The sequence below is a fragment of the uncultured Marinobacter sp. genome, assembly GCF_947488835.1.
Taxonomy (GTDB): domain Bacteria; phylum Pseudomonadota; class Gammaproteobacteria; order Pseudomonadales; family Oleiphilaceae; genus Marinobacter.
Map to the genome: position 1 here is coordinate 172,402 of NZ_CANLBK010000002.1, position 57,253 is coordinate 229,654.

Sequence of the window (57,253 nt, forward strand, 5' to 3'; positions counted from 1 at the left end):
GCAGGCTGATCAGTTCATTGCTACCGACAACCCGTATGTCTGAGCTGTACTGGCGTGATGGTATGCCGGCATTGGCCCTCTGGCGTGCTAGTAACTGATGGATTTGCTCGAAGACGGCGTTGCTGCCCTGGTCGCCACTCGACTGACGATCATGGGGCGCGCCGTTATTCGCGCTCTCGGAAGACGCTTGGCTCTCCGCAGGGCTGCTATGCTGCTGCCCGGTTTTTCCGTGATAGCGGAAATTGGGAATAACCCCTGCTTGAACGAGAATTCTGTTGGCTTCATCCAGAAGCATTCCCAGATTGGAAACAACGTAGCGGTCGAACTGCTTAAGCAGAATCAATCGTTCCCGGATTTGAATTTCCAGAGCCTGAATCGCTTCAGTAAATGCGCTGCAAAGATGTTCCGGGGCCATGGGGTTGACCGGGGACTCGTCAGAAGCGCCGTCATAGACATGACTAAAGCGAGTCTGAAGCTGGATGAGCGGCCCCTGGAAGTGCGCTTTAGCTTTGGTGATCATGGCAGTCAGAGCTACTTGCTCTTCAAGGTCGTCGTTGCCCACCAGTGCCAGATTGTCTGCGTTTGCTTGCCGTCCCAGAGTGTCTTCGTGCAGTTGAATAGTATGGGGGGGATTTGCAAAAAATTGCGCAACGGTATTCTGGAAGTGGCGCTCTACGCCTTTGCGCTTGATGCGGATTTCCCGCATGGCTTCAAAATAACGGTTCTGCTCGTTGTTGCTGCGGGCATTGTTTGCCAGTTCGAACAGCGAATCATCAACGGCATCAAACGCGCCCTGCAATAGATCTCCGAGCCCGGCGACAACTGTGTCGCGGATGCGGGTGACCTCCACAGGAACCGGCTCGCTGCTTCCCGCTTCCCTGTGCTCGCGGAGGTAATGTATGCCGGACTGCTTGTCCATGGCCGACTCCTGTTTGCGGCTCAACCGGGTACATGACCGAGTTAGACTATCTGTTTTTTAGTTATGGGCTAAATTTACCGCATTTTCCGCTTGGTTAACATGAATAAAATCTAACCAAAGCGCTTATCTGAAAAAAAGGGTGTCCCAATGGAGCACCCTTGGTAGTTTCTTCGACATGAAGGTGTGGGGTGAGCCTGACCCTCAGCTTACATACACCGGACCAATGCCGACGCTCCAGATCACCACACTGATGGCAAGAAGGGCGACAAACATGACCAGCCCAACCGTCAGCACCGCTGTGGCAAACATGAATCCACGGTCTTCAGGGATTTTCATGAGTATGGGGAGGCCTTCATAAAGAAGGTACACCGCATACGCAATGGCAACGAGTCCTGCCAGCATGTTTACCCAGATATTGGGGTAGGCCGCTATAACGCCGATCAGGAACATAGGGGTGGCGGTATAAGCCGCCATCGCCACGCCTCTCGGCACTCTATCTACCGCATCGTAGGTTGCTGCAAAAAAATCAATGAATTTTCCGAGAATGAATATGCCTGCCAGCATGGCGGCATAGAACAGAACGGACAGGCTTAGCGCGCTGTTTATGGACAGGCGTGTGACTTGTCCGTCACCAATCTGCCAGCCTACCTGGGTGGTTCCAAAGAACCCGGCCAAGGCGGGAATAAGAGCGAGAAGTAGCACGTGCCCTAGATAAAGTTGGGAAATGGACTCGGAATCGTTCCGAATGGCTTTCCATTGCTGATCGGGGTGGGTCAGAAGACCAAAAGTGTTCGACAAGCTCATGGACAAACTCCTTAGCATTATTATTGTTCGGTGTTCCTAATGAGTGTTGGCGGTAGATTGATATGCGTCAAGGAGCTGGTTACATTTTGATCTTTCAAGAAAGAGCTTCGCTATAACTGGAACGTCTATAGCGAAGTGGAATCAGGCTGGGTTAAACGATGGAAAGTGCGCGTTTTTTGCGCTTCTTTGGGTGCACAATTGCGGCCTTCACAACGTTGTCCTTGATCTGGAGAACCTCTACCCGGTGGCCGTCTACCTTTAGGCAAACGTTGGTGTCCGGGATGTTTTCAAGGGTTTCAGTGATCAGGCCGTTGAGGGTTTTCGGGCCGTCTGTGGGTAGTTTCCAGCCCAGGGATTTGTTGATTGTGCGTACGGATGCGGTGCCGTCAATAATAAACGTGCCGTCGTCCTGGGGGATGATATCTGGGCTGGCTGCAGCGTAATCCGTTGTGAATTCGCCAACGATCTCTTCCAGAATGTCCTCAAGGGTAGCGAGTCCAAGTACATCGCCATACTCATCGACCACAATGCCAAACCGGCGCTTTCCTTTCTGAAAGTTGATGAGCTGTGTATTCAGTGGCGTGCTTTCAGGAACGAAGTAGGGCTCTTGGCAAAGCTGCATGATCATGGGTTTGCTGATCTCGTCTTGCTGGAGCAGTTTCGTTGCGCTGCGCAGGTGCAGGATGCCCTGAATATTGTTGATGTCGCCGTTGAACACCGGCAGCCGAGTGTGTTGGCTATTTCTCAACTGGCGCAAAATGGTATCGGTGTCATCATCCAGATCGATGCCGGAAACTTCGTTGCGGGGCACCATGATGTCGTTCACAGTTACTTTTTCGAGATCGAGGATGCTGACCAGCATGTCCTTGTGTTTGGTCGGGATGAGGGCGCCAGCTTCGTTTACCAGGGTCCTGAGTTCTTCACGGCTCAGGTGATCGCTGGCAGAGTCGCTTGGAGAAATTCTGAGGATCCAGAGTATCGCACCGGTAAACAGGTTTACCGCCCATACGATCGGATAAAGGACTTTTAGCAGAGGCCCGAGAATATAGCTCGCGGGGAAGGCTATTTTTTCCGGGAACAGGGATGCCAGAGTCTTCGGGGTGACCTCGGCAAAAATCAGTATGACGATGGTCAGTAGTAGCGTGGCGATGGCAATGCCGGCATCGCCCCAGATGCGGATAGCTATAACCGTGGCTATGGAAGACGCCAGGATGTTGACGAAGTTGTTGCCAATCAGAATGATGCCGATCAGCTGGTCGGTGCGCTTCAATAATCCCTGTGCCCGCTTGGCGCCTTTGTGGCCGGTTTTGGCCATATGTTTGAGGCGATACCGGTTAAGAGACATCATTCCGGTTTCAGAGCTGGAAAAGAATGCCGACAGCATGATCAGCCCGACGAGAATAATCGACAGCGCAGTAAGCGATGTACCGTCCAAACCAGAGGTGTCCTTATATTGCTGACAAGTAGCGAAAATAGGTTGTGATTGTGCTTGGTGTCAAGAGGTTGTGAGCCAGATATCAGCCGCCTCTCTGGAACACCAGCTCGAGGGCGAATTTGCTGCCATAAAAGGCCACCATTAGGAGGGCGCAGCCGGCTAATGTCCAGCGGCTTGCTGTCATTCCTCGCCAGCCTTTGGTATAGCGGCCCACGAGCAGAGCTATAAAGACCAGCAGCGAAAGTATGGAGAATACCGTTTTATGGGCCAGATTTTGGGCAAAAAGATTTTCTATGAACACGGCCCCGGTGATGATGGCCAGGGTTAGCATGACAACACCTGCCCAGACCATTTCGAAAAGTAGCGATTCCATGGTTTGGAGGGGGGGCAAGTTGCGTATCAACGGGCTGTTATAGTTTTGTTTGAGCTGCCGGTTCTGAAAGTAAAGTAAGATTGCTTGTATAGCCGCGAGAGAAAACAGGCTGTAGGCTGTGACGGACAGTGCAATGTGAGACAGTACGCCGTAGCTTTCATCAGATACCAGTCGCGACGGCGTATGCGTAATCAGGGTCATTATGATGGTGAGCGCTGCCAGTGGGTAAACGCCGAGGAACAGGCTTTGAACAGGCTTCCTCAAATTCAGGCCCAGCAGTAAGAACACGATTAACCAAGAGATCAGCACCGAGCTTTTAAAGAAACCCAGATCGACACCGCCATCATGGTAGAGGGTCTGCGAGATCAAAAGCCCGTGAGACGTTAGCGCCAGCATGCCGATAAGGGTAGTTATCGCTATATTGCTGTGCACGCGACCACGGAAGTGGAGCGCCTGCAGAGCGGTACCGACGCTGTACAGAAAAAGAGAGGTGACCGCGAGAATCAGCGTTCCCATAACTTCCTTTATTAACCACTGTGCTGGCTGGGGATCGACAGATGTGGCTGTCGATTTGACCGGGTTGGTCGTTTCAGAGCGATAGTCTGGTTATAATGTCGCGATTATGCAACAGGAATCAAGGAGCCGAAGCTGGCTCTGAGGTTTGTGCACTCAATTTATCCGGGGAACGGAAGAGCAACATGTTTGAGAACCTCCAAGACCGACTTTCCGGTAGCCTGCGCAAGATTTCCGGTCAGGCGCGGCTCACCGAAGACAATATTAAGGACACTCTCCGGGAAGTGCGTATGGCACTGCTGGAGGCAGACGTCGCCCTGCCGGTGGTGAAGGACTTTGTTGAGGGTGTCCGTCAGCGCGCTATCGGGCAAGAAGTTCAGCGCAGCCTTTCCCCGGGCCAAGTCTTCATCAAGGTTGTTCAGCAGGAGCTGGAGCGAGTCATGGGCGAGGGGAATGAAACCCTCAATCTTGCCGTTCAACCTCCCGCTGTGATCATGATGGCTGGTCTTCAGGGTGCTGGTAAAACCACCACGGTTGCAAAGTTGTCGCGTTTCCTTAAAGAGCGCCACAAAAAGACCGTCATGGTGGTGAGTGCTGACGTCTACCGGCCGGCTGCGATCAAGCAGTTGGAGACGTTGGCCGGTGAAGTGGGTGTTGAGTTTTTCCCCAGTACCGCCGATCAAGACCCTGTTGCCATTGCGGAAGGTGCGGTAGCAGCTGCCCGCAAGAAGCATATCGATGTGGTTATTCTCGATACTGCGGGCCGCCTGCACGTTGATGAGCAGATGATGGGTGAGATTGGTCGCCTGCATAAGTCTGTTAAGCCGGTAGAAACCTTGTTCGTGGTTGATGCCATGACGGGGCAAGACGCCGCCAATACGGCCAAGGCATTTAACGATGCCCTGCCACTGACTGGTGTGGTGCTAACCAAAACCGACGGCGACGCTCGCGGTGGTGCAGCGCTTTCGGTCAGGCATATTACGGGCAAGCCAATCAAGTTTCTGGGTGTTGGTGAAAAGTCGGATGCCCTGGAGCCGTTCTATCCGGATCGGGTTGCCTCCCGGATTTTGGGTATGGGCGATGTGCTCTCTCTTATTGAGGAAGCCGAGCGCAAGCTCGATCAGAAGAAAGCAGAGAAGCTCACCAAAAAGATCAAGAAAGGCAAAAGTTTTGATCTGGAAGATTTTCGCGACCAGCTGCAGCAAATGAAGAATATGGGTGGAATCGGTGGCTTGATGGATAAGTTGCCGGGCATGGGGCAGATGGCTCAAGCGGCGCAGCAACAGGTTAACGATAAGTCGATGGGGCAGCTGGAAGCGATCATTTGTTCGATGACTCCGAAAGAGCGTCGCTATCCGGACGTGATCAACAACTCCCGCAAGCGTCGCATTGCCGCCGGCTCGGGAACGCAGATACAAGATGTGAATCGTCTGCTCAAGCAGCACAAGCAGATGCAAAAAATGATGAAAAAGTTTAGCAAAAAGGGCGGGATGGCGAATATGATGCGCGGTCTTGGTGGTATGATGCCGCCGGGCGGTGGTGGCGGTGGAATGCCTCCGTTTGGTCGTATGTAAAAAGCCTTACATCGAAAACATGCAAACAGTCAGTTTGCCTGTTTTCTTTGGCGCTTATTTAGCATAGAATAGCGCCCCTTTCGAGTATGGGTCTCCGCGTCAGCCACTCTAGTGGTCGACGTGAAACGTACAAAGTTCGTATAACAGAACAGGATATTGGTTAAATGGTAACAATCCGTTTGGCTCGCGGCGGCTCTAAGAAGCGCCCGTTCTATCATCTGACAGTCACTGACAGCCGTAATTCACGTGACGGCGCTTTCATTGAGCGCGTTGGCTTTTTCAACCCGATCGCACGCGGTCAGGAAGAGCGTCTGCGTGTTGATCGCGACCGTGTAAACTACTGGGTTGGCCAGGGTGCACAGACCAGCGATCGCGTTGCACAGCTGCTTAAGACTGCTGAGTAAGCTTTTACTGACTACCGAGGTTGTTGTATGACGCAGAATTCGCAGGAAACTGTGATCGGTCGGATTACCTCGGTATTTGGGGTTAAGGGGTGGCTTAAGGTTTATTCCTTTACCGACCCGATTGACGGAATACTTGGCTATACCAACTGGGTTCTTGATCTGGACGGTAAGCGTATTCCGGCAAAGCTTGAGGAAGGTCGCCGGCAAGGCAAGGCGATCGTTGTCAGGCTTAAAGGTATTAGTGATCGTGATCTGGCGCGGACATATTGTGGTGCCGAGGTTAAAGTACCCACGGCTGAGTTGCCGGAACTTCCAGAAGGGGAGTTTTATTGGCGCCAGTTACAAGGGCTTGACGTGTTCACGGTTGAAGGTGAGTGCCTCGGACGGGTGGATCACCTCATTGAAACCGGCTCCAATGATGTTTTGGTGGTGCATGCAACAGCGGGCTCCATCGATCAGCGTGAGCGCCTGATTCCTTATCTTCCTGACCAAGTTGTTCGGGAAGTTAATTTAGTAGAGCGCAAACTGATCGCAGACTGGGATTCGGAGTTCTGACGGGTGTGGATTGGCGCAGTCAGTCTGTTTCCGGAGATGTTCCAGGCGGTAACGGAATACGGGATAACGAGCAGGGCGGTGCGCGATGGTCTTTTGACCTTCGAGAGCTGGAATCCTCGCGACTTTACCCAGGATCGGCACCGCACCGTTGACGACCGTCCCTACGGTGGTGGCCCTGGAATGCTGATGAAAATTCAGCCGCTCAGGGAGGCCATTCACGCAGCGCGGAAAGCGGCACCAGGCAAAGCCTGTGTGGTTTATCTTTCGCCCCAGGGTGAAACGCTGAGCCAGGCTGTTGTTGAGTCACTTGCTGCAGAAGAGCGGTTGATTCTGGTGGCAGGGCGTTATGAGGGTGTTGATGAGCGCCTGATAGCGACAGAAGTCGACCGGGAAATATCACTGGGAGATTTTGTGCTCTCCGGTGGTGAACTGGCAGCGATGACTGTTATTGATGCGGTTACACGCCTCATCCCCGGAGCGCTGGGTCATGCGCAGTCAGCAGAGCAGGATTCTTTTGCTGACGGTTTGCTGGATTGTCCGCACTACACCCGGCCCGAAGTTTACGAAGGTCAGGCGGTGCCGGATATTTTGTTGGGCGGTCACCATGATCAGATCCGGCGTTGGCGGCTTAAACAGTCGCTGAGGCGAACCCGGGAACGACGCCCCGATCTGCTTGAAAAGCGGGTGCTTACGGATGAAGAGCGTGAGTTGCTGGGTGAGATTTTAAACGAACCGTGTGCCTCTGAATAATCAGGGCATTAAAAGATTGGGTATCAGGAGCATTACGATGAGCGGCAAGAACAACATCATCAATCAACTTGAAACAGAGCAGATGACCAAGGAAGTCCCCGCGTTTGCGCCGGGTGATACCGTGGTTGTTCAGGTTCGTGTAACTGAAGGCAACCGTGAGCGTCTGCAGGCGTTCGAAGGCGTTGTTATCGGTAAGCGTAACCGTGGCATGAACTCGGCGTTCACCGTACGGAAGATTTCCTACGGCGTAGGCGTTGAGCGTACGTTCCAGACCTTCTCCAAGCTGGTCGACAGCGTTGCTGTGAAGCGTCGCGGTGAAGTGCGTCAGGCCAAGCTTTACTACCTGCGCGAGCTCTCGGGCAAGGCAGCACGTATCAAGGAAAAGCTGGGCTGATCAGCTATTTGCTGAGCAACCTTGCAGTGAGAAAGGCAGCCTGATGGCTGCCTTTTTCGTTTCTGGGGAGTCAGAATGCCTTCTTGTGCATGGCGAGGCTGTTAGAGGGTTAGGGTGTGCGACCAGAAGATGAAGCAGTGATTGTCCAGTTTGTTGACGCAGTCTGGCTTGAAGACGGGTTGGGAGAGCAAACCCGCCAAGCGTACCGCAACGATTTGCAACGCCTGGCTGCATGGCTGGAGGCCCAGCCGGGGCAGTTGTTGCTGATGGAGGTGCGGCGAACGGATTTACTTGCCTGGATGGCCAATGGGTTCGCTCAGGGGCTGAAAACGTCTACTGCGGCTCGTCGTCTTTCGGGTATTCGTCGTTTTTATCGCTATCTCCTTCGCGAGCGGCTGATTTCTGAAGATCCTACCTTGCGCATCGATAGCCCTCGCCTGCCCCGTCGCCTGCCGGACTCGTTAACAGAAGCTGAAGTGGATGCACTTTTGGCTGAGCCGGATCCGGGTTTGCCCATTGAACAGCGAGACAAGGCTATGCTGGAACTTCTGTATGGCTGTGGCTTGCGTGTGTCTGAACTCACCAGTTTGCGTGTGGATCAGGTAAACCTGCGGCAGGGGGTTATTCGTGTGACCGGTAAAGGTGACAAAGAACGCCTGGTTCCGCTGGGCGAGGAGGCCATAGACTGGCTTGTCCTGTATATGAAAGAAGGTCGCCCGGAGCTTCTGAAAGGGCGTGCCTGTGATGCGCTTTTTCCAGGAAACCGCGCTGCGCCCATGACGCGCCAAACGTTTTGGCACAGAGTTCGCCATTACGCTACTCGCACAGGCATTCGCAAACACCTGTCGCCCCATACGCTCCGTCATGCCTTTGCAACACATCTGCTTAATCATGGTGCGGATTTGCGTGTGGTTCAGATGCTACTGGGCCACTCTGATCTTTCCACGACCCAAATCTACACTCACGTCGCGCGCCAGCGTTTACAATCCTTGCATAAGACCCATCATCCTCGTGGCTGACATTGCGATTTTTAGGTAAGGTGGCGTTTTGAACTTTATTGGCAAGCCGGTGTCGCACGGTTTTGATTAAAAGAACTTTTTCATGGCTTGTGAGCTCAGTTTCGCAAGCATCATAAGTACCCTGCTATATAGGTGTGTTTTCCAGAATGAATGTAAAACAGTGGTTTATGTTGGTGTCAATGGCGGTTGGGATTCTGGGATCACCCTTCAGTGTTGCAGGTGATGTTGAAGACAAAATTAGCGAGCGCCTATCCAGTGCGGTACCCGGGCTGGAAATATTGTCGATTCGCGAATCCGAAGCCAAGGGGCTTTATGAGATTCAGGCTGCTAGCGGTGAGACCGTTTATACAACCCAGGATGGTCAGTATCTGCTCACCGGTGATCTGTTGAAGGTTACGAGCACGGGCATCGCCAATGTTACGATAGAGGCCAAGGCAGCTGCTCGGCACAAGGCATTAACAGGCTTCGGGAAGAGCGGTGTTATCAGCTACAAGGCTGACGATGAAAGGGCGGTGGTTAGCGTATTTACCGACATTGATTGCCCCTATTGCCGTAAGCTCCATGGCGAGGTGCCAAAGCTCAACGACTACGGCATTACCGTCAATTATTACGCCTTCCCACGGTCCCAGCCGGGTTCCCCATCTTTTGTAAAATATGTTTCAGTTTGGTGTGCCGAGGATCAGCAGTCCGCAATGAATGCAGCCAAGGCTGGTAAAACAGTTCCTGCGGCTACCTGTGATAATCCCGTGCTGAAGCAGTATGAGCTTGGGCAGCGTGTTGGTGTAACCGGCACTCCGGCCATTGTGCTGGAAGACGGCAATATTGTGCCTGGCTACGTGCCTGCCAATAAGCTTGCCGAGGGGTTGGGGCTGCTTTAAATCCATTACAGGCTGCGGCTTTCTTCGGGTGGGCGTAGTTATGTGACGGGCTTTTGGTTCAGGGCTTATTCAGCAGGTCCCGAACCGGTATACTATGCGGCACTTTCAGTGTCGCAGAATCAATATGCTGCACTATTACAATACATCAGGACCCCTTCGGGATCAGAGGTGAGAGCTTGAAAGACGTCAGTGTCGGAATCTGCGGACTGGGAACCGTCGGCGGCGGTACATTCAATGTATTGACTCGCAACGCCGCACTTATTGCGGGCCGTGCGGGCTGCAATATCCGGATTACCCGGGTAGCCAGTCGGCGCAATCGTGATGATATAGATCTTGGTGGCGTTGCCTTCAGTACCGAGATTTTTGACGTGGTGAATGATCCCGCGGTTGATGTGGTGGTTGAGCTTATCGGCGGGTACGACACGGCGCGCGAGCTTGTAATGACAGCCATCGCTAATGGAAAACATGTGGTCACTGCCAACAAAGCCCTGATTGCAGTACATGGAAATGAGATATTTTCTGCAGCGGAAAAGGCCGGTGTTGTCGTTGCCTACGAAGCCGGTGTCGCCGGTGGTATTCCCGTAATGAAGGCCATTCGAGAAGGTTTGGCAGGGAACCGTATTGACTGGATCGCGGGCATCATCAATGGCACGGGCAATTATATTCTTACCGAAATGCGTGCTGGCCGCGCGTTTGCTGATGTGCTCAAAGAAGCTCAGGATCTGGGTTATGCTGAAGCCGACCCCACTTTTGATGTGGAGGGTATTGATGCTGCCCATAAATTGACCATTCTGGCTTCCGCCGGCTTTGGTGTTCCTCTTCAGTTCGAGAAAGCCTTTACCGAAGGCATCTCTTCGATCACGCCTTACGATATTGCCCACGCGGAACAGCTGGGCTACCGCATCAAGCACTTGGGCATTGCTCGCCGCCGGGATGAGGGCATCGAACTTCGCGTGCATCCGACCCTGGTTCCTCAAAGTCACCTTATTGCTCAGGTTGATGGCGTGCTGAACGCGGTTCTTGTGGATGGTGATGCTGTTGGTCAGACCATGTATTACGGGCCAGGTGCCGGCGACGAAGCGACGGCTTCCGCTGTGATCGCAGATATAGTGGATGTTGCCCGGATTGTGGCGAGCGGAAGTTCGCTGCGGGTGCCCCATCTCGGGTTTGCGCCGGATGCCCTGGAAGAGCTTGATGTGCTGTCCATGGAAGATATCCAGTCTGCTTATTACCTGCGTATAACCGCTCTTGATCGCCCGGGCGTTCTGGCGAAGATCGCGTCGATTCTGAGTGAGCATGGCATCAACATTGAATCGATCATGCAGAAAGAATCTGAGGTACAGGATGGCCGGATACCGGTCATTATCCTGACCCATACGGTGCAAGAACGGCAGGTAAACCGTGCTATTGAAGAGCTGGAAGCCCTGGCTGATACAGATGGTCCGGTTGTGCGTATTCGCGCCGAAAATTTTAACTGAGAACACCCTAACTAACAGGTACTCACGTGAGATACATCAGTACGCGGGGAGAAGCACCCGCACTGGGCTTTGAAGACGTTCTATTAACAGGGCTGGCTCCCGATGGTGGGCTTTATGTGCCCGAGACACTCCCGCACTTCAGCCTGGAAGAAATTCGCAGTTGGCGGGGGCTTCCTTACACCCAGCTTGCATTCAATATCATGTACCCCTTTGTGGAAGAGGCCATTCCCGAGGCTGATTTCAAGCAGATGCTGGACGAAACCTACGGGGCATTTTCCCACAAGGCCGTTGCCCCGCTGGTACAGCTTGATACCAACGAGTGGGTGATGGAGCTGTTCCGTGGGCCAACGTTGGCCTTCAAGGATTTCGCTCTTCAATTGCTGGGACGTCTACTGGACTATGTGCTTAAAAAGCGCCAGGAGCACGCCGTGATTATGGGGGCGACTTCTGGTGATACAGGGTCAGCCGCTATCGAGGGCAGTCGGCATTGTGAGCGCGTGGATATTTTTATCCTGCATCCGTACAAGCGTGTGTCGGAAGTGCAGCGCCGCCAGATGACGACAGTTGTAGGTGACAATATTCACAATATTGCCATCCGGGGCAATTTTGATGATTGTCAGCGCATGGTCAAGGCGAGTTTTGGTGATCAGTCTTTCCTTGGTGATAAAGTCAGATTGGCGGCTGTGAACTCCATTAACTGGGCCAGGATCATGGCTCAGATTGTTTACTACTTTCACGCATCTCTGGCACTTGGTGGCCCCGATCGCAGCATGGCATTTTCTGTGCCTACCGGTAATTTTGGGGACATCTTTGCCGGCTATCTGGCGAAGAAAATGGGCCTGCCAATTTCTCAGTTGGTTATTGCCACCAACAAAAACGACATTCTCCATCGCTTCATGAGTGGCAACAAGTACGAGCAGCATCAGCTAGAACATACGCTTTCGCCCAGCATGGATATTATGGTTTCCAGCAACTTTGAACGCTTGCTGTTTGATCTGCATGGTCGGGATGGTGAGGCTGTGAAACAGCTGCTGGAGAATGCTGCTAAAGGCCCGGTAAGTATTGAAGACTATCGCTGGAAGCAGGCTCGCAAGTTGTTCGATAGTGCGGCAGTTGATGATAAGGCTACCTGCAGTACTATTCGTGAAGTGTATGAACAGAACGAATATCTGCTGGATCCACACACGGCTATTGGTGTGCGTGCAGCCCGAATTTGTCGGCGGGATACAAAAATTCCGATGATCACCCTGGGAACTGCCCATCCGGCCAAATTCCCGGATGCCATCACAGAATCTGGTCTTACGGTTAAGCCGGAGCTTCCGGCCCATATGGCAGATCTGTTTGAGCGTGAAGAGCGCTATACAGTGCTTGATAACGATCAGGCAGGTGTGCAGGACTTCATCGCCAAGCACTGGAAAAATGCTTAACCCGGTATGACACCAAAAAAGATCCTGCGTCGCCCCCAGCCGGACAATACTCCAGGCTGGGGGCAAGATCTCCCTCCCATACTCCGCCGTTTGTACTCCGCCCGGGGTGTAACGTCCGATGCGCAACTAAGTTATACCCTCAAGCACCTTGCCTCACCCTTTGAGCTGCGAGGCATTGAGCGTGCGGTAGAGCTGCTGGCAGACGCCATCGCGCAGAACCAGCGAGTGCTTGTGCTCGGGGATTTTGACGCCGACGGAGCCACCAGTACCGCTGTTGCCATGCTTGGCCTCTCCATGCTCGGGCTGAAAAGTATAGATTTCCGGGTGCCAAGCCGCTTTGCAGATGGCTACGGTTTGACTCCGGGAATCATTGAGCGCCTGCAAGTTGAGGGCGAGTTGCCCGATCTTTTGGTGACGGTAGACAACGGTATTTCTGCGATCGAAGGGGTAAGTGCAGCAAAGAAGTTGGGTATTAAGGTGGTGGTTACGGATCACCACCTTGCGGGTGAAACGCTGCCTGATGCAGATGCCATCGTAAATCCCAACCAGCCCGGCTGTGCCTTCCTGAGCAAAAACGCCGCCGGTGTAGGGGTAATGTTTTATGTGCTCACGGCTCTGCGCAAAAAGCTGAGAGACGCTGGCCGGCTGCCGCAGCCAGAGCCCAATCTGGGCAACCTTCTGGATTTGGTGGCCTTGGGTACTGTGGCTGATGTTGTACCGCTGGATCACAACAATCGCATTTTTGTCGAGCAGGGTCTGCGCCGCATCCGACAGGGCGAAGCCCGCCCCGGGATCCTGGCCTTGCTTGAGGTGGCGGGCCGCGAGCACGCAAACATCAGCTCAACTGATCTTGGGTTTGTTGTTGGCCCCCGACTCAATGCCGCTGGGCGGCTTGACGATATGAGTGTCGGGATAGCCTGCCTGTTGGCCGACAGCCCGGATGAAGCCAGGCGCCTTGCCCGTGAACTGGATACGTTCAACCGGGAAAGGCGCACCATTGAAAAAGACATGAAAACCCAGGCTCAGGATTTGCTGGCCTCTATGTCGCTGGATCTGGAAGGGTTGCCCTGGGGGTTAGCGTTGTTTGATAAGGACTGGCATCAGGGCGTGATCGGGATTCTTGCTGCAAGGATTCGGGAGCAGACTCACCGGCCCACCATAGCTTTTGCCCCTGACGAAAATGGCGTGGATATTAAAGGCTCTGCCCGTTCAATACCCGGGTTGCATATTCGTGATGTTCTGGCGGTAGTGGATGCCCGGCATCCCGGTGTTATGCACAAATACGGTGGCCACGCTATGGCGGCTGGTATGACACTGGCACAGAGTGATCTTGTTACTTTCTCCGATGCTTTTGACCAGGCTGTGCGGGATACTCTGACTGCAGCAGACCTTGAAGCAGCGATCACTACTGACGGGCCGTTGAGTGCTGATGAGTTGTCGCTGGACACTGCAGCCTTGTTGAAGCGTGCCGGCCCTTGGGGGCAGCATTTCCCGGAGCCTTTGTTTGATGGTGAATTCCGGGTGGTGAGTCAGCGTATTGTTGGCGAAAATCATTTGAAGCTGGTTTTGCAGCCGGTGGATGGCAGCGGGATCATTGACGGTATTGCGTTTAATACCGGGCCGGAAGTTCCGGATTACACGCGCACTGGGGCTCGGGTGGTTTATAAGCCGGATTCGAATACGTTTCGGGGGCGGACTAGTTTGCAGCTTTTGGTGGATTATTTGGAGCCGCTTTCTTAGCTTTTCCTGGCTTCTGGTGGCTGGTCAGGGGCCGGGTACGTTTTTCTTCTGGAAAAACAACTCGCTGCGCTCAGACATCTTTTTCCGCCAGAAAAGCGTACCCGCCCCCTGACCGATCAGACTGTAGAGGTAGATCGCCCTGCTTGCACCCATGCTGAAGTTCGGTTTCCCACGGCTGATTTACCGCTGGAATTCCGGTAGAATCCCGCCACTGTTTTTAGCATCATTTTCCAACATTGAGTATTGGTCTTATGGAAGTTAATCCCATTGTGACGAAGATTAAAGAGCTTCGTGAGCGCACTGAGACGCTTAGGGGGTATCTTTGACTACGATCAGCGTAGTGAGCGGCTGGTTGAAGTAGAGCGAGAAATGGAAATGCCCACCGTGTGGGATGATCCGGAGCGTGCCCAGGCGCTGGGCAAAGAGCGTTCTGATCTTGATTTGATTGTTAGCACCATCGATAACCTCACATCCGGCCTTTCTGATGCAGAAGGCCTGCTGGAAATGGCTGTTGAGGAAGATGATGCCGACACGGTTGATGAGATTGTGTCGGATCTTGAAGCTCTGGAAGCCGAGCTTGAGAAGCTTGAATTCCGCCGGATGTTTTCCGGTGAGATGGACCCGAACAACGCCTATCTGGAAATTCAGGCAGGGTCGGGCGGAACTGAGGCTCAGGACTGGGCTAATATGCTTCTGCGCATGTACCTGCGCTGGGCCGAGAGCCGGGGTTTCAAGACTGAGATCGTGGAGCTTCAGGAAGGTGAAGTGGCGGGCGTGAAAAGTGCCACCGTTCACATTCAGGGCGAGTATGCGTTCGGCTGGGCGCGCACGGAGACCGGCGTTCATCGTTTGGTTCGCAAGTCGCCTTTTGACTCAGGCAACCGTCGTCATACATCGTTCTCTTCGGTGGTTGTTACTCCGGAAGTGGATGACAGTTTCGAGATTGAGATCAACCCGGCAGATTTGCGGGTGGATGTTTACCGTGCCTCTGGTGCGGGTGGTCAGCACGTTAACCGAACAGAATCTGCGGTACGTTTGACCCACAACCCGACCGGCATTGTTGTTGCCTGTCAGGCCGGCCGAAGCCAGCATCAGAACAAAGATCAGGCGATGAAGCAGCTGAAGGCCAAGCTGTATGAGCATGAGATGCAGGCGCGCAACGCTGAGAAACAGAAAGCAGAAGACGCAAAGTCCGATATTGGATGGGGCAGCCAGATTCGCTCCTACGTGCTGGACGATGGTCGTATTAAGGATTTGCGTACCAAAATTGAAACCAGCAACACTCAATCGGTGTTGGATGGTGATATTGATAAGTTCATTGAAGCCAGCCTGAAGATGGCGCTGTAATCAGCGCCATTGCCAAGCCAACTCCGGACACCCCTGATTTTCTAGTGAGCCAACATGACTGAACACGCCAAGAATGCCCCCCCAGAGGACAACAAGCTGATTGCCGAGCGTCGCGCCAAGCTGGCCGAGCTTCGTGAAAATGGCAATCCGTTCCCTAACGACTTTCGTCGTGATGCCACTGCTGCTGAACTGCAGGCTAAATACGGTGAGCATGGTAAGGAAGAGCTTGAATCTCTGGGCATCAAGGTTGCCATTGCAGGCCGCATGATGCTGGATCGCAAGGCATTCAAGGTGGTTCAGGACGTGACGGGTCGTATCCAGATCTATGCCACCAAGGATGTGCAGAAAGACACCAAGCATTGGGACCTCGGGGACATAGTTGGTGTGCGGGGTACCCTGTGCAAGTCAGGTAAGGGCGATCTTTATGTGGCTATGGATGAGTATGTGTTGCTCACCAAGTCTCTGCGCCCATTGCCGGAGAAACATAAAGGCCTGACCGATACTGAGTCGCGCTACCGCCACCGTTATGTGGATTTGATGGTGAACGAGGACAGCCGTCGGGTGTTCCTTGCGCGTTCAAAGATCATCACTTCCATGCGCCAGTTTTTCGCAGACCGGGATTTCATTGAAGTTGAAACACCTATGCTGCAGGTGATTCCAGGTGGCGCAACGGCACGGCCTTTCGTTACCCATCACAACGCGTTGGGTATGGATATGTACTTGCGCATTGCGCCGGAACTGTACCTCAAGCGGCTGGTTGTGGGTGGCTTTGAGCGGGTATTCGAGATCAATCGGAACTTCCGGAACGAGGGGCTTTCAACTCGCCATAACCCCGAATTTACGATGGTTGAGTTCTATCAGGCCTATGCCGATTACAACGATTTGATGGATCTTACCGAGGACATGCTGCGCACGATCGCGCAGAATGTGTTGGGTAGCACCACAGTCGTGAATACACGCATGCTGGCCGATGGAACTGAAGAGCGTATCGAATACGATTTTGGTAAGTCCTTTGAGCGCCTGACTGTTGTGGATGCAATCTTGCGCTACGCTCCGGATGTAACGGCCGAGCAGTTGGCAGATGAGGCGTCTGCTCGCCAGGTGGCAAAAGATCTGGGTATTCATGTGAAATCTGGTTGGGGCCTTGGCAGGGTTCAAATCGAAATTTTTGAGGCAACGGCAGAGCACCGCCTGATGCAGCCAACGTTTATCACCGAGTACCCGAAGGAAGTGTCACCGCTGGCACGCAGCAAGGACAGCAATCCGTTTGTGACCGAACGCTTCGAGTTCTTTGTGGGTGGCCGTGAGATTGCCAATGGCTTCTCCGAGCTTAACGACGCGGAAGACCAGGCTGAACGCTTCAGGGCGCAGGTTGCCGAGAAGGATGCCGGCGACGACGAAGCTATGTTCTACGACGAAGATTACGTGATGGCATTGGAGTACGGGCTGCCGCCAACAGCGGGCGAGGGGATCGGTATCGATCGCTTGGCCATGCTGCTGACCAACTCGCCGTCCATTCGCGATGTTATCCTGTTCCCGGCCATGCGCCCTGAGCACAAGGCCGAGAGCTCGAAAGACGAGGAATAACCATGCTCCCGGTCGAGGCACTGGCAAACACGCTCAGGCCCGACGGGGGCTGGAAAGAACATCTCTCAGGCGAATTTCGCCAGCCCTACATGCAGGCGCTGGCGGAATTTCTCGCCGAAGAAGAAAGCGCCGGAAAGGTTCTCTTCCCGGACAGCAAAGACTGCTTTAATGCTCTTAACAGCACGCCGCTGGAACAGGTGCGTGTTGTGATTCTCGGGCAAGACCCCTACCACGGCCCCGGTCAGGCCCACGGCTTATCGTTTTCTGTAAGGCCGGGGGTTCGCACGCCGCCTTCTCTGGTGAATATATTCAAGGAAATTCAGACGGATCTCGGCATTGAGCCGCCAGATCACGGCTGCCTTCAGCCCTGGGCAGAGCAAGGTGTGTTATTGCTCAACAGCGTACTTACGGTTGTGCAGGGGCAGGCTGGCGCCCATCAGGGGAAAGGTTGGGAGACGTTTACCGACCGGGTGATTGAAACGGTAAATCGTGAATTCGAAGGCGTGGTATTTCTGCTTTGGGGCAGTTATGCCCGAAAGAAGGGGCGGCACATTGATCGCAGCCGGCATCTTGTGCTCGAAGGGCCGCACCCGTCACCGCTCAGTTCGTACCGTGGGTTCTTTGGTTGCAAACATTTCTCCCGGGCCAATGACTGGCTCCGGGAGCAAGGGCGTGCGCCAGTATGTTGGGCGCTACCTTCGAAAGCAGACTTGGATGCCGATTATTGAAGCAAAGCCATCGCCGCTTCCATCTGAGCGTTAAGGTCTTCTTCTTCGCTCATGTCGATGTTCGGGTCCAGACCCAAGCGGTCAAACGCTGAAATGGCTGTCCAGTCCATCTGTGCCCAAGGATGCTCCGACCCTGAGATCAGCTGCAAGTTGGCGATCATAACCAGGTCGGCGTAGTCGGCTGCAGGTACTTCTCTCTGGAATTTGGCGAATTCCAGAGGAACATTCACCAGATCTGTCGGGAAGTCCCACTTTTTCAGAATGGCTGCGCCGATTCTGGGGTGCAATTCTTCAATAACGCTGTCGAGCATGGCGCCACTGATTTGTATGTCCTCATCTTCCACATAGCGCAAAATGGGTAGTACACCAATCAGGTGAACTAGCCCGGCCAAGGTAGCCTGGTCCGGTTTCAGTTTTGTGTAGTGCTGGGCAAGCACATGGCAAATGCCGGCTACTTCGGTGCTCGCTTGCCAGGTTGCGCGCAAGCGCTTGTCGATCATCTCTGAGGTTGCCTGGAACATCTGCTGCATTGCCAGGCCCATGGCCAAGCTGCTTGTGTAAGCCATGCCGAGGCGGCTCACAGCCATGTTCAGGTTCTCTATAGCACGATTGCCCCGGAACAGAGGGCTGTTACAGACGCGAATGATGCGGGCAGAGAGGGCGGTGTCGTTGCTGATGACCTTTACCAGATCTGCGATGGCAGAGTCTTCGGACTCGGCAATTTCCCTCACCTGAAGCGCAGCTTCCGGCAGTGTTGGGAGCAAGAGCTTGTCTTCTTCGATCGCGGTTATAAGATCCGCTTTGATGGTTTCAGCAATGTTCGACATGGTTTCGTATGGATCCGCTTGTCAGTTCAGATCGCCCGTTACCTTGTAGGGCGGGCAACCTGAAGGCCAGAAGTTTAAACCCTATTTATAGCAAATTCTGACAGTCTTGCCTGTCAACTTATGTATCCTTTGGTTCAATTCCCTCGCGCTCGGTAACGGAATAAGGCAGCGGTCTTTGCTCCAGAACCGCTTGTGGCAGGCCTTCTGCCAAGAGTTCGCTGTTGGCTGCGTCGTGCCGAATAACGGCAAGCAGTTCGCAAGAGCCGTCAGTAAAGCCCACTGCGTTGACGATTTCTCCAACTGATCGCTCGCCCGCCATGATTGAGGTTCCCGGCACGGGTAGCGAGCTGGCCTGCGCAATACGGAAGCGAAACAGGCTTTTTTTAAGTTGTCCGAGAAAATGCATTCTGGCGATAATTTCCTGACCGGTGTAGCAGCCTTTCTTGAAATGCACACCGCCCAGATGCTGCCAATTCAGCATTTGCGGCACATAGGCGTCGCTGGAAACTGTGTTCAGCATAGGCACGCCTGCAGCAACTTCCGAAGCTTGCCAGTCAGAAAGGGTCTTCTCAGGGATGTTGCCCAGATCTACATCACTTGCGCTGGCTTGCCACAATTCATAACGAGATACCCCGTCTGCTGTGCTTTCTGTGCGAATCAGCAACCCGCAATCCAGTGCAAGGGTGTCCCCAGCAGCTTCCAGGCGGTTCAGCTGGCCGCCTGCAAGGCGTGAGGCGGCATCAGTGCCCAGCAGCCCGGTGATTCTACCGTCGGTGTGCTCGGTCATGGTGGTTCCACGGAACAGCATCATGTATTTGCGCAGGTGAGCCATGGTTGCTTCTGCCAGCTCGGAAGGCAGGTCCATGAGCACATCGTCACCATCGCGTACCAGTCGAGTCAGGCAGTATGCCCGGCCCTTGGGCGTGGCACCTGCAGCGCGCGGTGATGCACCTGCTTTGACGTCACCAAGGTTCTGGCTTAACTGGCCCTGCAGGAACTTGTCAGTGCCTGGGCCGGAGATGCGAACCAGAACTCGGTTGGTCAGCTGTATGTGGCCCGACTCTGGCAGTGGGCGCTCGGCGCAAGCATAAACAGGCGTGGCTGAAACAGGTGTTTCTGTACCAGTCATGGAAAAACTCCGGGCAGAATGCTAGTCAAAGGATTGTTGAGTGCGGCCCAGTCTGAGCCACAATCTCAGGCGACGAAATTGCTCTTCGGGCAGGTTACCGGCAATCCGTTGGCCCGAGAGTATCACAACCGGATATGAAGAAGATTTGGAGGCGACGGGCTGCAGTTTCAAGAGCGCCAGCTTGGCGCTCAGACGGCTTGAGCGGCAGGCACTGACGGCTTCGGCTTGCCCGCTGCCGAGTCGCGCGTAGAGCGTGTTGTTTTCCAGGTACAGCCCAAGAACCGCAGAAGGCCCTATTAACAGGCCATTGAGGCGGTACTGGAGTACAGCGCCCGCGAGGGTCAGTGGTGCTAGCGCGTACAACCAGCTTTTGCCGGCAGCAGCGGCAATCAGTACGAGCGCGCTGGCTACCAGCCAAGGGATGGCGGCCAGGCAACCAGCCGCAACACTCGGTGACAGCGTCAGGTCAATCCGGCTGGACACGGGAGAGAATGATGTCAACGATGCGCTGCAGATCTGCGTCGTCTGGGCGGCTGCGCTGCATGAACCACTCGAACATATCGGTGTCTTCACACGTCAGGAGCTTCTCGTAGCGCTTCTGATCCTCTTCATCAAGGCCCAGGTAAGCCTCTTCCAGAAAGGGAAGCAGCAGGACATCCAACTCCAGCATGCCGCGGCGGCTGTGCCACCATAAGCGTTTGAACTCCGGGCTGTCAGATGTACTTCGGGTGTCTTGCATATTTAATCTCTTGGTCATCCCCCTTATGGCGAAGGGGTTCTGTAAGTGGTTGGTATAAGCACGGTATCACGGGCTTCTGGCAGTAGTCCCGGGTAATCCAATGTGTAGTGCAGGCCTCGGCTTTCTTTGCGCTGAAGGGCCGAACAGATGATCAGATCCGAAATGGTTACCAGGTTTCGCAATTCCAGAAGATCGTTGGTTACCCGATAGTTGCTGTAAAACTCGCTGATCTCTGCGGACAAAAGGTCGGCCCGGTGTTTGGCTCTTTGCAGGCGTTTGGTTGTTCTCACTATGCCCACGTAGTCCCACATAAAGTGTCGTAGCTCATCCCAGTTGTGGGAGATTACAACATCTTCGTCGGAATCCCGCACCTGGCTTTCGTCCCATGCCGGAGCTTCCGGCGGGGGCGGAATGTCTGCTTCCCGGCGTGCAATATCGGCCGCAGCAGCCCGGCCATACACCAGGCATTCAAGTAATGAGTTGCTGGCCATGCGATTGGCGCCATGAAGCCCGGTAAACCCGGCCTCACCCACTACATACAGTTGATTGATATCGGTTCTTGCCCGCTCATCACTGACAATGCCGCCACAGGTGTAGTGCGCTGCAGGCACCACCGGGATTGGTTCGCGAGTAATGTCGATGCCAAATTCCAGGCATTTCTCGTAGATAGTAGGAAAGTGATGCCGAATGAAATCGTCAGATTTGTGGCTAATGTCCAGGTACAGATGGTCGGCACCCAGACGCTTCATTTCATGGTCGATGGCGCGGGCCACTATATCCCGGGGCGCCAGCTCTCCGCGTTTGTCGAAGCGATCCATAAAACGGGAGCCATCAGGCAACTTCAGCAATCCACCTTCGCCTCTTACCGCTTCAGTAATCAGGAATGATTTGGCGTGAGGATGGTACAGGCAGGTCGGGTGGAACTGATTAAATTCCATATTAGCCACGCGACAGCCCGCCCGCCAGGCCATGGCAATGCCGTCCCCGGAGGCACCGTCAGGGTTGGTGGTGTATCGGTACGCCTTGGACGCGCCGCCGGTTGCAATCACGGTGAAACGGGCCCGGAACAGTTCCACATGGTTGTCTTCAAGATTCAGTATGTAGGCACCAACACAACGGTTGCCGGGTAGGGCCAACTTGCGGTTGGTGATCAGATCTACAGCAACACGTCCCGATTTCAGCTCAATGTTGGGTCGAGCCTGGGCTTGCGCGGTCAAGGTTGTGGATACAGCGTGCCCGGTGGCATCGGCGGCGTGGATAATACGCCTGTGGCTGTGCCCCCCTTCGCGCGTCAGGTGGAGCTGCGCGTCCGTGTTTCGGGTAAAATCAACCCCTGTACTGATAAGCCAATCAATACTTTCTTTGCTGTGCTCTACTGTAAATCGTACGGCTTCTTCGTTACAGAGACCTCCGCCGGCTGCGAGGGTATCCTGCACATGATTTTCGGTGCAGTCCTGGTCGTCTAGAACGGCAGCTATGCCGCCCTGAGCCCAGAGTGTGGCCCCGCTGCTAATGCCGGCTTTGCTGACGACGCAAATCTTCAGGTGTGCTGGCAGGTTAAGCGCCACGGTCAGACCGGCGGCACCGCTGCCAATAATAAGAACGTCATATTCATGAGATTGTGGCATCGGTTAGTTTTCGCAGGCCATAATGTGTACGTCTATTGAACTAAACTTTACGCTTGCTGTCTATTTGGCCTAACGGATAACAGGCCTTACAGGTCGGGTTGTCCTTTCTTGAAACGGGCGCCGGATAGAGCGTATGAATCACCAGAAACTCGTATCGGCCGAAATACTGGCCATGAAACCGGAGAGTACCGCCGAGACTACCGGCACATCGACCATGGCCCCAAATGATCAAAAAAAGGCTGAGCAGTCAGACCGCCAGACCGATCTGCAACTTGTTCGCAAAGTTCGGGGCGGGGATCGTGGAGCCTTTGACTTGCTGGTTGTTAAATACCAGTCAAGGGTGGCATCTATTATCAGCCGATATGTATATGACAGCCAAGAGATCATGGATCTTACCCAAGAGGCGTTCATCAAGGCATACCGTGCCATTGACCGCTTCCGCGGGGACAGCGCCTTTTATACCTGGCTGTATCGTATTGCGGTGAACACCGCGAAAAACCATCTTGAATCCCGTAGTCGAAGGCCCCAGGGCAGTGCTGATTCAGCGGAGGCCGAGAACTTTGATGATGGGCGGCGGCTACGAGACATTGCCTCGCCCGAACGTCTGCTTCAGCGAGAGCAGTTACAGAAAGAGCTGAGTAACGCCATAGCCAATCTTCCAGAGGAACTGCGATCAGCATTCCTGTTGCGGGAGTATGACGGTCTTAGTTATGAAGATATAGCACGGATTCTGGAGTGCCCTATCGGAACTGTGCGCTCGCGTATTTTTCGGGCCAGGGATGCTGTTGACAAGCATCTGGGGCCTTTGCTTAATCATTCGGTGACGTAATTGAAGGTGCATCCTATGGATGATCGTCTCAGAGAAACGCTGTCGGCCATGATGGACGATGAAGCCGATGAATTGTCGGTTCGGCGTCTGTTGTCCCATGAAAATCAAGCCGATGTTTGCGCCCAGTGGCAGCGGTGGCAAGGTGTGCATGATCTGATGCACCGGGGCAGCTCACCGGTGGAAGGCGTTGATGTCAGTGCCGCAGTACGTGAGGTGCTCGATGGGCGAGCCAGGCCGCAAAGGCCTGTCGAAGCGCGGCAGCGCGAGTCGCAGAGAATCTGGCAATGGCCGGCAGCAGTGGCCATGGTTGCGGCAGCTTTGCTGGTTGGCTTTGGTGCGGGCACAGGCTGGGAGTCCGATGCGGTTGCTCCCGGTACGTTGGCGTCTGCAGCTGCAACGGCAGCGTCTGAAAATGAATCGTCTACCAATGCCGGGCCGGTTCAGGAGGTTGCTTTACAGGGGCTCGATGAGAAGCAGTGGGAGCACATGAGCCGCTATCTGTTGGAACATGCGCAACACAATAGTGTGGGTGCAGGGCAAGGCTCGGTGGGCTATGCCCGCCTTGTCAGCGCAAGCGGCGGCTATTGATAGCAAGTGATGAAGGTATCCATGAGCAAAGCCCGTTATTTTGGCCAGAGTTTGACTGATCTTACCGTGCGAAGCTTCCTCGCGTTTATATTTGCGATCATGCCGGTGTACACATTTGCAGGCGATAAAACGGCAGCTGACTGGCTTGAACAGCTAGGGCCGGCCCTTAATATGACCTCTTACCGGGGTGTGTTTGTGTATGCCCGGGGTGCCAACGTTCATTCAATGCAGATTGCCCACCGCTATCACAATGGCATTGTTGAGGAGCGGCTGGTTTTGCAGGACGGCGGTACTGGCGAGATTGTGCGCCGGGATATGAACGTGGTCTGTGTGCTCCCGGAGCAGGGCAAAGTGCAGCTGGATCAGATCATACCCTCCGGCCCCTTTGCTGAAGCCTTTACAAACCAACTGATCCCCGTAAACCGCTGGTATACTGCCGAGCTGAAAGGCGAGGATCGCGTAGCGGGTTATGAGGTGGTTACTGTCGCGTTGACGGCAAACGATCAGCACAGGTACAGCCACAGCCTTTGGCTGGAAAAAACGACGGGACTTCTGGTAAAAAGTCACGTGCGCACGTCTAAAGGGGAAGTGTTGGAGCACTTCCAGTTTACCAGCCTGGAGATTACTGAAGATATTTCGGACAGCGAGTTTGAGATCCGCTCCAAAGGTCGAGAGATCTCCCGCACTCTCGGAGGCCCAAGCCCGGAGGGAAGTGCCTCAAAAGTACCTCGCATGCATGGGTGGCACTTGGGCTGGCGGCCGGAAGGATTTGAGCCGGCTGCTGCACCAGGGTCCGGCAAGGGGCAGGCAGTTGCATTTTCGGATGGGTTGGCCGCATTCTCGGTCTTTGTTGAACCTGCCGGCAGGATCAGTATGCCGACAGGGGCTTCGCGTATCGGAGCAACAACCGTTTATATGCGCCAGTTGGAAAGTGGTAACAAGATGTTTTTAGTGACTGTGGTCGGTGAGTTGCCCCCGGCCTCTGCGCGCCAGGTTGCAGAGTCAGTGCGGATTGATGAGACGTTTGTGCTGGGTGTAACAAAGCCGTGATTACTGAGACTGGCAAAGTGGTTGCTGTTTCAGGTCAGCACGCCTGGGTTCAGACCATTCGCATCAGTGCCTGCCAAAGCTGTTCGGCACGTAACGGGTGTGGGCAGAAGTTACTGGCTTCAGCGACTGGCGGGCGTGCCAATCAGGTTCGGGTTGTGAATTCTGTGAATGCCTGTGTTGGCCAGGACGTGACGCTCGGTATTGATGAAGATGCGCTCCTGGGTGCCTCGATGCTGGTTTATGCGCTTCCGCTACTGCTTATGGTGGTTCTCAGTGTGGCCGGTCATCAGGTGTCCGGTGGCAATGATTTTGTTTCCATGGTCGGCGCGGGGGCCGGCCTGGCATTCGGCTTTTATGCAAGCCGTAAATTACAGCACCGGAAAGCCGGTCGCTATGAACCCAGGTTGCTCCGGATAAACCGTATCCCGGCCGGAGCGGCTTCACATACAGACTCGCTAACATGACTTACAGGGGATCCTGATATGCTGAGAAATGCACCAGCAGTTACCCGGTTTTCCCCGGCACCACTCGCTCAGAGGATGCCGGCTTCTGTGCTGATGATACTACTGGCCTTTGTGTTGGTGGTCTGGAGCGCGCCTGGCGCAGCACGAAGCTTGCCAGATTTTACTGAGCTGGTTGAAGAAAATGCAGACGCAGTAGTCAATATAAGTACCACCAGTGCTCCAGCAGCGGGCAATGCACGTTTTCACGGTATGCCTTTTGATGAGCGCCAGCTAGATCAACTGCCCGAGTTTTTTCAGGAGTTCTTCCGTAGCCCGCAATCTCCGTTTGGTGGTGCACCGGGCAGCTCGCAGCCGCGTCGCTCTATGGGATCCGGGTTTATCGTGTCTGCCGATGGATACGTGCTGACCAATAATCACGTGGTTGAAGGGGCTGATGAGATTATTGTGCGACTCAATGATCGTCGTGAGCTGCCAGCAACACTGGTTGGCACCGACCCCCGCTCGGATATGGCGGTGTTGAAGATCGAGAATGGAGATGACTTGCCCGTCGTAAAAACGGGGCGATCCAAAGATCTCAAAGTGGGTGAGTGGGTGTTTGCAATAGGCTCACCCTTTGGCTTTGACTACACGGTCACGGCTGGGATTGTCAGTGCTCTGGGTCGTTCACTGCCGTCAGAAAACTATGTGCCATTTATCCAGACGGATGTGGCCATTAACCCGGGTAACTCCGGTGGCCCGCTGTTCAACATGGACGGTGAAGTTATCGGAATTAACTCACAAATCTACACGCGCTCGGGTGGCTTTATGGGGGTTTCGTTTGCTATCCCTATTGATGATGCCATGAGTGTATTTCGCCAGATTCGCGATAAAGGTGTGGTTTCCCGGGGCTGGCTGGGTGTGTTGATTCAGGAAGTGAATCGTGATTTGGCCGAGTCGTTTGGCCTCAAGCGCCCAAGGGGCGCACTGGTTGCTGAGGTGATGGCTGGTTCACCGGCCGAGGCTGGCGGTTTGCAGTCCGGTGATATTGTTCTTGAATACGATGGAGAGGACATTCATTTGTCGTCTGACCTCCCGCCTATGGTAGGTCGTACTCCGGTAGGAGAGTCGGCACGTCTGACGGTTCTTCGCGGTGGGAAGGAAATTACTCTGAATGTGGAAATCGGTCAGCTGCCCGATGAGCGTGGCGCGCAGCAGGCGGCGCCTTCCGACAGCAATCCGACGACCGCGCCACTGGGGCTAACCGTTGAGCCGTTGCCAACGGATCTGGCGGATTCTATAGGTGTGTCGGGCGGCGTTGTTGTAACGGACGTTGGCAGAGGCCCGGCTTACAATGCAGGTATTCGCGCCCGGGACGTGATCACTGAAATCAACAGGAAGGCAGTGTCGTCGGTTGAGGATTTCCGCAAGGTGGTCAGAACATTGCCGGAGGGACGTGCGGTTTCTGTTCGAGTGGTACGCCAAGGGCGGGCAATTTATCTGGTTATGAAACCCTGACTGATCTGACCGGTCGCATACTGTGACTGAAAGCCTCCAGACCTGATGTAAAAAACGACAGGCTTGGGGGCTTTTGTTATACTGCCAAGCATTAATAATAAGTGCGGCCACGGAATGGACCAGGTCAGATTATGATGAACAGAAAGGCTCTCCCCCTCCTGCAGCTTCTGAAACTCCGTAACGCTTGGCTTGCCTGGTTGCTTCTAGTCGTGGCGATTGCTGTCACCCTTGTATCCTGGCAGTTTTCTATCCGCTTGGTTGAAGATCGCACAGAGGCCAGGTTCCGAACCCAATCACTGCAACTAAAAACGGCTATTGAAGAGCGCCTGATCAATTACGAGCAGGTTCTGGCCGGCAGTGCTGGGCTCTTTGCTGTCGCGGGTAATGTGTCCCGCGATCAGTGGCAAGAGTACGTGCACAATGTAGATATAAATCGTTATTACCCCGGCATTCAGGGCATAGGCTTTGTTGAGCGCATTGAAGTGCGTGACATGGCGGACCACATTGCGTCGGTGCGTGCAGAAGGTGTGCACAACTATTTGGTGAAGCCGCTAGGAGTCGGGCCTTTTTACTACCCCATGGTGTATCTGGAGCCTGGAACGGTAAGCAACCGGCGAGCCCTTGGCTACGATGCCTTCAGCGACCCGGTTCACCGCAAGGCCATGGAGCAGTCCCGCGACAATGCCATTCCGACCGTAACGGGCAAAGTGGTTCTGATACAGGAAGAGTTGGAGGAAGGGCAGGCCAGCTTCCTTATGTATTACCCGGTTTATCAGGGTGGGGAGGTGCCTGAAATACGGGCCGAGCGGCGCATGATGCTGGCGGGTTTTGTGTTCAGCGCCTTCCGAATGAACAACCTTCTTGATGGTATTGTTGGTCTTATATCGCCATTTCTAGATGTTCGTATCTACGATAATGCTGTGGCAGTCCGCGAAAACCTCATGTACGGCTCGAACCTCGGTTCTCTGGATGATCAGTTCAGTTTCGAGATGAGCCAGACCGTCAGCCATGGTGGGCGGGAGTGGCTTCTGCAGACCCGCTCCACTCCTGCATTCGATTACCTGGCGTCTGATCCGCGCCCGGGCATTGTGCTTGGTAGTGGCATTGCGATAAGCCTGCTGCTGTTCATCGTGGGTTTGGTGTTGATCCGTTCCCGCCTTATGGCTCAAATCAGCGAAGGCCGTTATCGAGCGATTACCGAGGGAGCAGCCAACGTAACCCTGGTTATGGACGAAACGGGCAATCCTCTTTATGCCAGCCCCTCCAGCTTCGATATTCTCGGGTTTAACCCCGGTGAAATACAGGCGTTGGCGCTGGAAAATCTTGTTCATGCTGACGACTGGCCGCTGCTGAAACAGGGGTTTGAGGACGCAGTTCAGGCGCCGGGCAAGCAGATGCCGGTTATCCGGGCGCGTATCTACGATGCAGAACACAACTGGCGCGATATGGAAGGCACCTACACTGCCATGCTGACGGTGCCTGGCGTGGATGGTGTGGTTCTCAGCCTCCGTGACCTCACTCAGTTGAAAGCCGCCCAGACCGAGCTGCACCGGTTGGCGTTCTACGACCCGTTAACCGGATTGGCGAATCGCCAGTTATTTCGTGACCGCTTGAGTAGCGTGGTGAATCGGAGCCGCCGTAGTGGTGAGCCTGCTGCCCTGATGTTCCTTGATCTCGATGGTTTCAAACGCATCAATGACACTCTTGGGCATGATGCGGGTGATGAGTTATTGAGCCAGGTGGCAACCTGGCTTGAGGGCTGTGTGCGAGAAGAGGACTCTGTAGCAAGGCTCGGTGGTGATGAATTTGTGGTGTTGTTGTCGCAGATCAGTGGCGCCGAGGCAGCCGGCAAGGTTGCTGAAACCATTCTGCGCAGGTTGTGCCAACGGATTCGCCTGAACGACCATGAGGTGGGAATTACTGTCAGTATTGGCGTCACCATGATTCCCCATGACAGCGAAGACCCCGGGACTCTGATGAAGTTTGCCGATCTGGCGATGTATCGTGCCAAAGAAATGGGCAGGAACACCTACCAGTTCTTCACTCCTGCAATGAATATCAAGGCTGCCCGCCGCTTGTTGCAGCAGGAAGAGCTGGCGAGTGCGCTGGAAGAAGAGCGGTTCGTTCTGCACTACCAGCCCAAGATAGATCTGGCTACTGAGCGGGTAATCGGTGTTGAGGCCTTCCTGCGCTGGCATCATCCGGAAAAAGGTCTGGTATCTGCGCAGCAGTTTATCGGGCTGGCTGAGGAAACCGGCCTGATTGTGAGGTTGGGTGAGATGGCCCTGCGTCAGGCCTGTATTCAGGTTCAGGCGTTGGAACGTGCGGGCTTCGAAGACCTGAAGATGGCGGTTAACCTTTCTGTCAGGCAAGTAACGGATTCGCGCTTCCTGGATATGGTTCGGCAGGTGATTACAGAGACAGGCGTCTCCCCCGAGAAGCTTGAGCTCGAAATGCCGGTGGAGCTGTTGAATGAGGACTCGCGGACGGTGCGTGAGCTTCTTGTGTCGCTCAACGATCTTGGCGTGTGTCTGATTCTGGACGATTTTGGGGCGGGTTCCTGCTCTCTGGTTGCGCTGCAGCAGTTACCGCTTGACGTTATCAAAATAGATCACCGTTTTATTCGCGATATTCCGTACAATGTAAGTGCAACCGACGTGGCCTCTGCGGTCATTGCGCTTGCGCATAAACTTCACCTGACTGTGGTTGCCGAAGGAGTGGAAACGCCGCAGCAGCTGAGTTTCCTGAAATCTGCCGGGTGTACCCAGTGTCAGGGTAATCTGTTCAGTTATCCGCTGGACGAGGATGCGTTGATTGGCTTCCTTGTTCGGCAGTATGAACGGCCGGTTATTTCCTGATCATGGCAATGACGGCCGGTTACCGGTAAAATCACGCCGGTCCCGGATCCTGTTAGTGGCCTCTCCGGGCTCAATCCTTCGTCTTTTTATGAGTATTCATTGTCTGTGACTGAACTGAGCCGAATCCGTAACTTCTCCATTATTGCCCACATTGACCATGGCAAATCTACCCTTGCTGACCGCTTTATCCAGATTTGCGGCGGTTTGACCCAAAGGGAAATGGCCGAACAAGTACTGGACTCCATGGATCTGGAGCGGGAGCGGGGCATCACCATCAAGGCCCAGAGCGTTACGCTGCACTACACGGCCCGTGATGGCGAGGTCTACAAACTGAACCTTATCGACACACCAGGGCATGTGGATTTTTCCTACGAAGTGTCGCGCTCATTGTATGCCTGTGAAGGCGCGCTGCTGGTTGTAGATGCCGGGCAGGGCGTTGAAGCCCAGTCGGTCGCTAACTGCTATACGGCCATCGAGCAGGGCTTGGAAGTCGTCCCGGTTCTGAACAAGATGGACTTGCCTCAGGCTGAGCCGGAGCGGGTTGCGGCGGAAATAGAAGACATTATCGGTATCGATGCAACCGATGCGGTGCGCTGTTCGGCCAAGAGTGGAATGGGCGTTGAAGATGTTCTTGAAGACCTTATCAAGAAAATACCACCACCCCAGGGCGATCGTTCCGCGCCCTTGCAGGCGCTGATTATTGATTCCTGGTTCGACAACTATCTGGGCGTTGTTTCTCTTGTCCGGGTTACTCAGGGCGTGCTGAAAAAAGGCGACAAGATTGTTCTCAAGTCGACGGGCAAAGCCTGGAATGCCGACAAAGTAGGGATTTTCAAACCCAAACCCCACGATACCAACATACTGGAAGCGGGTGAGGTTGGCTTTGTGGTCGCCGGTATCAAGGACATTCACGGCGCGCCGGTTGGCGATACCATCGTGCACCATAAATTTGCTGAAGAAACGCAAATGCTGCCGGGGTTCAAGAAGGTTCAGCCTCAGGTATATGCTGGCCTGTTCCCGGTGAGTGCGGATGACTATAACGATTTCCGTGATGCCCTGGAAAAGCTCACCCTGAATGACGCGTCACTATTCTATGAGCCTGAAAGCTCTGATGCTTTGGGCTTCGGCTTCCGCTGTGGTTTCCTTGGCATGCTGCACATGGAAATCATTCAGGAACGGCTGGAACGTGAATACGACATTAACCTGATCACCACCGCGCCGACGGTTATATACGAAGTGTTGACCAAGCAGGGTGAGACCCTGACTGTGGATAGCCCTTCCAAGTTGCCGGATACAGGCTCGATCGAGGAAATGCGCGAGCCTATTGTTGAAGCCAACATTCTGGTGCCGCAAGAGCATTTGGGTAACGTTATTGCCCTGTGTGAAGAAAAGCGGGGCGTTCAGAAGAATATGCACTTTACGACCAATCAGGTGCAGCTGACCTATGAGCTGCCGATGGCCGAAGTGGTGCTCGATTTCTTTGATCGAATCAAATCTGCGAGCCGGGGATTCGCCTCTCTGGATTATCACTTTGTACGCTTCCAGCAGGCGAATCTTGTGCGTCTTGATGTGCTGATAAACGGAGAGCGCGTAGATGCTCTGGCGTTGATCGTCCATAAAGATCAGTCACATTATAAAGGGCGACAGCTCATTGAAAAAATGAAAGAGCTGATTCCCCGACAGATGTTCGATATAGCCATTCAGGCGGCCATTGGCAATCAGGTGGTGTCCAGGGTCAGCGTGAAAGCACTGCGCAAAAACGTAACGGCAAAATGCTACGGCGGTGATGTCAGTCGAAAGAAAAAGCTGCTCCAGAAGCAGAAAGAAGGCAAAAAGCGCATGAAGCAGGTAGGTAATGTTGAAGTGCCTCAAGAAGCGTTTCTTGCCGTGTTGAAAGTCGATAATTAGAAGGCATCTTGATGGATATTGATTTTCCTCTGGTTCTGGTTGTTTTGACCCTGGTCTCAGGGTTGATCTGGCTGGCAGACATACTGTTTTTGCGTAAGCGTCGTCTTGCGGAATCCCCGGTGGGCCATGGTGACGGTGAAGACCTTCCTAAAGAGCCATACCTGGTTGATCTCAGTCGCTCGTTTTTCCCGGTGCTGGCGGTGGTGCTCATCCTCAGGTCATTTTTGGTTGAGCCCTTTCAAATACCCTCGGGTTCCATGTTGCCAACCCTGGAGGTGGGCGACTTTATTCTGGTCAACAAGTACGCCTATGGTCTGCGCTTACCCGTAGCCGGAACCAAGATACTGAGCATAGGAGAGCCCGAAAGAGGCGATGTGATGGTGTTCCGCTATCCGGAAGACGGGAAAACCAACTACATCAAGCGGGTGATTGGCTTACCTGGCGATACGGTGCGTTATAGCAACAAGCAGTTGTTTATCAACGGCGAAAAAGTAGAAAGCGAGTTTGTTGTGCGTCTGCCGCCGGTAGAAGTGCGCCGCGAAGACCTGGGTACTGTAGAGCATGACACTTTCTTGACCATGGGGCGCTCGGGTGCTGCTGGAGAGGGTGAGTGGAAAATCCCCGAAGGTGAGTACTTCATGATGGGTGACAATCGCGATAACAGTAACGATAGCCGATACTGGGGCACGGTTCCCGATGAGTTGATTGTAGGCAAAGCTTTCGCGATCTGGATGCACTGGAAATCCCTCACCAGTCTGCCATCCTTCAAGCGTGTGGGTGGAATTGAGTAATTTTGACTATTCTGGAGTCCAGTTTTAATGAAACAAAATAATCTGTCTGCCATGGGCCGCCAAGGCGGCGCGTCAGCGCTTGTCATTCTCATTATGGTCCTGTTTTTTGGCAGCTTGCTCACGTTGGTGATCAAGGTTGGGCCAGCATACATGGACGACTATACCATCCAGGAAGCGCTTCAAGGCCTGGATGGCACGGAAGGTTTGTCGCAGATGGGCCCCGCTCAGATACTTACGCTGATCAACAAGCGCCTGAGCGTGAATAGTATCCGGGGTTTCGATACCAAAAATATTTCGGTTGAGAAAGACGGCGAGCTTGTTGTGATCGCTGTGGATTACGAAGTCCGTAATAACATTTTCCGCAACATTGATACCGTTGTTCACTTTCAGCACAGTTACGAGATGAAGGGTAAGTGAGTTCGCAACCAGACCTCGATCAGCTACAGCGACGGATTGGTTACCAGTTCAAGTCGCCAGAGCGTCTTATGCTGGCGCTTACGCACCGGAGTTACGGGAATCAGAACAATGAGCGGCTTGAGTTTCTTGGCGACTCCATTGTTAATATGGTGATTGCCGAGTACCTGTTCCAGAGTTTTGATAAAGCCCGGGAAGGCCACTTAAGCCGGTTGCGGGCTCGCATGGTGAAAGGGGTAACCCTGGCGGAGATTGGGCGAGAGTTTGATCTTGGAAGCTATATGCGACTGGGTTCCGGGGAGTTGAAAAGCGGCGGTTTCCGCCGTGAATCCATTCTTGCAGATGCAGTGGAATCGGTAATCGGCGCCATTTACCTCGACAGTGATTTTTACACCTGTCGCGAACAGGTGCTGCGTTGGTTTGAGGCACGCCTGCAAAAGCTGGATCTTCAGGACACTCAGAAAGATCCGAAAACCCGTTTGCAGGAATATTTGCAGTCCCGACAGTTCCCCTTGCCGAGATACGATGTTATTTCGGTTGATGGAGAAGCTCATAACCAGACATTTCATGTGTCCTGTGTGCTGCCATCGCTGGATCGAAAAACCAGCGGAGTAGGCAGTAGTCGCCGTGTGGCGGAGCAGGAAGCGGCCCGTAGCGCGCTGAAACAACTTGGCGTGGAGACACCCTGATGAATGATATTACTCGTCCTGAAAACCCCGACAGCCGTTGTGGTTTTGTTGCTATTGTCGGCCGCCCGAACGTGGGTAAATCAACGCTGCTCAACCATATTCTGGGGCAGAAGCTGAGTATTACTTCCCGCAAACCCCAAACCACACGCCACAAGGTGCTGGGGATTAAAACCGAGGGGCCGGTGCAGGCGATTTATGTGGATACGCCCGGGATGCATGTGGAAGAGCCCCGTGCACTTAACCGTTATATGAACAAGGCCGCTACCTCTGCACTTTCTGGCGTGGATGTGGTGGTGTTTGTGGTGGATCAGCTCGCCTGGACCACTGCGGATGAAATGGTGCTCGAAAAACTGAGCAAGCTCGATTGCCCCGTTATTCTGGCGGTAAATAAAGTTGACCGGATTGAGAAGCGGGAAAGCCTGTTGCCGCATCTGGATATGCTTTCAAGAAAGCGGGACTTTGCCGAGATTATTCCCATGTCGGCATTGAAGGAAACCAACCTGGAGCCATTGGAAGAAGCGGTGAGCCGCTTCTTGCCTGAGAGCGTCCACTTCTATCCCGATGATCAGATTACCGATCGCAGCGAGCGTTTTATGGCGTCGGAAATGGTGCGTGAGAAAATCACCCGCCAACTGGGCGCCGAACTGCCGTACTCCGTTGCGGTGGAAATTGAAGAGTTCAAGCATGATGGTAAGACTCTCCATATCTCGGCGTTGATTCTTGTGGAGCGCGAAGGTCAGAAAAAAATCATGATTGGTGATAAAGGCGACCGGCTGCGTAGTATTGGTCAGGACGCCCGAGCCGATATGGAGCGCATGTTCGACTGCAAGGTTATGCTCAAGTTGTGGGTTAAGGTAAAACGCGGCTGGGCCGACAGTGACCGTGCCCTTAAAAGCCTGGGCATGAACGACCTCTGAGGCTGTCACGCCCCCTGAGGCACTATGAGAAAAGACGCGCAACAACAGGAGCCCGCTTATGTAATCCATAGGCGACCCTGGCGGGAAACCAGCCTCATGGTTGACCTTTTCACTCTGAATCACGGCCGTCTGAGTGTGGTCGCTCGGGGTGCCAGCGGTAATAAAAGCCCACTGAAAGCCCAGCTTCAGCCTTTTCAGCCACTGATGCTGAGCTGGGTGGGGCGGGGCGATTTGAAAACCCTGACCGATGTAGATGTGCGTGATTGCCAAGCCCTGCATCGCACGGTTTCCCTTTATAGTGGCCTGTATCTGAACGAACTGATACAACGGGTATTGCCCGAGGCCGATCCTCATCCCACACTCTTTGCTGCTTACATTGAAGCGCTGGATCAGCTTGCACAGACATCGGATGTAGAACCGGTATTGCGGAAGTTTGAGCAGGCGTTTGCCGCTGCCCTGGGGTACGATTTTCGCTGGGATGAGGTGATGGACACGGGCCAGCCTGTCCATGCCGCACAGGTTTATTGCTACGATCCGGAACAGGGTATTGTTGCTGCAGTGTCTGCAGGAGTGCGTTTGCAAAATCTGCCCGGGGAAACCCTGTTGGCGCTTGCCAGTGGGGATTATGAATCTACCGCGAGCCGTCGAGTGTCAAAGCGGGTTATGCGCGTTTTGACGGATTATCTGCTTCAGGGGCGCCCGCTGAACAGCCGCAGTCTTTTTAACCACCTTTCTATTCGCTCATCATAAGGGAGAACGTCATGAATCCTAGAGTATTGCTTGGTGTGAATATCGATCATATTGCCACCTTACGTGAGGCCCGGGGAACACGTTATCCCGATCCTGTCCAAGCGGCACTGATAGCAGAAGAAGCCGGTGCAGATGGCATTACCATTCACCCCAGAGAAGATCGGCGTCACATTCAGGATCGCGATGTGTTGCTGCTTAAAGAAGTGCTGCAAACCAAAATGAACCTCGAGATGGCAGTGACCGATGCCATGCTGGAATTCGCCGAGAAAGTCCGCCCTGAGTGTGTTTGCCTGGTTCCCGAGAAGCGGGAGGAGCTGACAACCGAGGGTGGGCTGGATGTGGTAGGCCAGGAGAAGCGCGTAGCGAATGCTTGTGCGCGCCTTGCCAGGCTCGGTGCGGAAGTCTCGCTCTTTATTGATCCGGACCCTGCACAGATTGATGCGGCGGTGCGATGCGGTGCTCCGGTTATCGAGTTGCACACCGGCGAGTACGCGGAAGCGGTTGGTGCTGAAGCTCAAGATGCGACGTTCAGGGCGCTGTCAGACGCCGTCAGTTACGCCCGCAAAAAAGGGCTGATTGTGAATGCGGGGCATGGCTTGCATTATCACAACACTGAACGGATTGCGGCTATCCCCGGTATCAATGAGCTGAACATTGGCCACGCGATTATAGCCAGAGCCCTATTCACCGGCCTCAAAGAGGCGGTTAAGGATATGAAGGCCATTCTGGATCGGGCGAGCAGGCAAGCCTGATAAGTTCATACCGGTGTGCTGGCACAGCATCAGTTGGTTTTGGCCTGCTGATGGTGTGCCCGGAACATTTGCTGCCAGTCTGTTTGCTCGCTCCAGATCTGCAGGCGCTCGATAGCTGACATCAGCTGGTTTTTCTGCAATTCCATGTCGGGTGCTGAGCATTTGAGAGCGGTTTCAAAGTGGTTTGCGGCAGATCGCAGTTCCGGAACGCCGCAGTAGCGTGTGGCGCCGTGTAATTTGTGCACGCACTCCAAAAGGCTTTCCAGGTCGCCCGTGTTCCAGAGCTGGTCGATGTTTGTGAAATCAGCCGGCAACTGTTCCAAAAGCATGCTGAACAACTCTTCCGCCAAATCTGTTTTCCCGGCCGCCAGCTGAATCCCCTCATCCACGCTTACGCACTCCCGTTGCATTTTCCGGGTAGAAGGTCTCAGAGCGCGTCTGGTGTCTCGCACTTCGGGTACAGGAATCCGGCCCGCTTCACCGGCGCTTTGATAACGGTAACCGGTACACTCGAAGATGGTATCTGCAAGCTGTCCGCTGCTAATGGGCTTGGGCATATAGCCATCAAACCCTTGCCGGGTAAGGCGTTCCTGCTCGTCCGCCAGGGCGTGTGCGGTGAGCGCAATAATGGCCGTTCTGTGGTTGCTGTTGTCCATGTCACGGATTCGGGCGGTTGTTTCTACTCCGTCCATGCCGGGCATCTGAAGATCCATGAACACCAGGTCAAAAGGCTTTTGCCTGGCTTTGCTCAGCGCCTCAAAGCCACTTGAAGCGCCTTCTGCATCAATCTGATAGTCCTGCAGCAAGGTCATGACCAGCTTCAGGTTGGCATCGTTGTCGTCCACTGCCAGCACTCGGGGCACATTCACCGGAGCCGGCAGTCGAGCGGTGTAGTCCTGGCGTGAAATGCCTTGCCCGGATGTATTGATGCCGTGTACCAGGAGCAGTAACTCATCGTACAGGGCGTCTCTGCAGATGGGCTTTGTCAGGTGGCCGCTGGCCAGACCTGCCAGCGGAGTGTCATGGACGTCCAGAGTGGGTGTAAGGAGCAGTGTGCGGCAATCCCGCTCGATTTCCACGGTCCGCACCAGCCCGCAATACTGGCTGGAGTTAAGCAGGTGCCGGGTAATGCCGATGATGGCCACCGCATACCCCGACTGGCTCTTCTGGGCCTCTTCAATCTTCTCCTGCATGGCGCTTGGGCAGGTAACCCGATCAACAGTCATGCCCCAATCACGTAATAGATGTTCAACCGCAAGGCCACAGGTTTTCTGGTGCTCCAGATAGATCGCCCTCTCGCCCCGCAGTGCATCTCGGGGGGCGACGGCCTCACCGCTCGAGGACAGTTCAGGCGTCAGGGTAAACCAGAAGGTGGAGCCTTTGCCCAGCTCACTTTGCAAGCCAATCTGGCCCCCCATTTCTTCCACCAGGCGCTTGGAAATAGCCAGCCCAAGGCCCGTGCCGCCATATTGCCTTGCGGTCGATGCATCGGCCTGGCTGAACGCATTGAACAGCGACTGTTGCTGGGCCCGTGATAGGCCTACACCGGAATCGGTAATGCTCAGGCGCAGGGTGACCCGGTTACCTTCTTTGTCTTCCTCTTCCAGGCTTGCCCTCAGGACGACTTCACCGGTCTGGGTGAACTTGATGGCGTTGTTGACCAGATTGGTGATTACCTGTTTTACCCGCAAAGGGTCGCCCATGATGTTGTCGGGTACATCGTTGTAGACCAGCGGGACCAAGTCGAGATTCTTGCTATGGGCCGCGGGGGCCAGCATTACCATCACTTCTTCCACAATATCCCGGAGCTGGAAGGGGACGCGGTCGAGAATCAGCTTGCCGGCTTCAATCTTGGAGAAATCCAGAATGTCGTTAATGATAGTGAGCAAAATTTCGGATGATTTGCGAATGGTACTCAAGTGGTCCCGCTGCTGGCGGGGCAGTGGGCTTTTGAGCAGCAGCTCGGTAAAGCCGATAATCCCGTTGAGTGGCGTGCGGATTTCGTGGGACATGTTTGCCAGGAATTCAGATTTTATGCGGCTGGCCTCCAGGGCTTCCTTGCGCGCAAAATCCAGTTCAATGTTCTGGATTTCAATGGTTTCCAGAGTCTCGCGCAGGTCTTCCGTGGCCTGATCAATGTTTTGCTGCATTTCGGCTTGGGCTTTGCTCAGCTCCTCCGCCATGGCATTGAGGCCAGATTCCAGTTGCTCAAACTCCGGGCCAGCTTTGGTATGAATGCGGGTGTCCAGCTTGCCTTCCTTCAGCTTTGCCACGGCCTCGTTGAGCTCGAACACTGGCCCGGTGAATGCGCGGCTCAGGCGCAGGGCAATCAGCAAACTGAAAATAACCCCTCCAAGAACCAGCAGCAGGGAAATCAGTAGGGCTTTGTAGGTCTCTTTTTCGGTGCGGATATGAGACATCTCTACAGCCACCCAGCCAAGAGGTTGCCTTTGCCCGGAAGAGGGTTGCTCTGAGCCCTGATCGTGGATGGACTGAATGATCAAATCCTGGAGAAAAACAGGGTTTACAAAACGGGTGCTGGTCTTGCGGGTAATCTGGCTTGCTTCTTCGCTCACCAGTTCCTTACTGTCGAGGTTGTCTGAACTGCCGGGGCCGGAGTGAAGCAAACGACGGCGGTTGCTGTCGAAAAAGGTGATTGAGCGAACATCCTGCTCTTCCAGCAGGGCGTTGGAAAGGTTGCTCAACAGGCTTCGGTTCGCCGTAAACAGCCCGTATTCCGAGCCGGCGGCGAGCTGGCGTGAAAGTGACTCGCCACGATCCCTCAGAAGGCTTTCAATATTGTTAACCCAGCTATAGGTAAAAAACATCCCAAGCATAAGGGTGGTGATAAGGGTGGGAACCAGAGTAACCACCAGCACCTTTTTGCGAATGCCCCAACGTCGCATACGATATTCCTGAAAAATAACTTAACGCCGCCTGTCTGGGCGGGTTACGTCCTTGTAATAGTAGGCCATCCGGGCGCGGATGATTTGATTATCCAAGCCGGCGGAGCCGAAAAATACGTTGCTTATATAGCCTTCAGTCATGGTTTTAGCGAGAAGCTGTATTGGGCGACTGGGGCCATAAGGCGTATCATGCCACGCAAAAGTGTACCACAGGGTTCTCATATGCATTTTCCAACAGTTGAAGATTATGTCGGGCATACGCCTCTGGTTCGATTGCAGCGTCTTCCTGGCGAGACCAGTAATGTAATTCTGGCAAAGCTGGAAGGCAATAACCCGGCGGGCTCTGTAAAAGATCGGCCAGCTCTGGGGATGATTCAGGAAGCGGAGCGCCGTGGCGAGATTCAGCCCGGGGATACGCTGATTGAGGCGACCAGCGGTAATACCGGTATTGCCCTGGCGATGGCAGCTGCCATCAAGGGTTACCGATTGGTGCTTATTATGCCTGCCAATATGAGCGAAGAGCGCCGTGCATCCATGAGAGCGTACGGCGCCCAGATCATTACCGTGAGCCAGAAAGAAGGCATGGAAGTGGCCAGAGACATGGCGTTGAAAATGCAGGCAGAAGGCAAGGGCAAGGTGCTGGATCAATTCAGCAACCAGGACAACCCGCTGTCGCATTATCGCACCACAGGCCCTGAAATCTGGGAACAGACAGCGGGGCGGGTAACGCACTTTGTTAGTTCCATGGGTACCACTGGTACTATTATGGGCGTGTCCCGTTACCTGAAAGAACGCAATCCGGATATCAACATCATTGGCCTGCAGCCAAAAGAGGGGGCCTCCATACCGGGCATCCGCCGTTGGCCTGAAGCCTACTTGCCCAGCATATACGATGCCGCGCGGGTGGATCAGGTACTCGACATTGGCCAGCAAGAAGCCGAGGACACCATGCGTGCGCTTGCTGAACGCGAAGGGATCTTCTGTGGGGTATCATCCGGCGGTTCCGTTGCCGCTGCACTTCGACTGTCTGCCCAGGTTGAAAACGCCATTATCGTAGCCATTATCTGTGACCGCGGCGACCGCTACTTATCCACGGGTGTGTTCCCGAACACCTGAACCTGACTGACGACACCAAGAGAACAGATTATGAGCAGACGACGCAGGAAGGTACTTCCTACGGAACCCGTACGCTGTGAAGTGGAAAAGCTTAGCCATGATGGCCGTGGCATAGCGCGTCAGGACGGCAAAATCCTGTTTGTTGATGGCGCCTTGCCGGGCGAAACAGTGATGGCCAAAGTGGTGTCCAGCCGAAGCAAATTTGATGAGCTCCGCACCCTTGAGGTTCTGGAGCCTGCACCGGATCGCCAAACACCCCCATGCGAGTTTGCAGACCTGTGCGGTGGTTGTAGCCTTCAGCACATGAGTAGCGATGCGCAGATCCGCTTCAAGGAAGACACCCTGCGTGAGCAGTTCGCACACTTTGGCGGTATAGAGCCTGAGGAATGGATTGAACCATTACGCCCGGACAGCACTTTGGCCTACAGACGCAAAGCGCGTATGGGAGTGCGCTACGTGAAAGCCCGGGAGTCGGTATTGGTTGGTTTTCGGGAGAAACGCAACAGTTTTCTTACGGATATTGACCGGTGTGTGGTGTTGGACCCGCGGATTGGTGAGCGCATTGTTCCACTGCGCGAACTACTGCACAGCATGGATGCCTATGCCCGCATTCCTCAGGTGGAGATTGCCTGTGGCGACGATACTGCGGCCATGGTTTTCCGCAATATGGATGAGCTGAGCACCGGCGACCGGGAAAAGCTGATTGCGTTCGGGCAGGCCCACGAACTGCATATTTATCTGCAGCCTAAAGGGCCGGATACCGTTCACCGCATCTGGCCGGAGTCGACTGGCCGGCAGGATGAACGGCTTAGCTACCGGCTTGACGCGTTCGACCTGACCATGAAGTTCCATCCCATGGACTTTACCCAAGTCAATGCAGACATCAACAAAGCCATGGTACACAGGGCCGTGGAGTGGTTGGATGTACAGCCCGGCGAACGGGTTCTGGATCTGTTCTGTGGGCTGGGTAACTTTACGCTTCCCCTTGCACGCAAGGGTGGCCAGGTGATTGGCGTTGAAGGCGACGACGCCATGGTTGTACGGGGCCGGGAGAATGCGGAACTGAACGGGCTTACGAACGTTGCGTTCCACGGCGCGGATCTGCACGGTGACTTTACAGGCCAGAGTTGGGCGCAGGAGGGGTTTGATAAAATCCTGATCGACCCGCCAAGGTCGGGTGCAGAAGAGATCTGCAAGTACCTGACTGCGTTTGGTGCCAAGACTATTGTGTATGTGTCCTGTAATCCCGCCACCCTGGCTCGGGATGCGGGTGTAATGGCCCGAAATGGATACAGGCTGGTACGTGCGGGGGTGATGGATATGTTTCCTCATACCACGCATGTGGAGTCGATTGCGCTGTTTGAGCGTGGCTGACAATGAATGTTGTTGTGCGCAGCAAAGGATGGCTGTGTGAACCACCAGGAATAACAAAACAGATATGGTAAAAGTTCGCGAAGACTACGCAGTGGATGGCGATGGCCAGATCGATATCGATGGCTGGATACAGCAGATTTCATCGCAGACCCATCTGGATGATGTGGCGCAATTCCGCAGGGCATGCGAAAAAGCGGCAGAAATAGACCTGCAGGCCTATCGTGAAGATCGCCTGTGGGCGGCTGGCTCCAGCAGTTTTCGCATCGGCATAGAAATGGCTCAGGTACTGGCAGAGCTGCGACTGGATCAAAGCAGCCTGGTTGCCGCCATTCTTTACCGGGCGGTGCGAGAGGAACGTGTCGCGCTGGAGGTTATCCGCAAGGAATTTGGCGACGAAGTAGCCATGCTGATCAACGGTGTTCAGCAGATGGCAGCCATCTCCTCGATCCATCATCCGCTTAAAGGCAATGTGCTCGGGCAGAGTGAGGGCCAGCTGGATAACGTCCGCAAAATGCTGGTTACCATGATTGATGATGTTCGGGTTGCATTGATCAAGCTTGCCGAACGCACCTGTGCTATTCGCGGCGTCAAAAATGCGCCTGAGGAAAAGCGCATGCGGGTGGCCCGGGAAGTCTTTGATATCTACGCGCCGCTGGCCCATCGCCTGGGTATCGGGCACATCAAGTGGGAACTGGAAGATCTGTCCTTTCGCTATCTCCATGAGACTGCGTACAAGAAAATCGCAAAGCTTCTGGATGAAAAGCGCCTTGATCGCGAGGGGTATATTCGCCGCGTTATCAGCACCCTGCAAACGGAGCTGAAAGCGTCTGGTATCGACGCGGAACTTTCCGGTCGCGCCAAGCATATTTACAGCATCTGGCGGAAAATGCGCATAAAGGGCATCGACTTCTCCCAGGTGTACGACATCAGAGCAGTGCGCATTTTGGTGCCGGAAGTTAAAGACTGCTACGCGGCGCTTGGGATTGTGCATGCACTCTGGCGCCACATTCCTAATGAATTTGATGACTACGTGGCCAACCCCAAGGAAAATGGCTACCAGTCTCTACACACGGCGGTTATTGGGCCGGATGGCAAGGTAATGGAAGTTCAGATTCGCACCCATGGCATGCACGAAGACGCGGAGCTGGGTGTATGTGCCCATTGGTTGTACAAGGGTACGGATAGAAATCAGAAAGCTTCCGGCTATGAAGCCAAGATCAACTGGCTTCGCCAAGTGCTGGAATGGCAGGAGGAATTGGGCGATCTCTCCGGGCTGGCGGATCACCTTAAAACGGACATTATATCTGACCGGATATACGTCTTTACCCCCGATGGGCATGTGGTTGATTTGCCCCAGGGCGCTACGCCTGTGGACTTCGCTTATCGGGTTCATACCGAAATCGGTCATGCCTGCCGGGGCGCGCGGGTAGACAGCCGAATAGTGCCGCTGACCTACCCCCTGAAAACCGGGGAGCAGGTATTCGTGCTCACCTCCAAGAATAACCCCTCTCCCAGCCGGGACTGGCTGAACCCCAGCCTGGGTTATCTTCAGACGTCCCGTGCAAGGGCCAAAGTAACCCACTGGTTCAAACAGCAAAACCGCGACCGCAACGTAGTCGATGGGCGCGCCATTATTGAAGACGAACTCAGGCGTTTGTCGTTGCACGATGTGGATTTCGGCCAGGTGGCGGAAAAAGTAAATTATCACAACGCCGAAGATATGTTTGCCGCAGTGGGAGCGGGAGACCTGCGCCCGGCACATGTGGCCAATGTTGCCCAGCAAATGCTGGAGCCAAAAACCGAACAGCTTGATCTGAAGCTGACTGCCCAGCGCCGCAAGCCATACGATACTGAGTCGGATATTCACATACTGGGTGTGGGCAAGCTGAAGACCCAGGTAGCGAAATGCTGCAAACCACTGCCGGGGGATGCCATAGGTGGCTATATCACCGTCGGGCGGGGTGTGACGGTGCATCGCCAGGACTGTCTTACATTCCTGAACTTGCGGGAATTCGAGCCGAACCGGATTATTGAGGTGAGTTGGGGTGGTCAGCAGGCGTCTGTTTACCCGGTGGATATCGAAATCGAAGCCTACGACCGGTCGGGCCTGCTGCGCGATATTACCCAGGTATTGTCGACATCAAAGAGTGATGTGCTCTCGCTTCACACCATGACGAACCGCGATGACAACACCGCAACCATGATAGTGACGGTGGAAATCTCCAGCCTTGAACAGTTGGCGCGGTTACTGGCCCAGATTCGTAACTTGCCCAACATTATTGACGTCAGGCGCAAGCGCTCATGACCTATTCCATTGACGATCTGAAGTTGTTGATGGCCCGGCTGCGCGACCCGGAAACCGGCTGCCCCTGGGATGCAAAACAAACCTTCAAAAGCATCGTGCCGCATACGCTGGAAGAGGCCCACGAAGTGGCGGATGCCATTGAGCGGGAGGATTACCAAAACCTCAAGGACGAGCTGGGTGATCTGCTGTTTCAAGTGATCTTCTATTCGCAGATAGGAGATGAGGAAGGCCGCTTCAGTTTTGATTCCGTGGTCGATAATCTGGTGCGCAAGCTTGTTCGGCGCCACCCTCACGTGTTCCCCGAAGGTACGCTGGAAAGCCGTATTGACCCGGATAACCGGCCTGACGAAGCCTGGATCAAAGAGAGCTGGGAGCGCATAAAGGCAGAAGAGCGGGCCCAGGAGCAAAAAGCAGCTTCAACGGATGCAGCATCGCCAAGCCGGCTTGATGGAATTGCACGGGCTCTGCCTGCAATGGTACGTGCGGAGAAATTGCAGAAGCGGGCGGCAAGGCACGGGTTTGACTGGCCGAATATAGACCCGGTTTTTGACAAGCTCCATGAAGAAATCGATGAGCTGAAAGAGGCCTGGCAGGCCGCCGAATTGGGGCAGGGTGATCTGGATGCCGTTGAGGATGAACTGGGCGACGTGCTATTTGTGTGTGTGAACCTTGCGCGTTTTATGAAGGTTAATCCTGAACAGGCAATTGGGCGCACCAACCACAAGTTTGAGGCACGATTCAGGGCGATTGAGCAGACGTTGGTGCGGGAAGGCCGCGACTTCGACGAGGAAACACTCGAAGCGCTCGATCACATCTGGCAGTCAGTCAAGGGTGTGGAAAAGAAGAGTTGATCCTCAGCTTCGTCTACACTTGATGAAGCAGGAGCTCAGTTGGGGCTCCGGATGCCACCAACAGGATGCGGGAGTCAGGTTCGATGAAAATCAAAGATCTGGTCAGTTACTGGGATAAGCACGCAAGCCGAAAGCTGACCCGTGATGCCCATGCTGTGGCTTTGTCTGATTTGCACCATCAGCAACTTGAAGCTTTGTCTGCACTCTATCCACTGAAATCGCCTCAGGATCTGTTGCGCGACCTGATAACAGTGACGCTGGATGAGATTGAAGCTGAATTCCCCTATGTGCAGGGGGATCAGGTAGTCGCCTTTGATGAAGACGGCTTTGAACTGTATGAAGACACGGGGCTTACACCGGAGTTTGTGCGCCTTAGCCAAAAGCATATCAAGCGGCTTAAGGCTCGCCAGCTCGAATCAGTTGCCTGATTACGAATGTTCCGGCAATTGCCTGGAATCGATGAGTTATTCTTTACGTTTGCCCAGCTTTTCGTCCAGCGGGCTACGGCTGGTCAGCTCGTCCAGTGCGGCGGCAACCATATCATTGAGAATGTCGCTTTCGCTGCGGCCCGGGTAAAGCTCGGCCAGAGCTGAAACCCTTGCAGCGTCGCCAAGAGGAAGCCTCAGACTGTATTCGTGAATGCGCTCTGTAGGCTCTTTCTTTTGCTCCCATTGCTTGGGTAGATCTGTGACTTTCATGGTCGCTCCTTAGGCACCTAAACGCCAATAGACTTTTCCGGTCGTTCCTTAGTATCGTTAGTTTACTTTGTCTCCGTCAATCCATAAGGACGCCAATGTGACCGAGCTACACCCTGATCTCCGAGAAAATGTCCGTATGCTGGGCGAACTCCTGGGGCAGAGCATACAGCGCCACCCTGGCCGTGAATGTTATGACCTTATTGAAGAAATCCGGGCTGCTGCCAAATCGGATCGCCGGCAGGAAAGCGGCTCTGGTCAGCGCCTGGTCAGTCTTTTGGGCAAGTTGAGGGATGACGAGCTGTTGCCAGTCACCAGAGCGTTTAACCAGTTTCTCAACCTTGCGAACCTGGCTGAGCAGTACCACGGTATTCGCCGCAAGCGCGGGCACCAGTCTGACCTTTTGGTTGAGCCTTTGGCGGGCGTGTTCGATCGGCTGAAAGCCAGCGGAGTGAGCGCCGAAGCATTGCATGAATGTGTAGCGGATATGCGCGTGGAGTTTGTGCTAACGGCGCATCCCACAGAAGTCGCGCGCCGCACACTGATTATGAAATACGATGAAATGTCGGATTGTTTGGCCAGGCTGGACCACGATGACTTGTTGCCTGCGGAACGAGATGCCATCACCGAGCGCTTGTCCCGGCTTGTGGCAGAAGCCTGGCATACCGATGAGATACGCCATGAGCGACCCACGGCAGTTGATGAAGCCAAGTGGGGGTTTGCGGTTATCGAAAACAGCCTTTGGCAAGCGTTGCCCCGGTTTCTTGCCGATCTTGATACGTCGCTTCAGGATGCAACGGGCAAAGGGCTACCATTGCAGGCAACGCCCGTGCGCATTGCGTCCTGGATGGGTGGCGACCGCGATGGCAACCCAAACGTTACGCACCAGGTAACCCAAAAAGTATTCCTGCTCGGGCGCTGGATGGCTGCAGATCTGTTTCTCCGCGACATCAAATCGCTGCGGGCTGAGCTTTCCATGTGGCAGGCGAATGATGAACTGCGTGGCCTTGCCGGCGATTCCCGGGAGCCCTACAGACATGTGCTGGCGGAACTTCGTGACCGGCTGATTAAAACCCGCGATTGGGCAGAGGCCTGCATTAATGGTGAGCCTGCCAACAGCCATGGCATTCTTTTTGAAAATGAAGATCTCACGGCCCCGCTTGAGCTTTGTTATCGGTCAATGGCGGAGTGTGGGCTTGAGCACATAGCCAAAGGTGCCTTGCTGGATACCATTCGCCGCGCCCATACGTTCGGCTTGCCATTGATCCGTCTCGATATCCGTCAGGAAGCCACCCGGCACGCGGAAGCGGTTGCCGAAATGGTGGAGTATCTTGGTTTGGGTGATTATCTTTCCTGGCCCGAAGAAGACCGGCAGGCCTTTCTGGTTCGGGAGCTGCAGGGGCGCCGCCCGCTGGTTCCCCGGAATTGGAAGCCTTCCGAACTGGTGCGCGAAGTTTTGAGCACTTGTGAGGTGGTTGCGCAGCAAACGCCGGAAGCGTTGGGCTCTTACGTTATCTCTATGGCGAGCAAGCCGTCTGACGTGTTGAGCGTTATTTTACTGCTGCGTGAATCCGGCATGAAATTCCCCATGCGTGTTGTGCCTTTGTTTGAAACACTGGACGACCTGCGGGGCGCGCCTGAAAGCATGGCCGCCTTGTACGAAGTGGAGTGGTATCGGGACTATTGCCAGGGGCGGCAGGAGGTCATGATTGGCTACTCGGATTCGTCCAAGGATGCCGGCCAGCTAATGGCGGCCTGGGCGCAATACCAGGCCCAGGAAAAGCTTACTCAGGTGGCAGGTCGTTACGGTGTGCACCTGACACTGTTCCATGGCCGTGGCGGTACCGTTGGCCGCGGCGGCGGCCCAGCCAACCGGGCGATTCTTTCCCAGCCTCCAGGGTCAGTAAATGGCAGCTTCCGCATAACGGAACAGGGCGAAATGATCCGGTTCAAGTTTGGCTTGCCCCAGCTTGCGGTGCAAAGCTTGACGCTATACACCACAGCGGTGATCGAGGCGACTCTGGCACCACCGCCTGAGCCTGAAGATGCATGGCGAGACACCATGGACTGGCTGACGAAGCGTTCGCTCAAGGCTTACCGGGAAGTGGTTCGGGAAAACCCGGATTTTGTGCCTTATTTTCGCCAGGTAACCCCGGAGCAGGCGCTGGGGAAATTGGCGCTGGGTAGCCGCCCTGCGCGGCGTAAAGCCAGTGGCGGCGTGGAAAGCCTGCGGGCCATTCCCTGGATTTTTGCCTGGACTCAAATGCGGTTGATGTTGCCCAGTTGGCTGGGCAGTGACGTGGCGCTGGAAGAAGCAGCAAAAGAGGGGCGCTTGCCTGCCTTGCGTGAGATGATGCAGGGCTGGCCGTTTTTCCGCACCTATGTCGACATGCTTGAAATGGTGCTGGCCAAGGCGGATCTGCGCATTGCCAGTTACTATGAGAAAACCCTGCTGGACGACGATAAGCTCAGAGCGCTCGGGGTAAGCTTGGGTGCACGGCTTGAGGGTTGCGTTCAGCGCCTGCTGGAGCTCAAGGAGCAGGATGAGCTGTTGGAAGACGAGCCGGTTTTTGCTCACTCGATGCGCGTGCGCAACCCCTACACAGATCCATTGCATTATCTTCAGGCAGAGCTGCTGAGACGTGACCGGGAGAGTGAAGGTAAGGGCGAGGTTCCTGAGCTGGTAGTACGCGCGCTTAAGGTTACAATGGCGGGGATTTCCGCTGGAATGCGCAACACCGGCTAAATCGATCGGGAACGGATATGGGGCCTGAGTGGCCCCTGCCATAGATAACAGGAGTATTGTTTTTGGCTCTCGCAGCGCGACTGGAGCGTTTTTTTAATCAACAAGGTATAGCTTATCAGGAGCTGCCCATCGACCGGGCTACCAGCCTGGATGAAGCGGTATCTGCGTTGGGCGAATCCCGAATAAACGTCATTAAAGCAACACTGCTGATTGATATCAGCGGCATTGTTATGGCTGTGCATAAATACGACAGTTCGCTTGATACAGAGGCTCTGCGCCGATTGACGGGGCGCTATTTGCAACCCCTGACGGCGCAGCAGACCATACGACTGTTCGGTGATTGTGATCCCGGGTTTACCCCACCAATTGGCAATGCTTACGAGTTACCGGTGCTGCTGGATGAACGTATTGCACGGGCCGAGCGGGTGTTGTTTTCCAGTGGTACAGATCACTCCTTGGTGGAGTTGGATGGACCCTCGTTGCGTTTGGCTATGGCTGGTAGCCGGGAAGGGAATTTGGCTATTCGCGGGCCAGGCAATAACGGTGATCGGGATGCGCTGACGCTGGCAGAAGTGGCCAGTAAACTGAAAAAGCTGTACCGCCTGCCGCCGATGCCGGCACTGGCATTGCGTATTCTGCGCCTGACCTCCGACACCGAGGCCACGGCCCGGGAGTTGGCGGAGCTGATTGAATTTGACCCCAGCCTGACCGCACAGGTAATGCGCTATGCCCGGTCGGCCCTGTTCCATTACCCTGGCCAGATCAACTCTGTTCAGGATGCTGTAACACGTGTGCTCGGTTTTGACCGGGTTGCCCACATAGCACTGGGCATTGCTTCAGTGCGGGCATTCGATGTGCCCAAGGCGGGCATTCTGGGCATGGATAATTTCTGGCGCCACTCGCTGTATTGCGCGTTCGTGGCCCAACGCATGGCGCCCCGCTGTGGTGCAGACAAAGGCTTAGCCTATTTGTGTGGTTTGTTGCATAACTTTGGCTTGTTACTGGTGGGGCACTTGTTCCCGGTGGAATTCAAAGAACTTAACAAGCTGCGGGAAGCCAATCCAGAAACCAGCATGCAGTCTTTGGAGCAACAGGTTTTCGGGCAGGGCAGTGAACAGGAAATTATATCGGTAGGCCACGGTGCCATTGGTGGCATTCTGCACCGGCTTTGGGAATTGCCTGATCCGGTCATCAAAGCCGCAGGCGTGCACCAGCAGCCAGGCTACCAAGGCGAGCATCAAAACTACGTGATGATGGTTCAACTGGCCAACGCGTTGCTGAAAGAGCGGGGCATTGGCGACGAGTTTAATTCAGATGATCTTCCCTCCTTGCTGCATGGCTTGGGGCTGGAGCCTGGATTCGTGGATGAGTTGAATGCCGAAATCGATCAGGTTGCCCCTGAACTGGATGCTCTGGCATCGTCACTCAACACCTGATAATGGTCTTCCGAGCCTCCGTTATACGTCCGTTTTCTGAAGATGATACGGAGGTCGACTTTCTCTGAAGTGCCTGACTTCGTATAATGCGCGATCATCGAACTTGATCAACATAGGTTTCGACGGGAGAGGTTGTCGCAAAGGCACAGGTTTTTGCCACAGTTTTTCAAACTTTAATAACGAAAATGGGAGCACAGCTGTATGCGAATCATCATGTTAGGCGCACCAGGCGCTGGGAAGGGGACGCAAGCCCAATTCATTACTGAGCGTTTTGGTATTCCCCAGATTTCCACTGGCGATATGCTGCGGGCAGCTGTTAAAGCGGAATCCGAACTTGGGCTACAGGTCAAAGAAGTGATGGCGACCGGTGGTTTGGTATCCGACGACATAATTATTGCGTTGATTGAAGAGCGAATTAAGCAGCCAGATTGCAAAAACGGTTATCTGCTGGATGGTTTTCCCCGCACAATTCCCCAGGCCGAAGCCTTGAAAGATCAGGGTATTGTGATCGACTACGTTGTCGAAATCGCTGTGGACGACGAAGAGATTGTTAGCCGACTGTCTGGCCGCCGCGTGCATGAGGGCAGTGGCCGCATTTATCACGTCAAATACGATCCACCCAAAGTGGAAGGTAAAGACGATGAAACAGGTGAGCCGCTGATGCAACGTGCAGACGACAAGGAAGAAACCGTTCGCAAGCGCTTGAAGATCTACCACGATCAGACCGCACCGTTAATCGGTTACTACCAGGATCTGGCCAAGACACAGCCGGAAGCGGCGCCAGAGTATGTGAGTGTTAAAGGCGTAGGTAGCCTGGACAGTATTCGCGAACAGATTAGCGCTCGCCTCAAATAATCCATTGATGTTCTACCGAGGCCATTCACGCCTGTGAAACTTTTGGCACTGGACACCTCCTCAGAGGGCTGCTCTGCAGCCCTTTTTGTTGACGGTGAGGTTATCGAGAAGTTTGAGATTGCACCCAGAGGCCATACACGCCTTCTGATGCCAATGCTGCGAGAGTTATTGGCGGAGCAAGGGCTCAAACCCGCCAATCTCGATGCCCTGGCATTTGCCCGTGGCCCAGGATCCTTTACCGGAGTTCGTATCGCCACGGGTGTGGTTCAGGGCCTGGCATGGGGGCTTGACCTCCCGGTTGTGCCTGTATCTTCGCTTGAAACGGTTGCTCTTGGGGCTATTGAAACCCTCCAGATAAGTGAAGGCCAAGGCGTAGCTGTCGCCTTTGATGCCCGCATGAGCGAAGTCTATTGGGGCTGCTTCCTGAATCGTTCGGGCCTACCGGAGCTGGTGGGTGAGGAGCGAGTCTGTTCACCTTCGAAGGTTGCTCTGGAGCCCAGCGTTGTGGAATGGGCTGGCGCAGGCCAGGGTTGGGCTTTTCGCGACAAAATGCCCGCCGAGGTTTCAAACCTGATCACTGCGGTGGACGACTCTCTCGTTCCCCGGGCTGCCTGGGTAGCGCGCCTGGCCGCTTTGAAGTTCAGCCAGGGCTTGGTTGTGCCGGCAGAACAAGCGCAACCGGTGTACATCCGCGATGAAATCACCTGGAAGAAATTACCGGGTCGTGAGTAAGGTTTTTATCTGATGGCACGCCCTAAGGCTTCAAGCACCTCCTCTGAAAACGAACTTATTCCTCTGGCAGTTGCCCGAAGCCCCCTGGGCGATGAGCACAAAGCCAAACTGCTCAGTTCTGAATTGTCCCTACCTTACCTCGGTACTGTGCGCCCCAAAGACGTGCGGCATGCCAGTGCCTTGTTGTTTCTGGATGAGAACGGCTTGTGTCTCCAAGTGGCTGGGAAGGGTGCTCCAGGCCCTGTGAGAGCAGAGTTTGTAACCGGTAAAATGGGCTATCGTCGCGAGCATGGTGGCGGTGCAGGCCAGCTTGTTGCGCGCGCTGTCGGCTTGCAGAAAGCCAAAGCAGGCCTGCATGTTCTGGATGCCACGGCAGGTTTGGGCCAGGATGCGTTTGTACTGGCCAGCCTCGGTTGTCGGGTCAGCCTGTTCGAGCGCAACCCTGTGATTCATGCTTTGCTGGCGGATGGTTTGGCGAGGGCGGCTCTTAATATGGATTGCGCGCCCATTATCGCCCGAATGACTCTCAGGGCTGGCAGTAGCATTGACTGGTTGACCAGCGTCGAAGAGGCCTCTGAAGTGGCCGACGTTATCTATCTCGACCCCATGTTTCCCCACAGGGACAAATCTGCGCTGGTGAAGAAGGAAATGCAGGTGTTCCGAACGGTAGTAGGGGATGACGACGACTCAGAAGCTTTGTTGAACGCTGCACTCGCCACCGCAACCTATCGCGTGGTGGTTAAACGCCCACGCAAGGCACCGGCGATCCCCGGGCCTGAGCCGAGCACACGGGTAGAGGGCAAGAGTAGCCGTTACGATATCTATCCAATCCGAGCATTACCCTCACGCTAGCCCTCTAGTTTATCCTTTGCCCACTAGCGCTGTAGTTCCCATGATGTTCGAAGATCCGAATCTAACCAGCGCAGGCGCGCATACTGCAGCAGTTATACGAACGCGTTCGCAAAACTCCACAACTCTCCAGAGAAAAGAACGTAACTATCTGATAGGGTTGGAAAGTTGGAGAAGGAAGGGTGGAGTTATACGCCCATGGTGGGAGCAGGAGTGGCTCGAAATAGGGCGTATAACTCCGGCGGTAGCCGTGATAATTGGTGCTCAAGATTCTGTTTTTATTTGGAAAATCTTATTTTCTTGAGTGTGGTTGAATGAAGTTTTACGAATGAGTGATATACGAACTCGTTCGTATAATTAGCTGTTATGCAGCGCTTATTAACACAGGAGGTTGGCTCTATGGATGACGAAATGCTGCCTCCATGGCTTCAATATCCGAAAATTCCGTTGGGGTCTATGGGTTGGCGTATGGGGCCTGGCGAAGAATACTGGTATGAGTTCGTCGACTGGTACTGCAGGCTTAATGCGGAAGAAAGAGAAAGGTACAAGGGGCGCTACCCCAAGCCTGAAAGTTGGAAGGTGTTTTGGCCATATATCCCTCAAAAGCTTGAGGCGTATCTTGGAACTGATGCATAACAAGCCGCTGTTGCCGGACAACGTTTCTACCGCTGCGCGGCTCCAAAATTGCCGCAAAGCTCCGCGTTATGCTCAAAAGGAAACCCGATGCCTTATCGAATGAACCCCCAACAATATCAGTCTGTATTGGCACTTAGCAGTGCTGATAGAAGCACTCATTTTGTCCGTAAGGTGGCTGATTGGCAGCAGCTATGGGCTGTGAAAAACGAAGAGGGTTGGTTAGTTCCAATTACCCCCGATAGTTTGGAGTATTTCCCTGTCTGGCCGCATTCGGAATATGCACAAAAAATCGCAGATGAGCATTTTCCGGGTCACCATGCTGTTGAAATCACCTTGGATGAATTTCTGTCGCATTGGCTGCCAACTTTCGAGCAGGACGATGTGAAGGTAGCCGTATTTCCAAACAAAGAGTGGGTTTTCTGGGTGATGGAACCTGCAGATTTGGCACAATGCCTGGGGGATGAGCTGACCTTGTATGAGTAAAGCATAACCAGTCATTCCAGTTCGTTCCGGCCCTTAAGGGCCTCCACCGGACGGCCTTTTCTCCGCTTCGCTGCGTAAAGGCCGCCGCTGAATATTGGCGTTATGACTACTAAGGAGAGGTAAGTTGGGTTTAGTTCTGAAATTAGCAATACTGATCTACTGCATTCGCCATGTAATGAACACCGCTCGTCCGGGGCAGACAGCAGCAATTTACGCAGGTTCCTTTCTAGTCGTCGGCTTGGTGCTTGCTGTCATAGATGGGTTCTCGGCTCTGGTAGGCATTAGTCTCGGCATCACCCTCGTTTACGACCTGTTAACTGGTTTCATTTTTTTCTGGCTCATTGACCGATACCACGGTAATTCGCTCGCGTTTTACACCATCATTATCTTGGGCATCGCGGCCAGCCTTGGGATTAAATTTCTCATCGTCTTCGGGCTACAGTCATAACCAGTAGTTGTAGTACGTTCTGCACTTCCCCCACTTCAGTAGACACGCATCGATAACTCCGAAGAAGGAGAAGACCGATGGCCGCCGGACGCCACTGACGTGGCGCCACTGTGCTCAGGCGTTATGGGGTTACAGGTGCTGTTCCACATCCATGCTGTTGTGAAGAATCCTTATTACAACGATATGGGATTCCGTACCAGTCCGGTAAAAGATGACATGGCTACCCTGGCTGAATTTTTTGTACCCTGGCTTGATATCGTCCGCATCGCGGCCTATTTCAGGCTGACGAGAAAGCAGCTTGAAGGAATCATCAAGCTGCTTGAGGTATTTATCGCGTTGCCGCTTTCCCCATTTTTCATTGGTAAAGCGGCCAATATCAATTAGGTCTTTCCGGGCAACAACAGTGAGCAGATATGGACGCATTAGTGAGCTTCGTTGTCCAGTTCTGCAATAACGCTTTCAAGGGAGTAGTCCGCTATCCCGCTTTGCTCGCCTTCATCCAAGAGGCGTCGGAGGCGATCAAGCTTGGTCTCTGTTTCTTCAAGCAGGCGCAGTCCAGCGCGGACTACCTCGCTCGCCGAGCCATAACGGCCATTCTCCACTTGGGCTGCTATAAACTCATCAAAGTGAGATCCAAGTGTAATGCTAGTATTTCTAGCCATGAGAAGCCTCCTGTACCAAATATTGGTACATTGTGCCAAGGCGCCCATGACAAGGCAAGGCAGGCCTACGCGATAAAGCCGCGCGGCTGATTGCGGCGTTAAGTCGGACCCTGGCGTGCGTCAGTGCCGCTTAACATCCATCGTCAGCACTAAAGAACCATGACTCAAAAATATGTCACTAGCATTCAAGGTGGGATCCTAAAAACAGCTGACGTTCCTGAACGGGAGATTCCTTTCCAAAGCATCGCCAGGTTGGTTTTGCTGGTAAAGCGATTGTCGGCACAAGGGTACGCCTTTGTAGACGCTCCGAGTGGGTGGCCACCCGCAGCGGTGCTTCAACAGCTTCAGGGACAAGGACAGATGGATTTCTCATTCACAGCGATAACTTGGTCTGGGCCGCGTGACTATCGCACTTATCAGGTTCCGGAGTGCTAACCAGTCATCAGGTTCGTTTCTTTAGGGGAATAGAACTCCTTACGGGCGCCGGACGCACGCGCCGTTTATGGCGGCGTTATGTACTAAGGGAGAAGCTATGAGTATTGAGGATGATTGGGGAAAAGTTAAAGCGGTGCTGGAGCAGGGGCAAGCCTCGACTCTCTATTGTTCAATCGCAACGGTAAATCCGGATGGAACACCTCACATAACGCCTGTTGGCACAGTATTTTTGGGTGAGGATCAGCGAGGTTATTTCTTTGATCACTATGCCCAAGCTTTGGGTCGCAATATTGATCAAAACTCTCACGTATGCATTATGGCGGTAAACGCTGGCCGCTTTTTTTGGCTGCGATCTCTATTAAAAGGTCGCTTCGTTGCCCCACCTGGTGTGAGGTTGTACGGCAAAGTTGGGCCGATTCGTGAAGCGACTCCCGAAGAGGTCGAAAAAATAGAAAGACGGGTTAAGCCGTCGAGCTGGATGAAAGGTGCTCGGCAGCTCTGGACTGATTTCACGCATGTTAGAGATATTGAGTTTACTCACTACAAACCAGTCACTTACCCTGTGATGATGGACGGGATGTGGCCGAAAAATGCATAACCAGTCATTCCAGTTCGTTCTGCACTTCCCCCATTCCGGCCTGCGGCCTCCATCGGACGCCTCTGTGCTTCACGTTAGCGAGCAGGAGATCACACTACTATGCTGAAACATATTCATTTCATCGCTGGGTTGCTGGCCACACTGGCTATTGCCACCTTCTTCCTTTCCACAGTTGTCGTTGAATTGTTTGGCTCTCACGAGGCGGTGGCATCAGTTAAAGCTTTAATCGTTATGCCTGGCCTGCTTATTCTGGTGCCTGCAATTGCAGCAACGGGCGGCAGTGGTTTCTTTTTATCAAAATCACGTCAAGGGCGACTCGTTGATATCAAGAAAGCGAGAATGCCGTTTATAGCTTTGAATGGTCTTCTAGTTTTAATTCCATGCGCCATTTTCCTAAACAAGTGGGCATCTGAAGGCGCTTTTGACAGCATGTTCTATCTTGTTCAGGGTATAGAGCTATTGGCAGGTGCGGTGAATCTCACTCTTATGGGGTTGAATATCCGTGATGGGTTGAAAATTTCTGGGCGCCTTCGCATTCAACATACCCGCTAGCACTTTACTCAAGCCGACGTCGCTTCGCGGCGAGGCTTAATTTGGGCGCCCTAGATTACAGGTGCCCATAGGAAAACGTTTAATGTCGAATGCCCGCATCATTGTTCTTACGTCGTTAGCCATGGTTGCTTTTGCAGGTAATTCATTGCTCTGCCGGGCTGCGCTCAGGGATACCAGCATCGACGCAGCCAGTTTTACGACTATTCGATTGGTTTCCGGTGCCGTGGTGCTTTGGCTAATCGTACGGATGAGGCACAGCTCACCTGCCGGCGCTGGCAACTGGACGTCTGCTTTTGCGTTGTTTGTTTATGCTGCCGGCTTTTCTTTTGCCTATACAGGCTTGTCTGCAGCAACCGGTGCACTGCTACTCTTTGGCGCGGTCCAAGCGACCATGATTGGCTATGGTATTTGGGGTGGGGAACGGCTGCATAAACCGCAACTCATTGGCCTTTCCCTCGCTTTCGGGGGGCTAATTGGTCTCATGCTGCCGGGGCTCTCAGCACCGCCATTATATGGTTCCGTGTTGATGTTGGTTTCCGGCATTGCCTGGGGCATCTACTCCCTGCGCGGGAAGGGAGGGGGGGATCCGACCAGGGTTACAACGGGGAATTTTCTACGTGCTGTTCCGATCACAATAGCAATGAGTGTACTCATGTTGAGCGGTGCGTCGCTCGATACTGATGGGTTCTGGTATGCAGTTTCGTCGGGGGCACTGGCGTCCGGCGTCGGCTACGCCATTTGGTACACAGCCCTACCTGGGTTGAAGGCCACTAATGCTGCGACAATTCAACTGAGTGTTCCGATTGTTGCGGCGCTGGGTGGCGTCATTATTTTGGGTGAACCCGTAACCCTGCGTTTGGTATTGGCGTCCGTAGCTATTCTCGGTGGAATCGCGCTGGTTATTATGAAGAGGCAGGATGCGAAAAGTGCCCAACAAATCACTGCAGGTGACGTGTGAGCTCACACGTCACACGCCCAACATAGTAACTTGCTGAATAGCCTGTCGTTTCTCCACGCTCAGCACCAGTCGGGCATCATCTGCCACTTCATCCAGGCCTTCGCCGTAGCAGAGAAGTCCGTTTTCGTCGGTGGTTAAAACGTCATTGCTCTGCATGTTAGCGATGAAATTCCGGAACAGGCTTTTGTCGAAAAACTCTGGTGCGTTCAGGCCGAACAATATAGACATCCGCTCTGCGAGCAAGGTGCACTGTTCTTCCAGTTCTGCTGCGGTGATCGTCCCCGAGCCATTTTTGCGCAGTATGCCCAGCGCGATATGGTACCGCTCTACCGTCTGAATGATGAATCGGGACAGTATTCTGAGGCGCAGCATGGCTTCAGTGCCTTCTTCAGGGCGCGCGATTCTGTCGTCATCCTGGGCAACCAGTAGGCCCTGTTCTACCAGAACGTCAATCCACTGGTTAATCACCGCTTCCGCCTCTTCAGGCTGGTACTTCAGGAACAGTTCAGACTGAATGTATGGGTAGGCAACGCTGGCAAGATGGACGATTCTTTCCCGCGCAAGTGAGCTCTTGTTCTCGAACAGGCTAGCCACCAGGGCGGGCAGTGCAAACAGGTGCTGAATGTTGTTGCGATAGTAGGTCATCAGTATGGCATTGCTGCCTTCCAGCCCAATGATGTCACCCAGCTTCTGTGGTTGGCGTGAGATCAGCCCCATGGATTCGCAGTAGGTAACCCAGTCTTTGCCTGAGCCCTCAGGCAAGGTTACGGTATCGGCGTAGGGGAAGGTTTTGAGCAGGTGTGCGTACTGATCTGCCAGGCGAATAAGCTGGCCCTCATCCATGGCCAGCCTTTCAGCGCCAAG

At 54.1% G+C, this 57,253-nt stretch carries 56 protein-coding genes (2 of these 56 running past the window's edge); 42 read left to right on the forward strand and 14 right to left on the reverse strand.

What is annotated here, in order from left to right; genetic code table 11:
• The 4 genes from Q0824_RS09775 to ccsA form a co-directional block, all read right to left on the reverse strand.
• Positions 1-919: the 5' portion of a DUF1631 domain-containing protein gene (locus Q0824_RS09775; protein WP_298449880.1), read on the reverse strand. 1,286 nt of this gene lie to the left of the window's left edge; 919 of the gene's 2,205 nt are visible here — the first part of the coding sequence; the start codon lies at positions 917-919; the stop codon falls past the left edge of the window.
• A 201-nt stretch (positions 920-1,120) separates the two neighbouring features.
• The gene (locus Q0824_RS09780; protein ID WP_298449882.1) at positions 1,121-1,723 is read right to left on the reverse strand and encodes a Yip1 family protein; all 603 of its coding nucleotides are present in this window, start codon (positions 1,721-1,723) and stop codon (positions 1,121-1,123) included.
• A 151-nt stretch (positions 1,724-1,874) separates the two neighbouring features.
• Entirely contained in the window at positions 1,875-3,158 is a 1,284-nt protein-coding gene (locus Q0824_RS09785) for an HlyC/CorC family transporter (protein ID WP_298449884.1), read from the reverse strand.
• 82 nt (positions 3,159-3,240) lie between these two features.
• Positions 3,241-4,047: a cytochrome c biogenesis protein CcsA gene (gene ccsA, locus Q0824_RS09790; RefSeq protein ID WP_298449886.1), complete on the reverse strand. Its 807-nt coding sequence runs from the start codon at positions 4,045-4,047 to the stop codon at positions 3,241-3,243.
• A gap of 182 nt (positions 4,048-4,229) precedes the next feature.
• On the opposite strand from ccsA, the gene ffh reads away from it, so the two are divergent.
• The 13 genes from ffh to ung all read left to right on the forward strand — a co-directional run bounded on the left by ffh (position 4,230) and on the right by ung (position 17,925).
• On the forward strand, positions 4,230-5,618 hold the full coding sequence (gene ffh / locus Q0824_RS09795; protein WP_298449889.1) for a signal recognition particle protein: 1,389 nt from the start codon (positions 4,230-4,232) through the stop codon (positions 5,616-5,618).
• Positions 5,619-5,782: 164 nt separating this feature from the next.
• A complete protein-coding gene (gene rpsP / locus Q0824_RS09800) occupies positions 5,783-6,022 on the forward strand; it encodes a 30S ribosomal protein S16 (protein WP_200361794.1) in 240 nt (79 codons plus the stop codon).
• A gap of 27 nt (positions 6,023-6,049) precedes the next feature.
• A complete protein-coding gene (gene rimM / locus Q0824_RS09805) occupies positions 6,050-6,577 on the forward strand; it encodes a ribosome maturation factor RimM (RefSeq protein ID WP_298449891.1) in 528 nt (175 codons plus the stop codon).
• Between the two features lie 3 nt (positions 6,578-6,580).
• On the forward strand, positions 6,581-7,327 hold the full coding sequence (gene trmD, locus Q0824_RS09810; RefSeq protein ID WP_298449893.1) for a tRNA (guanosine(37)-N1)-methyltransferase TrmD: 747 nt from the start codon (positions 6,581-6,583) through the stop codon (positions 7,325-7,327).
• Between the two features lie 37 nt (positions 7,328-7,364).
• The gene (rplS, locus tag Q0824_RS09815; protein WP_298449895.1) at positions 7,365-7,721 is read left to right on the forward strand and encodes a 50S ribosomal protein L19; all 357 of its coding nucleotides are present in this window, start codon (positions 7,365-7,367) and stop codon (positions 7,719-7,721) included.
• 116 nt (positions 7,722-7,837) lie between these two features.
• A complete protein-coding gene (xerD, locus tag Q0824_RS09820; RefSeq protein ID WP_298449897.1) occupies positions 7,838-8,740 on the forward strand; it encodes a site-specific tyrosine recombinase XerD in 903 nt (300 codons plus the stop codon).
• A 146-nt stretch (positions 8,741-8,886) separates the two neighbouring features.
• Complete coding sequence (locus Q0824_RS09825) at positions 8,887-9,618, forward strand: DsbC family protein (RefSeq protein WP_298449899.1); 732 nt, start codon at positions 8,887-8,889, stop codon at positions 9,616-9,618.
• Between the two features lie 176 nt (positions 9,619-9,794).
• Entirely contained in the window at positions 9,795-11,096 is a 1,302-nt protein-coding gene (locus tag Q0824_RS09830) for a homoserine dehydrogenase (protein WP_298449901.1), read from the forward strand.
• A 26-nt stretch (positions 11,097-11,122) separates the two neighbouring features.
• Positions 11,123-12,523: a threonine synthase gene (gene thrC / locus Q0824_RS09835; protein ID WP_298449903.1), complete on the forward strand. Its 1,401-nt coding sequence runs from the start codon at positions 11,123-11,125 to the stop codon at positions 12,521-12,523.
• Positions 12,524-12,529: 6 nt separating this feature from the next.
• Positions 12,530-14,263: a single-stranded-DNA-specific exonuclease RecJ gene (gene recJ / locus Q0824_RS09840; protein ID WP_298449905.1), complete on the forward strand. Its 1,734-nt coding sequence runs from the start codon at positions 12,530-12,532 to the stop codon at positions 14,261-14,263.
• 251 nt (positions 14,264-14,514) lie between these two features.
• A protein-coding gene (gene prfB / locus Q0824_RS09845) for a peptide chain release factor 2 (protein ID WP_366521647.1) occupies positions 14,515-15,610 on the forward strand; the annotation gives its coding sequence in 2 pieces (ribosomal slippage) (positions 14,515-14,586 and positions 14,588-15,610; 1,095 coding nt in all).
• Between the two features lie 54 nt (positions 15,611-15,664).
• Complete coding sequence (lysS, locus tag Q0824_RS09850; RefSeq protein ID WP_298449909.1) at positions 15,665-17,197, forward strand: lysine--tRNA ligase; 1,533 nt, start codon at positions 15,665-15,667, stop codon at positions 17,195-17,197.
• Positions 17,198-17,199: 2 nt separating this feature from the next.
• Entirely contained in the window at positions 17,200-17,925 is a 726-nt protein-coding gene (gene ung, locus Q0824_RS09855; RefSeq protein WP_298449911.1) for a uracil-DNA glycosylase, read from the forward strand.
• Here the strand turns inward: ung and Q0824_RS09860 are convergent.
• The 5 genes from Q0824_RS09860 to nadB form a co-directional block, all read right to left on the reverse strand.
• Positions 17,919-18,752 (reverse strand): HDOD domain-containing protein, encoded by an 834-nt coding sequence (locus Q0824_RS09860; protein ID WP_298449913.1) that lies wholly within the window; start codon positions 18,750-18,752, stop codon positions 17,919-17,921. The two genes, ung and Q0824_RS09860, sit on opposite strands and share 7 nt — an antisense overlap.
• A 118-nt stretch (positions 18,753-18,870) precedes the next feature.
• Positions 18,871-19,881, reverse strand: coding sequence for a folate-binding protein (locus Q0824_RS09865; protein ID WP_298449915.1), 1,011 nt, complete (start codon positions 19,879-19,881; stop codon positions 18,871-18,873).
• Between the two features lie 21 nt (positions 19,882-19,902).
• Positions 19,903-20,382 carry a hypothetical protein gene (locus Q0824_RS09870; protein WP_298449917.1) on the reverse strand — a complete coding sequence of 160 codons (480 nt, stop codon included), beginning with the start codon at positions 20,380-20,382 and terminating at the stop codon, positions 19,903-19,905.
• Entirely contained in the window at positions 20,348-20,620 is a 273-nt protein-coding gene (locus Q0824_RS09875; protein WP_298449919.1) for a succinate dehydrogenase assembly factor 2, read from the reverse strand. Before Q0824_RS09875 ends, Q0824_RS09870 begins: the two co-directional genes overlap by 35 nt.
• Before the next feature lie 23 nt (positions 20,621-20,643).
• Positions 20,644-22,248, reverse strand: coding sequence for an L-aspartate oxidase (nadB, locus tag Q0824_RS09880; protein ID WP_298449921.1), 1,605 nt, complete (start codon positions 22,246-22,248; stop codon positions 20,644-20,646).
• Positions 22,249-22,381: 133 nt separating this feature from the next.
• Here nadB and rpoE point away from each other — a divergent pair, with 133 nt between their 5' ends.
• The 13 genes from rpoE (at position 22,382) to pdxJ (ending at position 35,752) form a co-directional block, all read left to right on the forward strand.
• Positions 22,382-23,077, forward strand: coding sequence for an RNA polymerase sigma factor RpoE (gene rpoE / locus Q0824_RS09885; RefSeq protein ID WP_298449923.1), 696 nt, complete (start codon positions 22,382-22,384; stop codon positions 23,075-23,077).
• A gap of 15 nt (positions 23,078-23,092) precedes the next feature.
• On the forward strand, positions 23,093-23,665 hold the full coding sequence (locus Q0824_RS09890) for a sigma-E factor negative regulatory protein (protein ID WP_298449925.1): 573 nt from the start codon (positions 23,093-23,095) through the stop codon (positions 23,663-23,665).
• 99 nt (positions 23,666-23,764) lie between these two features.
• Complete coding sequence (locus Q0824_RS09895; protein WP_298450501.1) at positions 23,765-24,715, forward strand: MucB/RseB C-terminal domain-containing protein; 951 nt, start codon at positions 23,765-23,767, stop codon at positions 24,713-24,715.
• Positions 24,712-25,179, forward strand: coding sequence for a SoxR reducing system RseC family protein (locus tag Q0824_RS09900; protein ID WP_298449927.1), 468 nt, complete (start codon positions 24,712-24,714; stop codon positions 25,177-25,179). The genes Q0824_RS09895 and Q0824_RS09900 overlap by 4 nt, the downstream gene beginning before the upstream one ends.
• A 75-nt stretch (positions 25,180-25,254) precedes the next feature.
• Entirely contained in the window at positions 25,255-26,673 is a 1,419-nt protein-coding gene (locus Q0824_RS09905; RefSeq protein ID WP_298450503.1) for a DegQ family serine endoprotease, read from the forward strand.
• A 131-nt stretch (positions 26,674-26,804) separates the two neighbouring features.
• Positions 26,805-29,531 (forward strand): EAL domain-containing protein, encoded by a 2,727-nt coding sequence (locus tag Q0824_RS09910; protein ID WP_298449929.1) that lies wholly within the window; start codon positions 26,805-26,807, stop codon positions 29,529-29,531.
• A 105-nt stretch (positions 29,532-29,636) separates the two neighbouring features.
• The gene (lepA, locus tag Q0824_RS09915) at positions 29,637-31,439 is read left to right on the forward strand and encodes a translation elongation factor 4 (RefSeq protein WP_298449931.1); all 1,803 of its coding nucleotides are present in this window, start codon (positions 29,637-29,639) and stop codon (positions 31,437-31,439) included.
• Between the two features lie 11 nt (positions 31,440-31,450).
• A complete protein-coding gene (lepB, locus tag Q0824_RS09920) occupies positions 31,451-32,230 on the forward strand; it encodes a signal peptidase I (protein ID WP_298449932.1) in 780 nt (259 codons plus the stop codon).
• 27 nt (positions 32,231-32,257) lie between these two features.
• A complete protein-coding gene (locus Q0824_RS09925; RefSeq protein ID WP_298449934.1) occupies positions 32,258-32,647 on the forward strand; it encodes a DUF4845 domain-containing protein in 390 nt (129 codons plus the stop codon).
• Positions 32,644-33,333, forward strand: coding sequence for a ribonuclease III (rnc, locus tag Q0824_RS09930; RefSeq protein ID WP_298449935.1), 690 nt, complete (start codon positions 32,644-32,646; stop codon positions 33,331-33,333). Before Q0824_RS09925 ends, rnc begins: the two co-directional genes overlap by 4 nt.
• Complete coding sequence (era, locus tag Q0824_RS09935) at positions 33,333-34,250, forward strand: GTPase Era (protein WP_298449938.1); 918 nt, start codon at positions 33,333-33,335, stop codon at positions 34,248-34,250. The genes rnc and era overlap by 1 nt, the downstream gene beginning before the upstream one ends.
• Positions 34,251-34,346: 96 nt before the next feature.
• Positions 34,347-35,000 (forward strand): DNA repair protein RecO, encoded by a 654-nt coding sequence (gene recO, locus Q0824_RS09940; protein ID WP_298449940.1) that lies wholly within the window; start codon positions 34,347-34,349, stop codon positions 34,998-35,000.
• Between the two features lie 11 nt (positions 35,001-35,011).
• Complete coding sequence (pdxJ, locus tag Q0824_RS09945; RefSeq protein WP_298449942.1) at positions 35,012-35,752, forward strand: pyridoxine 5'-phosphate synthase; 741 nt, start codon at positions 35,012-35,014, stop codon at positions 35,750-35,752.
• 29 nt (positions 35,753-35,781) lie between these two features.
• On the opposite strand, the gene Q0824_RS09950 is transcribed toward pdxJ, so the two are convergent.
• A complete protein-coding gene (locus Q0824_RS09950) occupies positions 35,782-38,658 on the reverse strand; it encodes an ATP-binding protein (RefSeq protein WP_298449946.1) in 2,877 nt (958 codons plus the stop codon).
• A 222-nt stretch (positions 38,659-38,880) separates the two neighbouring features.
• On the opposite strand from Q0824_RS09950, the gene cysM reads away from it, so the two are divergent.
• The 5 genes from cysM to Q0824_RS09975 all read left to right on the forward strand — a co-directional run bounded on the left by cysM (position 38,881) and on the right by Q0824_RS09975 (position 44,732).
• Positions 38,881-39,774 carry a cysteine synthase CysM gene (cysM, locus tag Q0824_RS09955; protein ID WP_298449948.1) on the forward strand — a complete coding sequence of 298 codons (894 nt, stop codon included), beginning with the start codon at positions 38,881-38,883 and terminating at the stop codon, positions 39,772-39,774.
• A gap of 30 nt (positions 39,775-39,804) precedes the next feature.
• Positions 39,805-41,148 (forward strand): 23S rRNA (uracil(1939)-C(5))-methyltransferase RlmD, encoded by a 1,344-nt coding sequence (rlmD, locus tag Q0824_RS09960; RefSeq protein WP_298449950.1) that lies wholly within the window; start codon positions 39,805-39,807, stop codon positions 41,146-41,148.
• Positions 41,149-41,212: 64 nt separating this feature from the next.
• On the forward strand, positions 41,213-43,453 hold the full coding sequence (gene relA / locus Q0824_RS09965) for a GTP diphosphokinase (RefSeq protein WP_298449952.1): 2,241 nt from the start codon (positions 41,213-41,215) through the stop codon (positions 43,451-43,453).
• Complete coding sequence (gene mazG, locus Q0824_RS09970) at positions 43,450-44,304, forward strand: nucleoside triphosphate pyrophosphohydrolase (protein ID WP_298449954.1); 855 nt, start codon at positions 43,450-43,452, stop codon at positions 44,302-44,304. Before relA ends, mazG begins: the two co-directional genes overlap by 4 nt.
• 83 nt (positions 44,305-44,387) lie before the next feature.
• Positions 44,388-44,732 (forward strand): pilin assembly protein, encoded by a 345-nt coding sequence (locus Q0824_RS09975; protein WP_298449955.1) that lies wholly within the window; start codon positions 44,388-44,390, stop codon positions 44,730-44,732.
• A gap of 36 nt (positions 44,733-44,768) precedes the next feature.
• Here Q0824_RS09975 and Q0824_RS09980 read toward each other — a convergent pair whose 3' ends face one another.
• On the reverse strand, positions 44,769-45,002 hold the full coding sequence (locus Q0824_RS09980) for a hypothetical protein (protein ID WP_298449957.1): 234 nt from the start codon (positions 45,000-45,002) through the stop codon (positions 44,769-44,771).
• Between the two features lie 97 nt (positions 45,003-45,099).
• Here Q0824_RS09980 and ppc point away from each other — a divergent pair, with 97 nt between their 5' ends.
• From ppc to Q0824_RS10020, 8 genes are all read left to right on the forward strand, one after another.
• Positions 45,100-47,745, forward strand: a complete 2,646-nt coding sequence (gene ppc / locus Q0824_RS09985; protein ID WP_298449959.1) for a phosphoenolpyruvate carboxylase — start codon at positions 45,100-45,102, stop codon at positions 47,743-47,745.
• A gap of 62 nt (positions 47,746-47,807) precedes the next feature.
• Positions 47,808-49,181: an HDOD domain-containing protein gene (locus Q0824_RS09990; protein WP_298449961.1), complete on the forward strand. Its 1,374-nt coding sequence runs from the start codon at positions 47,808-47,810 to the stop codon at positions 49,179-49,181.
• 201 nt (positions 49,182-49,382) lie between these two features.
• Positions 49,383-50,036 (forward strand): adenylate kinase, encoded by a 654-nt coding sequence (adk, locus tag Q0824_RS09995; protein WP_298449962.1) that lies wholly within the window; start codon positions 49,383-49,385, stop codon positions 50,034-50,036.
• A gap of 33 nt (positions 50,037-50,069) precedes the next feature.
• Positions 50,070-50,768: a tRNA (adenosine(37)-N6)-threonylcarbamoyltransferase complex dimerization subunit type 1 TsaB gene (gene tsaB / locus Q0824_RS10000; RefSeq protein ID WP_298449964.1), complete on the forward strand. Its 699-nt coding sequence runs from the start codon at positions 50,070-50,072 to the stop codon at positions 50,766-50,768.
• 12 nt (positions 50,769-50,780) lie between these two features.
• The gene (locus tag Q0824_RS10005) at positions 50,781-51,620 is read left to right on the forward strand and encodes a class I SAM-dependent methyltransferase (protein WP_298449965.1); all 840 of its coding nucleotides are present in this window, start codon (positions 50,781-50,783) and stop codon (positions 51,618-51,620) included.
• A gap of 396 nt (positions 51,621-52,016) precedes the next feature.
• Positions 52,017-52,253 carry a hypothetical protein gene (locus Q0824_RS10010; RefSeq protein WP_298449967.1) on the forward strand — a complete coding sequence of 79 codons (237 nt, stop codon included), beginning with the start codon at positions 52,017-52,019 and terminating at the stop codon, positions 52,251-52,253.
• 87 nt (positions 52,254-52,340) lie between these two features.
• Complete coding sequence (locus Q0824_RS10015; protein WP_298449969.1) at positions 52,341-52,736, forward strand: DUF2750 domain-containing protein; 396 nt, start codon at positions 52,341-52,343, stop codon at positions 52,734-52,736.
• 124 nt (positions 52,737-52,860) lie between these two features.
• Positions 52,861-53,184 carry a hypothetical protein gene (locus Q0824_RS10020; protein ID WP_298449971.1) on the forward strand — a complete coding sequence of 108 codons (324 nt, stop codon included), beginning with the start codon at positions 52,861-52,863 and terminating at the stop codon, positions 53,182-53,184.
• 129 nt (positions 53,185-53,313) lie between these two features.
• Here Q0824_RS10020 and Q0824_RS10025 read toward each other — a convergent pair whose 3' ends face one another.
• Complete coding sequence (locus Q0824_RS10025) at positions 53,314-53,607, reverse strand: type II toxin-antitoxin system RelE/ParE family toxin (RefSeq protein ID WP_298449973.1); 294 nt, start codon at positions 53,605-53,607, stop codon at positions 53,314-53,316.
• A complete protein-coding gene (locus Q0824_RS10030) occupies positions 53,607-53,846 on the reverse strand; it encodes a type II toxin-antitoxin system ParD family antitoxin (RefSeq protein WP_298449975.1) in 240 nt (79 codons plus the stop codon). Before Q0824_RS10030 ends, Q0824_RS10025 begins: the two co-directional genes overlap by 1 nt.
• Before the next feature lie 532 nt (positions 53,847-54,378).
• Here Q0824_RS10030 and Q0824_RS10035 point away from each other — a divergent pair.
• The 3 genes from Q0824_RS10035 (at position 54,379) to Q0824_RS10045 (ending at position 56,389) form a co-directional block, all read left to right on the forward strand.
• Complete coding sequence (locus Q0824_RS10035) at positions 54,379-54,879, forward strand: pyridoxamine 5'-phosphate oxidase family protein (protein ID WP_298449977.1); 501 nt, start codon at positions 54,379-54,381, stop codon at positions 54,877-54,879.
• Between the two features lie 99 nt (positions 54,880-54,978).
• Positions 54,979-55,431, forward strand: coding sequence for a hypothetical protein (locus Q0824_RS10040; RefSeq protein ID WP_298449979.1), 453 nt, complete (start codon positions 54,979-54,981; stop codon positions 55,429-55,431).
• Positions 55,432-55,513: 82 nt separating this feature from the next.
• Complete coding sequence (locus Q0824_RS10045; protein WP_298449981.1) at positions 55,514-56,389, forward strand: DMT family transporter; 876 nt, start codon at positions 55,514-55,516, stop codon at positions 56,387-56,389.
• 9 nt (positions 56,390-56,398) lie between these two features.
• Here Q0824_RS10045 and plsB read toward each other — a convergent pair whose 3' ends face one another.
• A protein-coding gene (plsB, locus tag Q0824_RS10050) for a glycerol-3-phosphate 1-O-acyltransferase PlsB (RefSeq protein ID WP_298449983.1) crosses the window boundary here: on the reverse strand, positions 56,399-57,253 show its 3' end. 1,614 nt of this gene lie beyond the right edge of the window; the window shows 855 of its 2,469 coding nt (coding positions 1,615-2,469); its start codon lies beyond the right edge, outside the window; its stop codon occupies positions 56,399-56,401.

Excerpts from the sequence above, each read along its gene's own strand:
- Q0824_RS09780 (WP_298449882.1), bottom strand. The coding sequence starts at position 1,723 with ATGAGCTTGTCGAACACTTTTGGTCTTCTGACCCACCCCGATCAGCAA.
- ccsA (WP_298449886.1), bottom strand. The coding sequence starts at position 4,047 with ATGGGAACGCTGATTCTCGCGGTCACCTCTCTTTTTCTGTACAGCGTC.
- ffh (WP_298449889.1), top strand. The coding sequence starts at position 4,230 with ATGTTTGAGAACCTCCAAGACCGACTTTCCGGTAGCCTGCGCAAGATT.
- rpsP (WP_200361794.1), top strand. The coding sequence starts at position 5,783 with ATGGTAACAATCCGTTTGGCTCGCGGCGGCTCTAAGAAGCGCCCGTTC.
- rimM (WP_298449891.1), top strand. The coding sequence starts at position 6,050 with ATGACGCAGAATTCGCAGGAAACTGTGATCGGTCGGATTACCTCGGTA.
- rplS (WP_298449895.1), top strand. The coding sequence starts at position 7,365 with ATGAGCGGCAAGAACAACATCATCAATCAACTTGAAACAGAGCAGATG.
- Q0824_RS09825 (WP_298449899.1), top strand. The coding sequence starts at position 8,887 with ATGAATGTAAAACAGTGGTTTATGTTGGTGTCAATGGCGGTTGGGATT.
- recJ (WP_298449905.1), top strand. The coding sequence starts at position 12,530 with ATGACACCAAAAAAGATCCTGCGTCGCCCCCAGCCGGACAATACTCCA.
- lysS (WP_298449909.1), top strand. The coding sequence starts at position 15,665 with ATGACTGAACACGCCAAGAATGCCCCCCCAGAGGACAACAAGCTGATT.
- ung (WP_298449911.1), top strand. The coding sequence starts at position 17,200 with ATGCTCCCGGTCGAGGCACTGGCAAACACGCTCAGGCCCGACGGGGGC.
- Q0824_RS09860 (WP_298449913.1), bottom strand. The coding sequence starts at position 18,752 with ATGTCGAACATTGCTGAAACCATCAAAGCGGATCTTATAACCGCGATC.
- Q0824_RS09865 (WP_298449915.1), bottom strand. The coding sequence starts at position 19,881 with ATGACTGGTACAGAAACACCTGTTTCAGCCACGCCTGTTTATGCTTGC.
- Q0824_RS09875 (WP_298449919.1), bottom strand. The coding sequence starts at position 20,620 with ATGCAAGACACCCGAAGTACATCTGACAGCCCGGAGTTCAAACGCTTA.
- nadB (WP_298449921.1), bottom strand. The coding sequence starts at position 22,248 with ATGCCACAATCTCATGAATATGACGTTCTTATTATTGGCAGCGGTGCC.
- rpoE (WP_298449923.1), top strand. The coding sequence starts at position 22,382 with ATGAATCACCAGAAACTCGTATCGGCCGAAATACTGGCCATGAAACCG.
- Q0824_RS09890 (WP_298449925.1), top strand. The coding sequence starts at position 23,093 with ATGGATGATCGTCTCAGAGAAACGCTGTCGGCCATGATGGACGATGAA.
- Q0824_RS09895 (WP_298450501.1), top strand. The coding sequence starts at position 23,765 with ATGCCGGTGTACACATTTGCAGGCGATAAAACGGCAGCTGACTGGCTT.
- Q0824_RS09905 (WP_298450503.1), top strand. The coding sequence starts at position 25,255 with ATGCCGGCTTCTGTGCTGATGATACTACTGGCCTTTGTGTTGGTGGTC.
- Q0824_RS09910 (WP_298449929.1), top strand. The coding sequence starts at position 26,805 with ATGATGAACAGAAAGGCTCTCCCCCTCCTGCAGCTTCTGAAACTCCGT.
- lepB (WP_298449932.1), top strand. The coding sequence starts at position 31,451 with ATGGATATTGATTTTCCTCTGGTTCTGGTTGTTTTGACCCTGGTCTCA.
- Q0824_RS09925 (WP_298449934.1), top strand. The coding sequence starts at position 32,258 with ATGAAACAAAATAATCTGTCTGCCATGGGCCGCCAAGGCGGCGCGTCA.
- era (WP_298449938.1), top strand. The coding sequence starts at position 33,333 with ATGAATGATATTACTCGTCCTGAAAACCCCGACAGCCGTTGTGGTTTT.
- recO (WP_298449940.1), top strand. The coding sequence starts at position 34,347 with ATGGTTGACCTTTTCACTCTGAATCACGGCCGTCTGAGTGTGGTCGCT.
- pdxJ (WP_298449942.1), top strand. The coding sequence starts at position 35,012 with ATGAATCCTAGAGTATTGCTTGGTGTGAATATCGATCATATTGCCACC.
- Q0824_RS09950 (WP_298449946.1), bottom strand. The coding sequence starts at position 38,658 with ATGCGACGTTGGGGCATTCGCAAAAAGGTGCTGGTGGTTACTCTGGTT.
- cysM (WP_298449948.1), top strand. The coding sequence starts at position 38,881 with ATGCATTTTCCAACAGTTGAAGATTATGTCGGGCATACGCCTCTGGTT.
- rlmD (WP_298449950.1), top strand. The coding sequence starts at position 39,805 with ATGAGCAGACGACGCAGGAAGGTACTTCCTACGGAACCCGTACGCTGT.
- relA (WP_298449952.1), top strand. The coding sequence starts at position 41,213 with ATGGTAAAAGTTCGCGAAGACTACGCAGTGGATGGCGATGGCCAGATC.
- mazG (WP_298449954.1), top strand. The coding sequence starts at position 43,450 with ATGACCTATTCCATTGACGATCTGAAGTTGTTGATGGCCCGGCTGCGC.
- Q0824_RS09975 (WP_298449955.1), top strand. The coding sequence starts at position 44,388 with ATGAAAATCAAAGATCTGGTCAGTTACTGGGATAAGCACGCAAGCCGA.
- Q0824_RS09980 (WP_298449957.1), bottom strand. The coding sequence starts at position 45,002 with ATGAAAGTCACAGATCTACCCAAGCAATGGGAGCAAAAGAAAGAGCCT.
- adk (WP_298449962.1), top strand. The coding sequence starts at position 49,383 with ATGCGAATCATCATGTTAGGCGCACCAGGCGCTGGGAAGGGGACGCAA.
- Q0824_RS10005 (WP_298449965.1), top strand. The coding sequence starts at position 50,781 with ATGGCACGCCCTAAGGCTTCAAGCACCTCCTCTGAAAACGAACTTATT.
- Q0824_RS10010 (WP_298449967.1), top strand. The coding sequence starts at position 52,017 with ATGGATGACGAAATGCTGCCTCCATGGCTTCAATATCCGAAAATTCCG.
- Q0824_RS10015 (WP_298449969.1), top strand. The coding sequence starts at position 52,341 with ATGCCTTATCGAATGAACCCCCAACAATATCAGTCTGTATTGGCACTT.
- Q0824_RS10025 (WP_298449973.1), bottom strand. The coding sequence starts at position 53,607 with ATGCGTCCATATCTGCTCACTGTTGTTGCCCGGAAAGACCTAATTGAT.
- Q0824_RS10030 (WP_298449975.1), bottom strand. The coding sequence starts at position 53,846 with ATGGCTAGAAATACTAGCATTACACTTGGATCTCACTTTGATGAGTTT.
- Q0824_RS10035 (WP_298449977.1), top strand. The coding sequence starts at position 54,379 with ATGAGTATTGAGGATGATTGGGGAAAAGTTAAAGCGGTGCTGGAGCAG.
- Q0824_RS10040 (WP_298449979.1), top strand. The coding sequence starts at position 54,979 with ATGCTGAAACATATTCATTTCATCGCTGGGTTGCTGGCCACACTGGCT.
- Q0824_RS10045 (WP_298449981.1), top strand. The coding sequence starts at position 55,514 with ATGTCGAATGCCCGCATCATTGTTCTTACGTCGTTAGCCATGGTTGCT.